Genomic DNA, 57671 nt, shown 5'->3' with positions numbered 1-57671 from the left:
CATTACTGGTGGCGGTGTCAAAGGCCCGATGGCTATGGCAAGTGTTACCGTTTATCAAATAGACCCGCTCGCCAGTGACTTTAAAGGCGCTGTTGCTGGGGAAGGTAATACCAACGCGGCGGCACAAATTGAGAACTTATCCTTAACGTTCCCTTTGACTGCGCCTTATTTGCTTGAAATAAGAGCAGATGAAGATACCTATGACATTACCACCAATCAATACCCAGTTATTGAGGTCATGCGCACCATTTTAACCTCTGAGATGTTAGACAGTGGCGAGCAAATGTTTGCAACCCCGCTGACTGACTTATCTGTTTCTTTGGTTTTTCAAAATGCCGACTCAAACATCGCGCCATTTACCGGTAACAATGATGGCACAGTGACCATGGCCGAAGTTATCGCCGCGATGACCAGTGCGCAAGAGCAGGTTAAGTCGACACTTGGGTTTGGTCTTGAAAGTGATGTGGACTTATTTAATACCCCACCGCTGATCAATGCGTCTACCGAAACAAGTGAACAGCAAAGCTCGACAACGGCGTACCGAAGCGCTGTTGAAGCGATCACTGCTGTGGTATATGAAATTAAGCAATTAAGTGGTGAAACAGAAATCACTACCGACGATATTATTAACGATCTTGCTGGCGATTTATCAGATGGGGTTATTGATGGTTTTATTCATCAGCAAACTGTTGGCAGCTATCCGGTAGCGGCGTTGGATGTACTAGCTCAAGATCCAGCCACCTTGCCTATTCCAAATGATCCAAACGGTCGCACCGTAAGCGATGTTAAACAACTTATCGTAGAAGAAACGGCGACAACAGGTAGCACAACAGATACCAGTGAATTTGTAGCCAGTGAAGAAGTTGTTGAGCTTAAACCCGCTGAAATGTCACCAGACATTGACGGTGACGGCGTTTTAAACTCTCAAGATGCGTTTCCTGAAGATGCCTCTGCCGACAGCGATTTTGATAACGACGGAAAACCCGATGTAGTTTACGTTTTAGAATCTGGTGCGCGTACTGATGTCATCGATGTCGCTCGCTCTGATGACGATGATGATAATGATGGTGTATTTGATGCAGAAGACCGCTTTCCTTTTGATCCAAGTGAAAGCACAGATACCGATTTAGATGGCACGGGTAACAATGCCGATACCGACGATGATAACGACGGTGTGTTAGATAGCGAAGACGATTTTCCACTTGATAACAGTCGTTCAAATGCCGTCGATCAAGATAATGATGGCTGGCCAGAGGGACAAGATACAAATGATAATGATGCCAGTGTCCCAGGTGAAGATTTTATTGATAGCGATGGTGATGGTCAGGCAAACCAAGGTGGCTTAGCACCAGATAATGACGATGACAATGATGGTGTTAAAGATACAGACGATGCCTTCCCATTAAATGCCAGTGAATCACGAGATTTAGATGCTGATGGCATTGGTAATAATTCTGATGGTGATATTGACGGTGATAACATCGCCAATGAAGATGATGTATTCCCGTATGATCCGCTCGCATCACAAGATACCGATAAAGATGGTATTGCCAACGTTTATGATAGAGATGATGATGGCGATGGCATTGAAGATGAATCGGAACTGCTATTAGGTACAGACCCTCTTAAAAGAGATTCAGACGGTGATGGTGTATTTGATCATATAGATGCTTTACCTCTTGATCCAAGTGAGCGCTTTGACTCAGATAAAGATGGTATAGGTAATAACCGTGATAATTGCCCTCTTATTGCGAACACGTTCCAAGTTAATTCAGATGATGATGCCTTTGGTGACGCTTGTGATAAAGATGATGATAATGATGGTGTATTAGATTCTGAAGACGACTTTCCAACGGATGCCAGTAAGTTTGATGCGGTTGACGCGGATAATGATGGTTGGCCAACCGAACAAGACACTGATGATAATGATGCCAGTGTTCCAAGCGAAGATTTTATCGATACCGACGGTGATGGTTTAGCCGATTCCGGTGGTTTAACGCCTGATAGCGATGATGACAATGATGGTGTTGAAGATATTAATGATGCGTTTAGCTTAAATGCCAATGAATGGCTTGATAGTGACGGTGATGGCATTGGTAACAATGCCGATAATGACGATGATAATGACAATTACGTTGATGTCGATGAAATCGCTGTAAACTCAGACCCACTAGATGCCAGCAGTAAACCAAACGACTTTGACGGCGACTTTATTGCTGACTTTAGAGATAACGATATCGATAATGATGGCGTTGTAAACTCAGAAGATGCTTATGATTTTAACCCAGCAGAGTCTGCCGATAGTGACGGCGATGGCGTTGGTAATAACGCCGATGCGTTCCCTAATGATGCGACGGAGTCGGCTGATAGCGACGGCGATGGCGTTGGTAATAACGCCGATGCGTTCCCGAATGATGCCTCAGAAACGCTAGATAGCGACGGCGATGGTGTTGGTAATAACACAGATACGTTCCCAAATGATGCGACGGAGTCGGCTGATAGCGACGGCGATGGCGTTGGTAACAATGCTGATGCATTCCCAAATGACGCCTCAGAAACGCTAGATAGCGATGGCGATGGCGTTGGTAATAACGCGGATGCATTCCCAAATGACGCCTCAGAAACGCTAGATAGCGATGGCGATGGTGTGGGTAATAACGCCGATGCGTTCCCAAATGACTCATCAGAAAGCAATGATACCGATAAAGATGGCGTAGGTAACAACTCTGATGTTTTCCCAAATGATGCGTCTGAAACAAAGGATAGCGATTTAGATGGTATTGGTAACAATGCTGATAACTGTCCTTTAATTGAGAACCCTGATCAGCTAGATAGTGATGGCAATGGTATTGGTGATGTTTGTGATAACCAAACGTTTGATTTAACCGGTCGTTGGTTATTTAAAGACACAATTACGTCTTCAACGTGCGATCCTGAAGGCACATTTGTTGATATCACTGTGATTGAAATGAATGATGATAAGCTGTTCATGGTGCAAGCCGATGAAGCTGGTGAGCAAGGTGCTGGTTGGGTCGGTACAATCAACTCTAATGGTACCTTTACCATTGATGGGCCTGACACGATTTCTACGGATGGTTTTTATAACCAAGCTGATGACTCTATTACTCTGACTTATACAGAAACATTCGAGACAGATGATGGCGCCGAACCTTGCACTAATTATGGTTCTGTCATTGCGACCCGTATTGTCGATGCAAACGAGCAAGAGGCAATGAGCCAAAATGTTGCTCTGTATGAAGGTTATGCGAACGTAAATTCTGAGAAGCTTTATGGGTTGACGCTTTATAAAAACGTCTTGAGTGACCATGCCAAAGAGCAATTTCATCGCTATGATGCTACGACGCAATCTTGGTTACTAAATGAATATTCTGCCACCACACAATACCTAACTGAGAATGGCTTTATTGAAGCAAGCTACGGTTTAACCGGGCAAGGTTATGTCGCTGATGGCGAAACCTTGAAGTTAAGCAATGATGGGATGTCAGTAGAGATTGATTTTGAGCAACTTGAAATCGGCTCATTCCCAATTAACTCAATGCTAGGTGATGATTTTAGTTATGTTATCAATGAGCAAGCCAAGTTCTCTTTAGGGGCGCAGGCGTACTTAGGTAAAGTTGTTCAAACAAATGACTCTTATGGTATTTTCTGTAGTGCCCCATGGTTTCCTATTGAAGAAGAATTAGAGTGTCATAATGGTATTCTTATATGGAACAATGGTGACGTTAATCTAGCCAACACCATGAATGACATTGTCAATATTCATGACACGCCGGTTAACCAATTACTGGGTGGAATCTTTATTGGATACAAAGGTGGAAGTAATTTTATTAACGGCTTCTTAGTATCTGATAATGGCGACATTAACGGCAACAACTTAGAGCTTATTTTAGTCGAATTTAACTGGGGCGTTCATGAGCCAGTTGAGGTTGCTCGCGTAGCCGTTACTAAAACAGTGATTAATGGTATCGATGTGTATCAATACACCGTACCTGAATATTATGTTGATTATCTAAATGTAAATGCCGACGCCATAAACCACATTTTGTTTGTTGAAACAGAGCTAGAATCTGGCATGTCAGTGGTAAGGCACGGTAATTATACGCCGGCGAATACGCAAATTTCAGAAGAGCTATTTTTTGGCGCCTTAGCAAGCTCAGATATTGATAGCGCCATAAACTACTCAGACATTGATGGCGACTATATTCCAGATCAGCATGATGCTGACATTGATGGTGATGGTGTTGCTAACGAAGATGACGATTTACCTTATGATAACAGTGAATGGTCTGATTTAGACGGTGATGGCATTGGCGATAATTCAGATACCGATCGTGATGGTGACGGTGTTGAAAATAATGTTGATGTACTACCAGATAATGCGCAGATCTCTAGCTTTATTGAAATAAGCAGTGACAGTGTTAAATCAAACTACTTTGTTTTTGTTGATGGGCATTTAACAGAGCCGTCATTTAGTCATATCAATAGAAACAATGGTGCGAAATACGCCTTCAATTCAGATGGTAGCGGCAGATATCGAGCGGTATCAGGTACGCAAGAGTATAACTGGTCGATTGTTGATAATAAGGTTGAACTTACCTTTGCTGTTGCTGGTGAAAGTTACCTTACTGTTGGTTTAGACGATTTAGTTGCTTGGGGCTTTATTAGCCAGTTTGATGCTGATATGTATAGCCTAAATAGTAGTGATACCTGGTTTGAGATGACATCATCTAATGAAGGTCGATCATTAGCATTAGTAGAAGTTGAAGGTAAAGAAGAAACGTTTTGGTTAGAAAGCCGCACACGTTATACATTGAGCGAGAATGCTCTTTCAAAACTGAAAACCTACATTCAAAATGTTCAATCTGACGTGCTCATTACTGATGGTAGAATCGTCAAGCTTATCGATTTAGCTCAGGTTGACTCTGTTGCTTACACAGAAAGTGAATTACTAGAGAATACTTGGGCGCTGCCAATCGCCATTCATAGCGAAGAGAGTAATATCTATAAGAAATTTGCCTCAGATATCGTGAGCTTAAATAGCGACCATAGCATTAGCTTCTCGTCTTTAGAAGTAAGCGCTAGCTGGCAGATTGTTAACGGCGCTTTAGAAGTTAGCTATTGGGATGATTTAAAGGTTGTTATCAACCGTGTTAAATCTCTAGAACGTATTGACGAGGTGCTGGTTGAATACACCCAAGGTGGCTTAGCGGTAAGCAAATATGCGATTGCCACTAAAGTCGATCTAAATGTTGATACATCGATAGTAAACAATAACTTTATGATGGGTGGTTATTCATTCACCGATCCAAATGCTTACGATAAAGATGGCAACATTTTAGCTGAATATGGTTTTGGCTACCGTTTCGAGCAACATGGTCGTGCTACCAAGCTTCTAACCACTGAATCGGAAGACTCAGGCTCATGGCAACAATGGAATTGGCAAATTGAAGACAATGGGGTGTTATCTATTACATCAACCATTGACTCTGATTTTAATGCGTACACCCGTTGTCAGGTAGAAGATGTTAATTGTAACCCTTACCTGAAACGTAACTGGAAGCCTCTGCAGCAAGTCGGTAATAGACTTTACGTGCTTGAATGGGAACAGTGGAACACGTCATATCATCTGTTTTCTGAAAGTGAAAGACCAACCTTTAAAAACGTATTTGCGCCACGCATTCAATTTTATGAGGTTTATGAGTTAGATGTAGATACTGACGGTGATGGCGTTATTGATGCCCACGATAGTGACATTGATAACGATGGTGTTGCCAATGAACTTGATGCATTTGAATACGACCCATTTGAGTCATTAGATACCGATGGCGATGGTGTTGGTGATAATGCAGATGCATTTCCAGCAGATGTAACAGAAAGTGTTGATAGTGACGGAGATGGTGTTGGTGATAATGCCGATGCATTTCCAACAGATGCAACAGAAACTGTAGACACTGACGGTGATGGTGTAGGTGATAATGCAGATCCATTTCCAAATGACCCCAATATGCATAACGACTGGCATCTAGTATGGGCAGATGAGTTTGATGGTGATGCTATCGATACACACAAGTGGAACCACGAAATCAATTGTGATGGTGGTGGTAACCAAGAAAAACAATGTTACACAGACAGCGAAGATAACTCTTTCGTTTCAGATGGCACATTAAAAATAGTTGCTAAGCCTTCTCTTGACAAGGAATTACCATACTCGTCTGCCCGTATGACAACTCAATATAAGGGGGACTTTACTTACGGTCGCATTGAGGCTCGTATGAAATTACCTAAAGGACAAGGTGCATGGCCGGCATTTTGGATGATGCCAACAGATGCAGAATATGGTGAGTGGCCAAAATCTGGTGAAATTGACATCGTAGAGGCGGTTAACCTAGGCGAAGAGATGTATCAGGGTACCGGCGAAAATCGCGTATATGGAACGCTACATTACGGCCGCGCTTGGGATGATAAGTCTACTGTAGGTCAAGTTTACACGCCGAAATCAAATCCAGCGGATGACTTCCACACTTATGCCATTGAGTGGGAAGAAGGTGAAATTCGCTGGTATGTTGATGGCTACTTATACTCAACTCAGCGTAAAACAGATGTGGAGTGGGATGACGAAGGATATGCGAAAAGCGTTAATCATAAAGGGTGGTATTCTGAAAACTACGACCCCATTACTGGCGAGTTAACAACGTATTACACTAACGCACCATATGATAAAGACTTCTATTTAATTCTGAATTTCGCCGTAGGTGGTGATTGGGCAGAGAACGTTCACGGTGGCGGCATAGATGCAGCAGCGTTTGAAGGTGGTAACACCATGGAAGTTGATTACGTTCGTGTTTACCAGTGTGCAATTAGCCCTGATACAGGTAAAGGTTGTGCGACGGTTCGTCCAAACTACGATAAAGTAGCGTCTGAAGAAACTCCGGATGGTGCCTTATTAGAAGATCCAAATACGCCCAACCCGCCAAGCAAACCAGTGCCATCTGATTTAGTTGTATATGAAGATTTTGACACTGAATTTATGCCAAATTTTTGGGCTGGTGATAGCGGTACAATCGATATCATTGATGTAGATTTAGGTAATGAGCGTGGTAACGTTAAGCAACTTGAATTCAATACTAATCAGGGAATCGCTTTTTTCCAGTCAGCAGAAGCTGTTGATGTGAGTGATTATGAATATATTGAATTTGACATATTTGTGGTTACAGAAACTACTGCAGAGCAATTTTTCATTAGAATGGATTGTGTTTACCCATGCTCTTCTGGGGATTTCGCAATTGAAAAACCATCTGTAGGAGAATGGACATCTTACAAAATTGCGTTATCTGATTTACTTAACAACGATGGTTCAAATTTAGATTTAAGTGTAGTTAATACTCCTCTAGCATTTTACCCTACTTGGGATCAAATGAATGGCTTTATTGCTCAAATAGACAATATTCGTTTTACATCTCCAGCACCAAGCCTAACTATTTTCGCTGAAGAGCAAAATCCAAGCTGGCCGTTGTGGGATTGTTGTGGTGGTTCAATACCAACATTGGTTTTAGATGATGAAGAGCACGGTAATGTTGCCGAGTTCGAAATTGTCCATGGCGAATGGGGCGGAACTGTAATTGGTTTTATGGGGAGAGAGTCTGGAGGAGCTTATGATGCAAGCTCAATAACTGAAAATGGTGTACTTCAATTTGAAATGAAAGTTGTATCTCAGCCGGATTCAGCCACTGCACCAGGTATCTGGTTAATAAAAATTGAAACAGGAAATGGAGATTCGTTTGTTGAAGTACCGCTAAATAGCAGTATAGAAGGTGTTGACCCTGTCGTTGGTGAATGGAAAACATTTACTTTTAAACTGTCTGATTTAATCGCGACAGGTAATAATGTAGACCCAAGTGTGATTGATATCATTATGGTACACCCAAGTTGGTCTGCTGGAAATGGCGCAGTAATTCGACTTGATAATGTCAAAATTTACGCCCCGACTTTAACGCCAGAAACAGCCTTGTTTTTTGAAGGTCCAGCGCAAGGTTGGCACCTTTTTGACTGCTGTGGTGGTTCAACTCCTGCAGTAGTTACCGATGAAGATAATAGCCATGGTAATGTGGCTGAGTTTTCTATCTCGAGTTCACCAACGGTGACGGGGATCATGGCTGATAGCGCTGATTATGCGATTGATGCGACAGAGTCATTAGAAAATGGTGTGGTGAAATTTGATTTGAAAATTGTTCAGGCACCTTTTGATCCTTCAGCGCCTTGGTTATTTAAAATCGAGTCTTATGGTGCAGCAACATTTGTTGAATTAAACCTGAACCAAAGCCTTGAGGGCATTGATCCTGTTGTTGGACAGTGGCAAACATTCACCTTCCCTTTGCAAACCTTGTTTGATATGGGCTTAGACATTAGTGCGATTGACACTCTTTGGGTATTCCCTTTTTGGGGACAAGGTGAAGGCGCCGTTTATCGCTTAGATAATATTGAAATTAACTAAGGCAAACTAAGCCTAACGTATGTGTGATATACACGGTGTTATTTAAAACCACTTTAAGTTTATACAGCACATAAGTACCCGCATTTATAAGATAAAGGGGTAGAAATACCCCTTTTTACTTGAGGTTTTTATGAAAAAATTAATTATACCTGCAACTATTACTTTATTTTTTGCTATGGCAACGGCTTTATGGTCGAGTAACAATAAAGTAACGCAATTAGAAAAACAACACAGTGAAGCTAACAAAACGGTTGCTACATTAAGTCGTCAGGTTGATACGCTTTCTAACCAACTTGCCGCACAAAAAGCAATTATCGCATCAAGAAATAAGCAACCATCAAGTGGCACATCTAACGTACCATCAAAAAAAACGTCAACTCTTAAGGCAAAGACAAGTCGCTACAATAGCTTTAACAGGCAGGCGTCTATCAAAAGAGCCGAGTTATCAGCAGTTAAAAAACCGGTGAGAACCAGACCGACGACAAAAGATCCCAAACAACCTGAGATGTTAGATAATGGTATCGTGTTATAAACAAAAAATAATGTTGGCGAAAAAAGCGAGTAGGCTAGTTGAATGAGCTATACTCGCTTTTTTCATGTATTGGAAGGTGTTTGTTAATCGCCACTTAGCATAGCTTCAATTTGCTCTTCTAGCTCCATCCACTGCTCTTCCGCTTGCTCAAGCTGAGGTTTTATTTTGCCCTGATCAAGCATTAACTTGGCTAGCAATTCTTTGTTTTTTGCATCATAGGTGCTTGGGTCGGCCAATTGCTCTTCGATTTCGGATAATTGTAATTGCCATTTTTCCACTTGTTGTTCGAGCTTTTGCGCTTGCTTTCTAAGTGGCGCTGCTTGTTTACGTAAGTCGGCTTGTTGACGTCTTAACTCTTTTTTATCGACTTTATCGCTTTTATCCGAGCTTACTTTGTCTTTATTTAAACTGGCTTTTTTATCGTCATCGAGCCATTTTTGATAGTCATCAATATCGCCGGAAAACGGTGTGACATGGCCTTGACCAACAATGTAATATTCATCGACACAAGATTCGAGTAAGTAACGATCGTGAGCAATTAGAATAATCGCGCCTTCAAATTCTTGTAGTGCCATCACTAAAGCTTGGCGCATTTCAAGATCTAAGTGGTTGGTGGGTTCATCCAGTAACAGTAATTGTGGTTGTTCTAACACAATGAGTGCCAACACCAAACGTGCTTTTTCGCCACCCGACATAGTGCTAATAATGTTCAACGCTTGTTCACCACTAAAACCAAAGCGGCCTAAATGATTTCTGGCCTGTAATTCGGTAAACGCAGGCTTGGCTAACAAGATTTGGTTTAGCGCGGTTTCATCGGCTCGCAGTTGTTCGAGTTGGTGCTGAGAAAAATACCCTATCGACAATTCTTGCGCGCAAAATCGAGTACCGCTTAATAAGGCTAATTCACCGGCAAGGCTTTTGATCAGCGTCGATTTACCTGCGCCATTTCGACCTAATAAACCAAGTCGACTGCCAGGAACTAAGTTAAGCTTCACTTCAGATAAAATTTTAATGTCTTGACCGTAACCACAGTCAGCTTGTTCAAGCGACAACAAAGGGTAGGGCATATAGCCTGGGTTTTCAAAGGCGAAACTGAATTGGCTATCGACATGCGCAGGCATTAAATCGGGCATTTTTTCCAATCGCTTTAATCGTGATTGCGCCTGTTTAGCTTTTGACGCTTTGGCTCTAAAGCGATCGACAAATGACGTGAGGTGTTTTATTTCACGTTGCTGTTTGGCAAACATCGCATCTTGCTGGGCTAAATGCTCAGCTCGTTGACGTTCAAAACTGGTGTAGTTACCGCTATATATTTTGGCTTTTTGATGCTCAATATGCAGGATATGATTGATCACATCGTCAAGAAAATCTCGGTCATGCGAAATCAAAATTAAGGTGCCGTCAAATCGTTTAAGCCAGCGCTGTAACCATAATACCGCATCTAAGTCTAAGTGGTTGGTCGGCTCATCGAGTAACATCAAATCAGCTCGACTTATCAAGGCTTGCGCAAGGTTTAGGCGCATTCGCCAACCACCCGAAAAGCTGCTGACACTGTGACATAATTGGTCTTGACTAAATCCTAAACCATGCAGAAGTTCACCAGCACGCGCTGGTAAGCTGTAGCCACCAATCGCATCGATTTGGTTTAACAGCTCTGCCTCAAGATTGCCATTATTCTTGGTTCTAGCTTGTTCAAGCTGAGACTCAAGCTGACGAAACTCAATGTCTCCGTCTATTACGTAATCTAATGCCGACTTAGATAACGCTGGGGTTTCTTGCTTTACAGTGGCAATGGACCAACCCGCAGGGATTTCTAAGCTACCTGACTCAGCTTGTAACTGCCCAAGTAAAGCGGCAAATAACGAAGACTTACCACATCCATTAGCCCCGACTAGGCCAACTTTTTGCCCCGGATGAATGGCAAAAGATGATGATTTAAAGAGTGTTTTTATACCTCGGTCAAGGCTGAGGTCGGTTGCAAGGATCAAGATTAATTCCTAAATAATATTTTCGCTTACCTAAAGGTCATTTTCAGGTAAAATATGTTAATAACTTTTTGTCAAAGCGGTTTGATACCGTTGATTGGTCACTATGAAAAAAAGATTTATCGCTGGTGCGACGTGCCCTAAATGTGGCACACAAGATACTTTAGCATTGTCTAAGGATTTAGGAATAGAAAAAGTCACCTGTGTGCAATGTCATATGGAAATGACCCAACCGGAAGAGCAGGTCGAAACCCAAGTACGCCAGCAAGAACAAGTCATTGGTGTATTTAAACCATAGCGACGTATCTGCGAGGCTATTAATAAGCGTTGCTGCTTAAACACTTAGTAATGAGGAGGTGGCGTCTCTTCTTCTGGCTTTGCCATTTGCGAGGTATTCATTTCTTTTACCCGCTGCACAACTAAGTGCATCTGCTCAGATAATTTACTCAATTGGTCTTGATGAATAGTGATTTCATTATTGAGTTGCTCGATAACATCATCTTGAAAAGCCAACTTGGCTTCTAGGTTGTCTATCCGATTTTGCAATTGTTCGATATATTGATTAGACATTGTTTTGCTCTGTTTTGAACCTGGTCCTATTATCGCTGATTGAATATTGAAGTAAACTCTTTCACCGATTATCTGTAAGTTGTTTTGCTGAAAAACGACTTATTATCTGCCATCTGCGGATTCATAGTATGGCCGTTTAGCTTTTTATTTAAGTTAAATGAGCACTAGCGGTTTAAATTTAGATAAATACTCCCATATCGTTAAAGTATGAATGAACTTTTACCTTTTGAGCGGTGACTTTCACCGACTTATTTAAAGTTTTAGGTTTTTTTTTAATAAATTTATCGCTAGTATGGCTTTTTTAGCGATAAAACTATGTGAAGAATGTGAGGTTTTCTCCGTTTATCTCATTGTTTCTGGAGAATTAAATGAAATTGATTTTAAAACCAACCTTAGCTGCTGTCGCTGTTTTAGCGGTAATGGGTTGTCAACCAAAAGAAGAAAAAGCAGTAGTTCTTGAAACCGAAGCACAAAAACAAGCTTACGGTTTAGGTTCATCTATTGGTTCTTACATGAATACCAACCTTGAACAACAAGAAAAAATGGGTGTCGCTTTAGATAAAGAGCTTTTAATTGCCGGTTTTAAAGAAAGCCTTATGGGCAAAAGCCAGCTAGAAAAAGCTGAAATCGAAGAATTATTAAAAGCACTTGATCAACAAATTCAGCAAAAAAGTGCGGAAGCGCAAAAACTAGAAAGCGAAAAGAATTTGACTGAAGGCCAAACTTACTTAGCCGAGAACGCCAAAGTTGAAGGCGTTGTGACCACTGAGTCAGGCCTACAATACCAAGTGATCACTGCCGCTGAAGGCGACAAGCCAAAAGCAACAGACACCGTTAAAGTTCATTATAAAGGGACTTTAATTGACGGAACCACTTTTGACAGTTCATACGATCGCGGTGAGCCAATTGAGTTTCCTCTTAACCGTGTGATTCCTGGCTGGACTGAAGGTGTACAATTAATGTCGGTAGGTTCTTCTTACAAGTTTGTTATTCCATCAGAGCTAGCATACGGTCCTACGGGTTCTGGCCCTATCCCTGGTAATTCAACTCTAATTTTTGAAGTTGAATTGTTAGACATCGTAACACCAGAAGAAACCAACTAATTGTTGAATTATATCAAGGTTAGCTAACTAAAAAACCAGACTGAAAGTCTGGTTTTTTGTTTTAGGCTTATCCATTTAAAACGTTATGCTTTTTCTGGACTATGGTGAAGATACAGAGTTTCAATTAATTGATCTTCAAGTTCGAAGCGTTCTTCAAGTAATTGGCCTAATGCCGACAGGTTTAAATCAAAGTCATTAAGGTCTGCATCCTCTTTAAGCTCTGCAAAGCGATCATTAAAACTTAACGCAATATCGGTGGTTTTTGCAATTTTAGGGTAGACCTCATTGGCTATCGCCATGCTCTTCGGACCCTTTTCTTCACACTTACTGACAATATGGTCGAACACTTCAAAGTGGCCTGCCGATAAGTAATCCATCAATAATTGGCAAAATGATTGTATTTTGGTGTTATCGGGTAATGCATCAGAGCCATCAAATGGTGGTAAACCCGCTAATTCACAGTACTTCACCAACACATCTTGACGTTCAGCGAGCCAAGCATCGATAGCAGCGTTTGAACCACCCCATAGTTGTTGTGTTTTTTCTAACCTATTTAGCATGGCTTCCCCCCGCTTTATGCTCAGTAACTCTACTGGATTAGAGTTAATATAAGACTTAATTTTAACCGGAAATGCAACATATTTTTAACTTATGTCGCTATTTATTGTGTTTATTTTTTAAACGCCGATTTTAAAATAAAATTAAGTGTATGTTTTTGATTAGATATTTTTTATTTTTCCGGTCTATAAATTTTCTTTTAAGTAGCTATGTAATCGTTTAGCCGCAAGCGCGACTTGCTGAGCAAGAATCTTACGATTGTGCTTTATGTAGGTTGGGCTAATGAGGATCGGAGTTTCAACTTTGCGACAGTATCCTCTAGGACTTAATACACAATATTGTGTTTTGCTATCTCGAGTAATCGCCAGTGTGTCATTGGCCCAAGCAAAAAGATTGGCCTGGTTATATTGATCTGATGGTTGCAGAGCATACTGGTTAAAATAAGTTAAAACCTGCTGCTCAAATTGGCGACGGTTAAACGATGTTAAGCAGTGATCCCACAAAGCGTGCATGTTATGACATTTTAAGGTGTTATTTTCTATCTTTACAGGGAGTCGATTACCGCCTAAATCCGATTTAAAACTAACATGCATCGGCTGATGTAAATCGCCAAACCAATGCGAAATAAAACGAATCGCTTCGCCTGCCTCGTGTGCGAGATTTAATGCCAGAGCTTGCTTAAGTTGTCGATGATGAAAGTCAAAGGCATGTAATATGCAGTTTTGTTGACAGTCTTTTGTGTCTACCTTGATGCTGTTACGTGGCACATTGATAAAATGCCAAGATTTAAAAGGCACATATTGAGGTTTTGATTTTATCAAATCAGGCCATATACACGAGTCGGCAAAACTGACTGGGTGATCTGATGTGCGTCGCAAGCGCTGGTTTATTTGCTTTTTATCAGTCGTGGTTAAAAATTCGGTAAACTCAATAAGGGTTTGTTGTTGCAAGGAGGAGAGTTGCTTAAAGGCCAGTTCACATACCATCTTATGGCCCTGTTGACCAAGGGCATAAGCGCTGGTTGAGAGCAGATTTAACAGCAATATGAGGACCAGATGTTTCATTTGCATTACCTGTTGCTATAACGATAGCGATGAAAGATAAAATTTTGGTCAAAAAACAGGATAAAATAAAAAGGCCTTATCGATGATAAGGCCTGAAATGCTCGCTGTAAGGTCTAGTTATCTAGCTTCTTATTAATTATCTCTTAGTAATTAATAACTTTTATAACAAACAGATCACGCTTTAGCAATATTTTTTTACATTTTTTGTGTTTATTAATGTCATTAACATTGGTTCACAGCTTGCGTGGCATATCGATAAAAGTTTGGTAAACTAGCGCTCATTATTGAATTATCATACTTCGGATATTTATGACCACTCTTAAAAATGATACCTATTTACGTGCGTTGTTACGTCAACCAGTCGATTACACCCCTGTTTGGATGATGCGCCAAGCTGGTCGTTATTTGCCAGAATATAAGGCAACTCGAAAAGATGCCGGCGATTTTATGGCATTATGTCGTAATACCGAATTGGCTACCGAAGTAACCTTACAACCTTTACGCCGTTTTGATTTAGATGCGGCGATTTTATTCAGTGATATTTTAACCATTCCAGATGCGATGGGCTTAGGGTTGTACTTTGAAACAGGTGAAGGTCCTAAATTTGAGCGACCGATCACTTGTGCTGCAGATGTCAAAAAAATTGGCATTCCAGATCCTGAGGGTGAATTACAATATGTTATGAACGCCGTCCGTTCTATTCGTAAAGGCTTAGAAGGCAAGGTACCCTTAATTGGTTTTTCTGGTAGTCCATGGACACTAGCAACCTACATGGTTGAAGGTGGCTCGTCGAAAGCGTTTACTAAAATTAAGAAAATGATGTTCGCTGAACCACAAGTTCTGCACATGCTATTAGACAAACTTGCCGACTCGGTTATTTCTTACTTGAATGCTCAAATTGCAGCTGGCGCCCAATCTGTGATGGTCTTTGATACTTGGGGTGGGGTCTTATCTCCGGCTATGTATCAAGAGTTTTCATTACAATACATGGCCAAAATTGTCGATGGCTTAACCCGCGAGAATGAAGGTCGTAAAGTTCCTGTCACGCTATTTACCAAAAATGGTGGCATGTGGCTAGAGTCTATTGCAGCAACGGGTTGTGATGCCGTTGGCTTGGACTGGACCATTAATATCGAAGACGCAAAAAAACGCGTGGGTGATAAAGTCGCATTGCAAGGCAATATGGACCCTTCTATGCTGTATGCGCCAAAAGAGCGTATTGAGCAAGAAGTACAAACTATTTTGCAAGGATATGGAAACGAGGGAACCGGTCATGTATTTAATCTTGGCCATGGTATTCACCCAGATGTTAATCCAGATCACGCGGGCTACTTTATCGATGCGGTGCATAAGTTTAGCAAGCCATACCATAGCCAAAAATAGTATCGACCCACTTTGGGTGCAAATCCTGTGTTTGCACCCGTTTAAGCCATCCATTTATAGTTAATGCTGGCGTTTTTCGATACAATCACTAAAACTCAAAAACGTTACTTTGCATGTTACATAATCATTTCCCTCTAAAACAGTACAATAGTTTTGCTTTAGAAGCCTATGCCAAACAGGCTTTGATCATTGAAAACCACAAACAATTAACGTCCTTTGCCGAAAATTTGCCTGAGCATTTTTACATCCTTGGTGGTGGTAGCAATAGTTTGTTCACCTGTGACTACGAAGGCATGGTTGTGTGTCCAAGGTTTAAAGGCGTAAACGTAAAGCAGGATGACGACTATTTCTACATTGAAGCGGCAAGCGGTGAGAACTGGCATAATTTAGTCTCCTATTGTGTAGAGCAAGGAATGCCAGGGCTTGAAAACTTAGCTTTGATCCCCGGAAATTGTGGGGCTGCGCCAATTCAAAATATTGGTGCTTACGGTATTGAGTTTGCCACGGTCTGTGATTATGTGAAATGGTTTGATTTTGCTAGTAAACGACAACGAATAATGAGCGCTGAACAATGCCAATTTGGTTATCGCGATAGTGTTTTTAAGCATGCGCTTAAAGGCCAAGGTATCATTACCGCTATCGGCTTAAAGCTGGCAAAAACGTGGCAGCCTTGCTTAAATTATCAGGGCTTGAACGAATTGGCTGAGCACTGTAGCGCGATAGACGTGATGAATAAAGTCATCGCCATTCGTCAAAGTAAATTGCCCGATCCCGCGGTGTTACCTAATGCAGGAAGTTTCTTTAAAAATCCTGTTGTAGATAAACACACTTATCTGACCTTAAAACAAAATCACCCAGAGATGCCAGCTTATCCAAACGGCAACGATAAGTATAAATTGGCTGCCGGTTGGCTAATTGATCAATGCGGTTTAAAAGGCAAACAGATTGGCGGTGCCGCCGTGCATAAAAAACAGGCATTAGTTTTAGTAAATATTGATAACGCTCAAGGAAAAGACGTAACCGATTTGGCAAAATTTGTAAAAAGCTTCGTCCTCAACAAATTTAACATCAATCTTGAACCTGAAGTCAGGATCATCGCAGAATTGGATGAAGTCCTATTATAAAGGAACAAAGTTATGGCAAAGGTGGTTAGAGAATTGCTTATTCGTCGTTTGGCGGAGGGTAAATTCATTTCTGGTCAGGTCTTAGCGCAGGAGCTTGGCGTTAGCAGAACCGCCATTTCAAAGCACATTAAAGTGTTAAACGAGATGGGACTGGATATTTTTAGTGTACAAGGTAAAGGCTATAAGCTTGCTTACCCTATTAAGCTTTTAGACAATACTAAAATCAGTGAATTATTGCTTGCTCGCAATAAGAGTAACTATGTTGAAGTACACAGCATTATCGACTCGACAAATTCGTATTTAATGCGTCGACTGCCCAATAATATTCGTAATGGCCAAGTTTGTATTTCAGAGTATCAGTCGGCTGGGCGTGGTCGTCGAGGCAAACAGTGGGTATCACCATTTGCGTCACACCTTTATTTGTCTATGTACTGGCGCCTCGACCAAGGCATTTCATCGGCAATGGGGATCTCATTAGTTGTTGGTCTCGCGGTTAGCGATGTGCTAAAAAAAGATTATGATTTGGACGTGCAATTAAAATGGCCAAATGATATTTATGTTAATGGTCGTAAACTGGCGGGTATTCTTGTCGAGCTTGAAGGGCAAAGTACTGGGCCGGGTAACTGTATTTTAGGCTTGGGCTTAAATATTAGTATGCCTACCTATAGTGGTTCGAAAATAGATCAGCCTTGGACCGATTTAGAACAAGAGCTTGGTTTTAGAGTTGATCGCAATGAATTGGCTGCCAGTCTGATTGACAAAATAGCGCACAAATTAGAATTACATAATAAATATGGCATGGCACCAATGCTTGATGACTGGCAACGTCATGACCTATATATAAATAAGCCGGTTAAATTGGTCACTGGCGACAAAGAAACTCGTGGTATTAGTCGCGGGATAAATATAAATGGCGCTCTGTTACTTGAAGTTGATGGTAAACGACAACCTTTTTACGGAGGCGAAATCAGTTTAAGAGGAATGTAGTGAACCTTCTTGTCGATATAGGAAATACCAGAGTCAAATATGTGCTGGAAAGTAATGGCAAACTATCCAGCACAAAATATTCTCATACGGACGAGTTTATTACTCGGCTAAGTCAAATGGCCATTCCCCAATCATTGGTGTTGGTCTCTGTCTCTAATCAATCGTTTGCTGACCAATGCCAACAATGGGCTGATGCTAACCAAGTAAGGTTTGTGCAAGTAGAAACACAAGCCAGCGCTTTTGGGGTGACCAACTCCTATACTTACCCAACTCAAATGGGCACAGATAGATGGGTGGCTATTTTGGCTGCTGACTATTTATACCCAAACCAAACCGTACTCATTGTCGATTCAGGCACCGCAACAACCATTGATTTAGTGAGCGCTAACAAACAGCACCTCGGTGGCTGGATTATTCCAGGGGTCGATATGATGATGTCAGCGCTTTATCAAAATACCGCCAAAGTAAAGGGGCGTATTGGCACCGTTACAGAATTAGACTTTGGTCAAAATACCAGCGACAATGTAAATCTTGGTTGTTGGGCAGCGACGATGGGGGCAATAGAGCTTGCCAAAATGCTTATTGCAAAAGCCAATCTTAACCTCGAACAAGTTATTTTTACCGGTGGCAATGGTGCCGAATTGCAAAAGTTGTCAGCGGAGCAAAATATTTTAGAGCCACAATTAATCTTTTATGGTCTTAAAAGATTCTTAATTTGAGCCTAAAAATCAGGTTTTTTAACCGGTTGTTTGTTTTTTGTTTTAGAATTGGTTAAAAATAAAGCGAACAGAAAAAAACTATAATTTTTTTTGAATTAGCTATTGCATGGTGCAAAACATTCATCTAGAATTCGCCTCACTTAATGCAGTGCCGTCTTAGCTCAGTAGGTAGAGCAACTGACTTGTAATCAGTAGGTCGCCAGTTCGATTCCGGCAGACGGCACCATTAATATCAAAAAATATGGAGGGGTTCCCGAGTGGCCAAAGGGATCAGACTGTAAATCTGACGGCTCAGCCTTCGGTGGTTCGAATCCACCTCCCTCCACCATTTTTGTCTATCAAAGATAGTCATAAGATCGCGGACGTCGTATAGTGGTAATACCTTAGCCTTCCAAGCTAAAGCTGCGGGTTCGATTCCCGCCGTCCGCTCCATTATCTTTTAAGGCGCTGATATAGCTCAGTTGGTAGAGCGCACCCTTGGTAAGGGTGAGGTCGGCAGTTCGAATCTGCCTATTAGCACCATCCCCTTTTATTACCTCTTTGAAGTATCTGACTTCACCATCTATGATTATCTTTATCCAAACTTAACTTAATTGGCTTAAGGTAAATTTTAAGATGGCTAAAGAAAAATTTGAACGTTCGAAACCGCACGTTAACGTTGGTACTATCGGTCACGTTGACCACGGTAAAACAACTCTAACAGCTGCTATCTCTGCAGTACTTACTAAAACTCACGGTGGTGAACTGCGCGATTTTGCTCAAATCGATAACGCTCCAGAAGAGCGTGAGCGTGGTATCACAATCAACACGTCTCACATTGAGTACGACACAGCAGACCGTCACTACGCGCACGTAGACTGTCCAGGTCACGCCGATTACGTTAAAAACATGATCACAGGTGCAGCTCAAATGGACGGCGCTATCTTAGTAGTAGCGGCAACAGACGGTCCAATGCCACAAACACGTGAGCACATCCTTCTTTCTCGTCAGGTTGGTGTACCTTACATCATCGTATTCCTAAACAAATGTGACATGGTAGACGACGAAGAGTTACTAGAGCTAGTAGAGATGGAAGTACGTGAACTTCTTTCAGAATACGACTTCCCAGGTGATGACTTACCAATCATTCAAGGTTCAGCACTAGGTGCATTGAACGGTGAAGCGAAGTGGGAAGAGAAGATTCTTGAGCTAGCAAACGAGCTAGACACATACATCCCAGAGCCAGAGCGTGCAATCGATGGTGATTTCATTCTTCCAATCGAAGACGTATTCTCAATCCAAGGTCGTGGTACAGTAGTAACAGGTCGTGTTGAGCGTGGTATCGTACGTGTAGGTGATGACGTAGAAATCGTTGGTATTAAAGATACAACAACGACAACATGTACTGGTGTAGAGATGTTCCGTAAGCTTCTAGACGAAGGTCGTGCGGGTGAGAACTGTGGTGTTCTTCTTCGTGGTACTAAGCGTGATGAAGTACAACGTGGTCAAGTATTGTGTAAGCCTGGTTCAATCAAGCCACACACTAAGTTTGAGTCAGAAGTATACGTACTAACGAAAGATGAAGGTGGTCGTCACACGCCATTCTTCAAAGGTTACCGTCCACAATTCTACTTCCGTACAACGGACATCACTGGTGCAGTTGAGTTACCAGAAGGCGTAGAAATGGTAATGCCAGGCGACAACTTAAAGTTTGTTGTAGAGCTAATCAACCCAATTGCGATGGACGAAGGTTTACGTTTCGCTATCCGTGAAGGTGGCCGTACTGTAGGTGCTGGTGTTGTTTCAAAAATTATTGAATAATAATTTTTAAACACCAAACCTGAAAAGAGCAGCCATTGGCTGCTCTTTTTGTTTGTAACGAGTCGACAAAGTGAAAATGCTTTAAACAATGACATGTCAGCTTCTATCTACACAAAGAAGAATTGTTGCAGCAACCGACACACCCCTAAATGTGTGATGTATTAATTGAAAAGTACATTAAAGAATATATCAATAGTCAATATGGTGATCAGATGGCGTTTTCAATAAGGCAAGAAGCCTTTGGCATGTCAAAAAGAGATAGCCTGCCAGATTATTGCCTCCAATGTCCGCACTTAAAGTTATGTTGGGGGGAATGCCCTAAAAATCGAATTATTAAAACACCTGACGAAGAACTAGGGTTAAATTACTTGTGCAGCGGGTTAAAACATTTTTATGGCTATGCTTCGCCAATTTTAGTTGCTTTAGCTAAAGTGCTAGACCAAAGGTATAACAATAACCCCCTCTAAATTTCAGTTGATACCTTTTGCATTTAAAAGAAGTTCAGGGCAAAGATCTTGCACTGTACTTTAGCAAAATCCAGGCGAAAAATTAGTCAGGACGTTATGCCTTGTTACCAGTACCTGAGTGCGCTGAAGAAAATTTATCCAATAGATGAATTGAACAACAATTAGATCTTGAGTAATTACAGAAGCTAAGTATAATACCCATTCACTTCTCATGTAATTCTCTATTTTCCCTTTGAAACAGCAGAACCCACATGGCAAGTATATCGGTACTGTGATGGTCCGATAAAATATTAGGGGTGTAGTTCCAATTGGTAGAACGGCGGTCTCCAAAACCGACGGTTGGGAGTTCGAGTCTCTCCACCCCTGCCAAATTTCTAATTCTCGCAGTACGCGAGAAAGTTTGTCTAGATGACGGGAACAGGTCAGTAGTTATGAATGCAAGTACAGAAAACCAAGAAACTGGTTCTCTAGATACACCAAAATGGATGCTAGTAATTCTAATTCTTGGTGGTATCGTTTTTGGTAATTATTATTTCGGTGAAGCATCAGTATTGATCCGCGCCGTTGCTGCAGTTGCAGGTGTTGTGATTGCTGGTTTAGTTGCAATGCAGACTGAAAAAGGTCGCAATGCAATGGCATTTGCCAAAGAAGCTCGTACAGAAGTACGTAAAGTAGTATGGCCAACTCGTCAAGAAGCGGTACAAACTACCGGTATTGTTTTAGTAGCAACATTAATTATGTCGTTGTTATTATGGCTTATCGATACTTTATTATATAAAGCTGTTAATTTCATTACTTCTATTCAGGTTTAATTATGTCCGAAGAAAGAAAATTAAGATGGTATGTTGTACAAGCCTTTTCTGGTTATGAAGCGCGTGTACAAAAAACCTTGTTGGAACATATCGAAATTAATGGCCTGCAAGATAAATTTGGTCAGATATTAGTACCGACCGAAGAAGTTGTTGAAATGCGTGCAGGCCAAAAGCGCAAAAGTGCACGTAAATTCTTCCCAGGCTATGTTCTTGTCGAAATGGTGCCTGAAGATTTAGAAGCATGGCACTTAGTGAAAAGTGTGCCTCGCGTACTTGGTTTCATTGGTGGTACGAGTGATCGTCCAGCACCCATTACTCAGCGTGAAGCAGACAGAATTCTTCAACGTCTTGAAGATTCAACTGACAAGCCAAGACCTAAAACATTATTCGAACCAGGCGAAGTGGTACGCGTTATTGACGGTCCATTTGCTGACTTTAACGGTGTTGTTGAAGAATTGGATTACGAGAAAAGCCGAATTAAAGTTTCTGTTTCAATTTTTGGTCGTGCTACACCTGTTGAGCTTGAGTTCTCTCAAGTTGAAAAAGTATAAGCATAAACGTATCAAAGCATTTAAAAAAACCAGGCGATTGCCTGGTTTTTTGTTTTAAACGGGGGATAGGTCCATATCCATGGCAACCGTTCTATCATTAACCCATTAACCCATTAACCCATTAACCATTAGTTATCTCGACGCTGTTGTAACCCTTTCATAAAATCAGAATCACCTTGTTCAACGCCATACGTTATTAACTTATAACCATTGTTTCGCTATTTAGGGCACACCGAGTACGGGTTTTATCACGTTTGATCCAGTATATGGGCTAGGCTAGTTAAAAAATAACCACTTTTTTACTTAAATAGGCAATTCCCGCTTGCCTTAGCGTTACTGGTTATAATATAATCCACCGCCGATTTTATTTGAACACCTGAAAGTTGTTAGACAATTTTTAGGGGGTGTAATTGCTATAAACTAGTGAACTGTGCCTTGTTTCATTAAAATCGTTTTTTGTTAACGGGGAGCGGTGTATAGCGCTGCGTTTGTACCCATACTGAAAGGTATTATCATGGCTAAGAAAGTCCAAGCTTTAATCAAGCTACAGGTTGCTGCTGGTGCAGCTAACCCGTCACCACCAGTTGGTCCTGCACTAGGTCAACACGGTGTAAACATCATGGAATTCTGTAAAGCGTTCAACGCAAAAACAGATTCATTAGACAAAGGCGCTCCAGTACCAGTAGTTATTACTGTGTACAACGATCGTTCTTTCACTTTTGAAACTAAGACTCCACCTGCTTCTTACTTACTTAAGAAAGCTGCTGGTATCAAGAGCGGTTCAGGTCGTCCTAACACTGAGAAAGTTGGTACTGTTACTACAGCTCAACTTGAAGAAATCGTTAAGATGAAAGAACCTGATCTAACTGCTGGCTCAATGGAAGCTGCAGTGCGTACAATTGCCGGCTCTGCTCGTGCAATGGGTTTAGTGGTAGAGGACTAATCAATGGCTAAATTATCAAAACGCGCTCGTCTTATCCGTGAAAAAGTAGACGTTTTAAAAGAATATGAAATCAATGAAGCATTAGCTTTGTTGAAAGAACTAGCAACAGCTAACTTCAAAGAAAGTGTAGATGTTTCTGTAAACCTTGGCATTGATGCTCGTAAATCAGACCAAAACGTACGTGGTGCAGCTGTACTACCAAACGGTACTGGTCGTGACGTTCGCGTTGCAGTATTTACTCAAGGTGCTAACGTTGAGAAAGCTAAAGAAGCTGGTGCAGATATCGTTGGTATGGAAGACTTAGCTGAGCAAGTTAAGAAAGGCGAAATGAACTTTGACGTTGTTATCGCTACTCCAGACGCAATGCGTGTTGTTGGCCAACTAGGTCAGGTTCTAGGTCCACGTGGTCTTATGCCTAACCCTAAAGTTGGTACTGTAACTCCAGACGTAGCTACTGCGGTACAAAACGCAAAAGCTGGTCAGGTTCGTTACCGTAACGACAAGAACGGTATCATCCATACCACTATCGGTAAGGTAGATTTCGAAAACGCACAATTAGAAGAAAACCTTGTTGCTTTATTGGCTGCTCTTAAGAAAGCTAAGCCAGCTCAAGCTAAAGGTGCTTACTTCAAGAAGATCAGTCTTTCAACAACTATGGGTGCTGGTGTAGCTATCGCTCAAAGTTCGTTATCTGACATCTAATTGTCGTTTACAAGGGGGAGAAATTAGACTATAATTTCGCCCCTAAAATTTGGTAGGTGCAGAGGGTATGTTTAGCATACTACAAGGAGATAGATTTCTTTGTTTACTCTGCTCCCGTCCAAGACCGTAGGTGTGATTAAAGCCTTAAGCACTTTATGAGTGTGGTAATAATGACTTAATTTCCTACGTAGATGGTGTTACCCAAGTATTAAGAATTTCCTTAAATACCTGGCTCTCGCCGTAATGGCCTAGACAAATGAGATTGTTTGTTTAGGAGTTTTAATTACCGGTTTATCCGGTTGAACCAGGAGTTAAAGCCAATGGCTATCAATCTTGATGATAAAAAAGCAATTGTTGCTGAAGTTCAAGAAGCGGCTGCTGGCGCTCAATCAGTTGTAATCGCAGACTCTCGCGGTGTTACAGTTGATGCAATTACTGTTTTACGTAAAGAAGCACGTGAAAACGGTGTATGGATGAAAGTTGTTCGTAACACCTTAGCACGTCGCGCTTTAGAAGGTACTCAGTTTGAATCTATCAAAGATTCTTTAGTTGGTCCTTCACTAATTGCATTCTCTAACGAACACCCAGGTGCCGCAGCTCGTTTGTTCTCAGATTTCGCTAAAACTAACGAAAACTTAGAACTTAAAGCAGCAGCATTCGAAGGTAACGCAGTTGACGTTTCAGTACTAGCGAAACTTCCAACTTACGACGAAGCAATTGCACGTTTAATGAGCGCTATGAAAGAAGCATCTGCAGGCAAACTTGCCCGTACTATTGCTGCAATTCGCGATCAGAAAGAGCAAGAAGCAGCTTAATTGCGCTGTTAGCTTGTATTTATATAGTTATACATAACAGCGTGTTGGCTGTTTTTTTAAATAGGAAAGATGAATATGTCTATCTCTAAAGATGATATCTTAAATGCTATTGCAGAAATGTCTGTAATGGATGTTGTTGAACTAGTAGAAGCAATGGAAGAAAAATTCGGCGTTTCTGCTGCTGCAGCTGTTGCTGTTGTTGGTGGCGATGCTGGTGCAGCTGCTGCTGAGCAAACTGAATTCGACGTAGTTCTTGCTTCATTCGGCGAGAAGAAAGTTGCTGTAATCAAAGCAGTACGTGGTGCTACTGGCCTAGGTCTTAAAGAAGCTAAAGAGTTAGTTGAAGCTGCTCCTAAAGCTATCAAAGAAGGCGTATCTAAAGAAGAAGCTGAAGCTCTTAAAGAAGAACTTGAAGCTGCCGGTGCTACGGTTGAAATCAAATAATCTGTCTTTTGACAGATTATCTGCCTAATATTTGGGCAATGGCTGGTGATTTTTTGTCACCGGCCTTTTTGCGCTAAAGATAACGATTTTTTTTAAAACTAAAAATATTTGGTTTTTTTTTAAATCAAAACAGTGCATTATTAAACATTACTTAAATTTAACAATTAAGATTTGCGTTCAAATTAGGTAATTGTTTAGATTTATTCCTGTCTTTACAGACAGATCCGGCCATAACCAGCAAGATGAGGAACCCATGGTTTACTCTTATTCTGAGAAGAAACGAATTAGAAAGGACTTTGGTAAAAGCGAAAAAGTTATGGATTATCCATTTCTTTTATCGATCCAACTTGAATCCTTCCGTAAGTTTATTGATATCGACACTACTGGTGAAGTAGGCTTAGAAGCCGCATTTCGCAGTGTTTTCCCAATTAAAAGTTATTCTGGTAGTTCAGAATTACAGTACGTAAGCTACCGTTTAGGTGAGCCATTATTTGACGTTAAAGAATGTCAAATCCGTGGCGTAACTTATTCTGCGGCATTGCGTGTAAAACTGCGCTTAGTTATTTATGATAAAGAAGCCGCTGCTGGTACAGTTAAAGATATTAAAGAACAAGAAGTCTACATGGGTGAAATCCCATTAATGACTGAAAATGGTACTTTTGTTATCAACGGTACAGAGCGTGTTATTGTTTCTCAATTACACCGTTCACCTGGTGTTTTCTTCGATCATGATAAAGGTAAAACCCACTCTTCAGGTAAAGTTTTATACAATGCCCGAGTGATCCCATACCGTGGTTCATGGTTAGACTTTGAATTTGATCCAAAAGACAACCTGTTCGTACGTATCGACCGTCGTCGTAAATTGCCTGCATCTATTATTTTGCGTGCACTTGAGTACTCAACAGAAGAAATCCTAGAGACCTTCTTTGATACTACCCGTTTTGAAATTAAGAAAAACAAGCTAGTTATGGAGCTTGTGCCTGATCGTTTACGTGGTGAAACTGCAACGTTCGACATTAAATTACCAAACGGCGACGTATTAGTAGAACAGGGCCGTCGTATCACGGCTCGTCACATTAAAACTCTAGACAAAGAAAACGTATCTACATTAGAAGTACCTGCAGACTATATTGTAGGTCGTTCATTAGCTAAAGATTACGTTAACAAAAGCACTGGTGAAGTGATTGCTGAAGCAAACACTGAGTTAACATTAGAATTGTTAGCTGAATTATCAGAAGCGGGTTACAAAGAGTTTGACACTTTATACATGAATGAATTCGATTGTGGTTCATACATGTCTGACACCTTACGTATCGACAGCTCAACTAACCGTTTAGAAGCCTTAGTTGAAATCTACCGTATGATGCGCCCAGGTGAGCCACCGACAAAAGATGCGGCTGAAGCATTATTTGACAACCTTTTCTTCTCTGACGAGCGTTACGACCTTTCAACTGTTGGTCGTATGAAGTTCAACCGTCGTGTTGGTCGTGATGAGAGCACAGGTGAAGGCGTACTATCAAAAGACGATATTATCGATGTTATGAAAACATTGATCTCAATTCGTGATGGTAAAGGCGAAGTGGACGATATCGATCACTTAGGTAACCGTCGTATTCGTTCTGTTGGTGAAATGGCTGAAAACCAATTCCGAGTTGGTTTAGTTCGTGTTGAACGTGCCGTTCGTGAGCGTTTATCACTAGGTGACCTTGATGCCATCATGCCTCAAGACTTGATCAATGCAAAACCTATTTCTGCAGCGGTTAAAGAATTCTTTGGTTCTTCACAATTGTCACAATTTATGGACCAAAACAACCCGTTATCAGAAGTAACGCACAAACGTCGTATCTCTGCCTTAGGCCCAGGTGGTCTAACGCGTGAACGTGCTGGTTTCGAGGTTCGAGATGTTCACCCAACCCATTACGGTCGTGTATGTCCAATCGAAACGCCTGAAGGTCCAAACATCGGTTTGATCAACTCGTTATCTTGTTATGCGCGTACCAACGATTACGGTTTCCTTGAAACCCCTTATCGTAAGGTAGTCGATGGCGTAGTAACCGATGAAATCGATTACTTATCTGCTATCGAAGAAGGTAACTTTGTTATCGCTCAGGCAAACGCTGAAGTTGATACCAACAACAAACTTGTTGAAGGTCTAGTAAACTGTCGTCATAAGAACGAATTTACTCTTATGTCTTCAGAGCAAGTTCAGTATATGGATGTATCTCCACAGCAGATCATCTCTGTGGCGGCATCACTTATTCCATTCCTAGAGCACGATGATGCTAACCGTGCCTTGATGGGTGCGAACATGCAACGTCAAGCGGTACCAACATTAAAAGCTGATAAGCCTTTAGTGGGTACAGGTATGGAAAAAACCATCGCTGTTGACTCAGGTGTAACCGCCGTAGCCAAACGTGGTGGTGTGGTAGATTATGTCGATGCGTCTCGTATTGTTGTTCGTGTTAACGAAAATGAAATGGTACCTGGTGAAGCCGGTATCGATATCTACAACTTAACAAAATACACTCGTTCTAACCAAAACACATGTATCAACCAACGTCCTACGTGTAATGTTGGTGAGCCGGTACAACGTGGTGATGTTTTAGCTGATGGCCCTTCTACCGATTTAGGTGAGTTGGCTCTAGGTCAAAACATGCGTATCGCGTTCATGCCGTGGAATGGTTATAACTTCGAGGATTCAATGTTGATTTCTGAGCGTGTAACGAAAGAAGATCGTTTCACCACTATTCATATTCAGGAATTATCTTGTATCGCTCGTGACACCAAGTTAGGTGCTGAAGAAATTACTTCAGATATCCCTAACGTAGGTGAATCTGCGCTTAGCAAACTTGATGAGTCAGGTGTTGTTTACATTGGTGCAGAAGTTAACGGTGGTGACATCCTTGTAGGTAAAGTTACACCTAAAGGTGAAACCCAGTTAACCCCAGAAGAAAAACTATTACGTGCTATCTTCGGTGAGAAAGCCGCTGACGTTAAAGACAGCTCTTTACGTGTACCAAACTCAGTATCAGGTACCATCATCGATGTACAAATCTTTACCCGAGATGGTGTAGAGAAAGATGCTCGTGCACTTGAAATTGAAGAAATGCAACTGAAACAAGTTAAGAAAGACTTGGGTGATGAGTTTAGCATTCTTGAAGATGGCATTTATGCACGTGCGAAGAAATTGCTTCTAAGCGCTGGTTTCAACGAATCAGACCTTAACGGTATGTCTCGTGACAAATGGTTAAACCAAAGCTTAAGCGATGAAGCACAACAAACTGAACTTGAGCAAATCGCAGAGCAGTATGACGCGATTAAACAAGACTTTGATAAGAAGTTTGAAGTGAAACGTCGTAAGATCACTCAAGGTGACGATTTAGCACCAGGCGTTCTTAAGATTGTTAAAGTTTACCTTGCGGTAAAACGTCGCCTACAACCAGGTGATAAGATGGCGGGTCGTCACGGTAACAAGGGTGTTATTTCTAACGTTGTTCCTGTGGAAGATATGCCATACGACAAGAATGGTGAGCCAGTAGACATCGTTCTTAACCCGCTAGGTGTACCTTCACGTATGAACATCGGTCAGATCCTTGAAACTCACTTAGGTATGGCTGCACGCGGTATCGGTGAAAAGATTGACCGTATGTTGAAAGAACAACAAGAGCTGATCAAGCTTCGTGGGTTCTTAAAAGAAGTTTACAACGTAGGTAACTCGCATCAGGAAGTTGACATTGACAGTTTCTCTGACGACGAAGTATTGCGTTTAGCAGACAACTTGCGCGCAGGTCTTCCAATTGCAACACCAGCATTCGATGGTGCAGCAGAGAAAGAGATCAAAGAGCTATTCCGTTTAGCGGACATGCCAGAAAGTGGCCAGTTCACCTTATATGATGGCCGTACTGGTCGTGCGTTTGAGCGTCCAGTAACCGTTGGTTACATGTACATGCTGAAACTGAACCACTTAGTAGACGACAAAATGCATGCGCGTTCTACAGGTTCTTACTCACTTGTTACTCAGCAACCATTGGGTGGTAAAGCTCAATTTGGTGGTCAGCGTTTCGGTGAGATGGAAGTATGGGCATTAGAAGCATACGGTGCTGCTTATACCCTGCAAGAGATGCTAACGGTGAAATCAGATGACGTTAACGGTCGTACTAAAATGTACAAAAACCTTGTTGATGGTGATCACCGTATGGAACCAGGTATGCCTGAATCGTTCAACGTATTGTTGAAAGAAATCCGTTCGTTAGGTATCAATATCGAATTGGATCAGGAATAACCGATTAGCCTAGCTAAAGGTTCCCGACAGAATACAGGGAGGGCGTAGCCCTCCTTTGATGTTAACTCCGACAGGAGACAGAGTGTGAAAGATTTACTTAAGTTTCTTAAGCAACAAAATCAAACTGAAGAATTCGATGGTATTCGAATTGGCCTAGCGTCACCAGACATGATCCGTTCATGGTCTTACGGTGAAGTTAAAAAGCCAGAAACCATCAACTACCGTACGTTCAAACCAGAGCGTGACGGTCTTTTCTGTGCCCGTATTTTCGGCCCAGTAAAAGATTACGAATGTTTATGTGGTAAGTACAAACGCCTTAAACATCGTGGTGTTATTTGTGAAAAATGTGGTGTTGAAGTTACCCTAACTAAAGTTCGTCGTGACCGTATGGGCCACATTGAACTAGCTAGCCCTGTAGCACACATTTGGTTCTTAAAATCATTGCCATCTCGTATCGGTTTATTACTTGATATGACATTGCGTGATATTGAACGCGTTCTTTATTTCGAATCTTATGTTGTAACCGAATCAGGTATGACAACATTAGAGCGTGGCCAAATCCTTACCGAAGAAGAGTACCTAGATGCTCTTGAAGAACACGGTGATGAATTTGACGCTAAAATGGGTGCAGAAGCTGTTCTAGCCCTATTAAGAGAAATTGATCTTGAAGGTGAAATTGAACAAATGCGCGAAGAATTACCAGAAATTGGTAGTGAAACTAAGCGTAAGAAAATCACCAAGCGTTTAAAATTAATGGAAGCATTCGCTCAATCAGGCAACAAGCCAGAGTGGATGATCATGTCGGTATTACCAATCCTTCCACCAGACTTACGTCCTCTAGTTCCACTAGATGGTGGTCGTTTTGCGACATCTGATCTAAACGATTTATACCGTCGTGTGATCAACCGTAACAACCGTTTGAAGCGCCTTCTAGACCTAGTAGCACCAGACATTATCGTACGTAACGAAAAACGTATGTTACAAGAGTCTGTTGATGCTCTATTAGATAACGGTCGTCGTGGTCGTGCAATTACGGGTTCTAACAAGCGTCCTCTGAAATCTCTTGCTGATATGATCAAGGGTAAACAAGGTCGTTTCCGTCAGAACCTTCTAGGTAAGCGTGTTGATTACTCAGGTCGTTCTGTAATCACTGTAGGCCCAACTTTACGTCTACATCAATGTGGTCTTCCTAAGAAGATGGCATTAGAGCTATTTAAACCTTTTATCTACGGTAAATTAGAAGCACGTGGTTTAGCGACTACGATTAAAGCGGCTAAAAAATTAGTAGAACGTGAAGGTGGCGAAGTTTGGGACGTACTTGATGAAGTAATCCGTGAACACCCGGTTATGCTTAACCGTGCACCAACACTTCACAGACTTGGTATCCAAGCATTTGAGCCGGTACTAATTGAAGGTAAAGCGATTCACCTACACCCACTCGTGTGTGCGGCGTACAACGCTGACTTCGATGGTGACCAAATGGCTGTACACGTACCTCTAACGCTGGAAGCGCAGTTAGAAGCACGTGCCCTAATGATGTCTACCAACAACGTATTATCACCTGCTAACGGTGACCCTATCATCGTTCCTTCTCAGGACGTTGTATTAGGTCTTTACTACCTAACGCGTGATCGTGTTAATGGTAAAGGTGAAGGTATGGTATTTGGCTCTGTTAAAGAAGCTGAAAAAGCCTACCGTACTGACGTTGCAGAATTGCATGCACGTGTAAAAATTCGTGTAACTCAATTAGTGAAAGGCGAAGAAGTAACGTCATTGATTGATACGACAGTTGGTCGTGCGATTTTATGGATGGTTTGTCCTAAAGGTCTACCATTTGAGTTGGTTAACAAGACCTTAGGTAAGAAACAAATTTCAACCCTAATTAACCACGCGTATCGTAACCTAGGTCTGAAAGACACGGTTATGTTTGCTGACCACATTATGTACACAGGCTTCCATTACGCAATGATCGCCGGTGCATCGGTTGGTATCGATGACATGGTTATTCCTGATGCTAAGTACACAATCATTGAAGCCGCTGAAGAAGAAGTTCTTGAAATTCAGGAACAATTCGAATCAGGTCTTGTAACGGCTGGTGAGAAGTACAACAAAGTTATCGATATTTGGTCATCTGCTAACGAAAAAGTTTCAAAAGCAATGATGGACAACTTGTCAAAAGAGCAAGTGCTTAACCGTGACGGTGAGATGGAAGAGCAAGACTCATTCAACTCTATCTACATGATGGCTGACTCTGGTGCTCGTGGTAGTGCCGCTCAGATCCGTCAGTTAGCCGGTATGCGTGGTCTAATGGCAAAACCAGATGGTTCAATCATCGAAACCCCAATCACTGCGAACTTCCGTGAAGGTCTGAACGTACTACAGTACTTCATCTCAACTCACGGTGCGCGTAAAGGTTTGGCCGATACCGCATTGAAAACAGCGAACTCGGGTTACCTAACTCGTCGTCTAGTTGACGTTGCACAAGATTTGGTTGTTACCGAAGTAGATTGTGGTACGGAAGAAGGTCTATTAATGACGCCACTAATTGAAGGTGGTGACGTTGTAGAACCATTACGCGAACGCGTTCTAGGTCGTGTGGTAGCACAAGATGTTATGTACCCGGGTACAGAAGACGTTCTGTTTGCTCGTAATACCTTATTAGATGAAGCTAAGTGTGACATTTTAGAAGAACACTCAGTGGATCAAGTTTGGGTTCGTTCAATCATCACATGTAATACTGACTTTGGTATCTGTGCACACTGTTACGGCCGTGACTTGGCACGTGGTCATATGATCAACCAAGGTGAAGCCATCGGTGTTGTTGCTGCTCAATCAATCGGTGAGCCAGGTACACAGTTAACGATGCGTACGTTCCACATTGGTGGTGCGGCATCTCGTGCGTCAGCAGAGAACTCGGTACAGGTGAAAAACACCGGTACATTGAAGCTGCAAAACGCTAAGTTCGTTACCAATTCTGACAACAAGCTGGTTATTACTTCACGTTCATCAGAACTTACCGTAATTGATGAGTTGGGTCGTGAGAAAGAGCGTTATAAAGTTCCTTACGGTGCGGTATTAGCGAAAGCGGACGGCGAAGCAATCAACGCTGGTGAGACCATTGCAAACTGGGATCCACATACGCACCCAATCATTACTGAGGTAGCTGGTAAGATCAAATTTGTTGACCTTATCGAATCAGTTACTATGACGCGTCAAACGGATGAACTTACAGGTTTATCAAGTATCGTTATCACTGATGCTGCACAGCGTAGCTCAGCGGGTAAAGAAATGCGTCCAATGGTTAAGCTAGTTGATGCCAAAGGTAAAGACGTGATGATTGCAGGTACTGATATTCCTGCACAATACTTCTTGCCAGGTAATGCGATTGTTAACCTAGAAGATGGCGCTGAAGTAAACATCGGTGACGCGTTAGCGCGTATTCCACAAGAGTCTTCTAAGACACGTGATATTACTGGTGGTCTACCTCGAGTAGCTGACTTATTTGAAGCACGTAAACCAAAAGAGCCAGCCATTCTTGCTGAGAAATCAGGTATCATTGGTTTTGGTAAAGAAACCAAAGGTAAGCGTCGTCTACTGATCACCCAACAAAGTGGTGAAGTTTACGAAGAGATGATTCCAAAATGGCGTCAACTTAACGTGTTCGAAGGTGAAGCTGTACAAAAAGGTGAAGTTATCGCCGATGGTCCTGAGTCACCACATGACATCTTACGTTTACGTGGTATCGATCATGTTGCGAACTACATTGTTAACGAAGTACAAGATGTATATCGCTTACAAGGTGTTAAGATTAACGATAAACACATTGAGGTTATCGTTCGTCAAATGCTACGTAAGTGTGAAATCCTTGAAGCAGGTGACAGTGAGTTCTTACCAGGTGAGCAAGTTGAAGTTGCACGCGTGAAGATCGCAAACCGCGAACTTATCGCTCAAGGCAAGCAACCTGCAGAGTACCAAGTACTAATGCTAGGTATTACTAAAGCATCACTTGCAACGGAATCGTTCATTTCAGCAGCGTCGTTCCAAGAAACGACTCGCGTTCTTACGGAAGCGGCCGTTGCTGGTAAGAAGGATGACTTACGTGGCTTGAAAGAAAACGTTATTGTTGGTCGTCTGATCCCAGCAGGTACAGGTTACTCTTATCATCAACAACGTGCTAAAAAGCGCGAAGTGGTTGTAGAAGAAGACTTAACCGTAACCGCTGAAGATGCAGAACAAGCATTAACAGATGCATTAAATGCTGATTTACTGGGTGGTCTAAGCTCAGGTGCTGACGAATAGTCAACGCGTTTAGAACACTGAAAAGATCATAGCGCAACAAAAAAGATCAAGGATCTTTTGCGCTAGAACTTGACAGTAAGGTGCATCACCTATAAAATTCCGCGACCCTCAACGTAGGGTCGCGGTTTTTCACGTTTATGAGCGTGTGAAAGTTACAGAAAAAAACTGTGATATAAGCACAAATTTAACTAACCAGGAGCCCATTAATGGCAACTATTAACCAACTAGTACGTAAACCACGTGTTAGACAAGTAACAAAAAGTAACGTACCTGCGTTACAAGCTTGTCCACAACGTCGTGGCGTATGTACTCGTGTGTATACAACTACACCAAAGAAACCAAACTCAGCACTACGTAAAGTAGCTCGTGTACGTTTAACTAACGGCTACGAAGTAACTTCTTACATTGGTGGTGAAGGTCACAACTTACAAGAGCACAGCGTTATCTTAATCCGCGGTGGTCGTGTTAAAGATTTACCAGGTGTGCGTTACCACACCGTTCGTGGTGCACTAGACTGTTCTGGTGTTAACGACAGAAGACAAGGCCGTTCTAAGTACGGTGCTAAGCGCCCTAAATCTTAACGGAACTCCGTCAAGTAAGGCCAAACAACTTTAAATTAACTATTGTTTTGGGAAATTCCTGAAATACTATCGGAGTATTGAAAAATGCCAAGAAGACGTGTCGTAGGACAGCGTAAAATTTTACCTGATCCGAAGTTCCATAGTGAACTTTTAGCGAAATTCATCAACATCCTTATGGTTGATGGTAAAAAATCTACAGCAGAAAAAATTGTTTACGGTGCATTAGACATTTTAGCTGACAAGCAAAAAGATAAAGAACATTTAGAGCTTTTCGAAGTTGCTCTAGATAACATCCGTCCACAGGTTGAGGTTAAATCTCGCCGTGTAGGTGGTTCTACTTATCAAGTGCCAGTTGAAGTTCGTCCAGTTCGTCGTAATGCTCTAGCCATGCGTTGGTTAGTTGAAGCTGCTCGTAAACGTGGTGAAAAATCAATGGCTCAGCGCCTAGCAAACGAAATGCTAGATGCGTCTGACAACAAAGGTTCAGCTGTTAAGAAACGTGAAGACGTTCACCGTATGGCTGAAGCGAACAAAGCGTTCGCACATTACCGCTGGTAATAACATCTGGATAGCTACATTAGTAGCTATCCTTTTCTGCAATCTAAGGCAACTAAAAGCACTAACAACCTTAGAAAGAGGACATTATTTTGGCTCGAACAACCCCAATAGAGCGTTATCGTAATATCGGTATTTGCGCCCACGTAGATGCTGGTAAAACCACGACTACGGAAAGGGTACTTTTCTACACCGGCTTATCTCACAAAATTGGTGAGGTCCACGATGGCGCTGCAACCATGGACTGGATGGAGCAGGAGCAAGAACGTGGCATCACGATCACATCTGCTGCGACAACCTGTTTTTGGCGAGGTATGCAAGGTCAGTTTGATGAGCACCGTATCAATATTATTGACACCCCAGGACACGTTGATTTTACCATTGAGGTAGAGCGTTCATTGCGTGTACTTGATGGTGCTGTTCTTGTTCTTTGTGCTTCTTCAGGTGTACAACCTCAAACCGAAACCGTTTGGCGACAAATGGAAAAGTATGCTGTCCCACGTATGGTTTTCGTCAATAAGATGGACCGTGCTGGTGCCAACTTCTTAAACGTTGTTGAGCAAATGAAAGACAGACTTGGGGCCAATCCAGTTCCAATCCAAATTGCAATTGGTGCCGAAGAAGAATTTAAAGGTGTTGTCGATCTTCTAAAAATGAAAGCAATCAACTGGAATGAAGAAGACCAGGGGATGACTTTCTCTTACGAAGAAATCCCAGCCGATATGCAAGATCTTGCCCACGAATGGCGTGAGCATATGGTTGAAGCTGCGGCTGAAGCAAGTGATGAGTTAATGGATAAGTACCTTAACGAAGGCGACTTATCAGAAGACGAAATCAAAACGGGATTAAGACAGCGCACCTTAAACAATGAAATCATTCTTTGTACTTGTGGCTCTGCGTTTAAAAACAAAGGGGTACAAGCGGTTCTTGATGGCGTTATTGAATACATGCCTTCGCCAACAGAAGTTGAAGCGATTCGCGGTATTAATGATGACAAAGATGAATCCGAAGGTGTTCGTGAAGCCGATGATAAAGCGCCTTTCGCATCATTAGCATTTAAGATTGCAACCGACCCATTTGTTGGCACGTTAACGTTTGTTCGTGTTTATTCAGGTGTGGTTAATTCAGGTGATTCCGTATACAACCCGGTTAAGTCGAAAAAAGAACGCATTGGCCGTATTGTACAAATGCACGCTAATGACCGTCAGGAAATCAAAGAAGTTCGCGCTGGTGACATCGCAGCATTCATTGGTTTAAAAGACGTAACCACTGGTGATACATTATGTGATCCAAACAAGGTTATAACCCTTGAGCGTATGGAATTCCCAGAACCTGTAATCTCTGTTGCCGTAGAGCCAAAAACCAAAGCAGACCAAGAAAAAATGGGTATTGCTTTAGGTAAATTGGCGGCAGAAGATCCATCTTTCCGCGTTGAAACCGATGACGAAACAGGCCAGACAATCATTTCTGGTATGGGTGAGCTTCACCTAGACATTATCGTTGATCGAATGAAACGCGAATTTAAAGTTGACTGTAACGTTGGTAAGCCACAAGTATCTTATCGCGAAACTATCCGCAAAGCGGTAGAAGTAGAAGGCAAGTTTGTGCGTCAGTCTGGCGGTCGCGGTCAATTTGGTCACGTTTGGTTAAAAATGGAACCTCTTGCCGAAGGCGAAGGTTTTCAATTTGAAAGCGAAATCGTTGGCGGTGCCGTTCCTCGTGAATATTGGGGCGCCGTTGAAAAAGGTTGTGCTGAGCAAATGGATAACGGCGTGTTAGCCGGCTTCCCTATGCTTGATATCAAAGTGACGTTATTTGATGGTTCATTCCATGATGTTGATTCCAATGAAATGGCATTTAAAGTCGCTGCTTCATTGGGCTTTAAAGAGGGGGCTTTAAAAGCTAACCCTGTTTTATTAGAGCCGATGATGAAGGTCGAAGTAACAACTCCTGAAGAAAACATGGGAGATGTTGTGGGTGATTTAAATCGTCGTCGTGGAATGATTGAAGGAATGGATGAAGGACCGGCGGGAATGAAGTTAGTGAATGCCATTGTGCCACTGGCTGAAATGTTTGGTTACGCTACCGATTTACGTAGTGCTACCCAAGGTCGTGCCTCCTATTCGATGGAGTTTCAACAATACAGTGAAGCTCCAAAAAATGTTGCAGAAGCAATTACTCAATCTCGATTGGGTTACTAATATTTTTGTTTGCACAGTGAAGTGCTGTGCAATTTTACACTTTAAGGTATTTTTAAAATGGCTAAAGAAAAATTTGAACGTTCGAAACCGCACGTTAACGTTGGTACTATCGGTCACGTTGACCACGGTAAAACAACTCTAACAGCTGCTATCTCTGCAGTACTTACAAAAACTCACGGTGGTGAATTACGTGACTTCGCTCAAATCGATAACGCTCCAGAAGAGCGTGAGCGTGGTATCACAATCAACACGTCTCACATTGAGTACGATACAGCAGACCGTCACTACGCGCACGTAGACTGTCCAGGTCACGCCGATTACGTTAAAAACATGATCACAGGTGCAGCTCAAATGGACGGCGCTATCTTAGTAGTAGCGGCAACAGACGGCCCAATGCCACAAACACGTGAGCACATCCTTCTTTCTCGTCAGGTTGGTGTACCTTACATCATCGTATTCCTAAACAAATGTGACATGGTAGACGACGAAGAGTTACTAGAGCTAGTAGAGATGGAAGTACGTGAACTTCTTTCAGAATACGACTTCCCAGGTGATGACTTACCAATCATTCAAGGTTCAGCACTAGGTGCATTGAACGGTGAAGCGAAGTGGGAAGAGAAGATTCTTGAGCTAGCAAACGAGCTAGACACATACATCCCAGAGCCAGAGCGTGCAATCGATGGTGATTTCATTCTTCCAATCGAAGACGTATTCTCAATCCAAGGTCGTGGTACAGTAGTAACAGGTCGTGTTGAGCGTGGTATCGTACGTGTAGGTGATGACGTAGAAATCGTTGGTATCAAAGATACAACAACGACAACATGTACTGGTGTAGAGATGTTCCGTAAGCTTCTAGACGAAGGTCGTGCGGGTGAGAACTGTGGTGTTCTTCTTCGTGGTACTAAGCGTGATGAAGTACAACGTGGTCAAGTATTGTGTAAGCCTGGTTCAATCAAGCCACACACTAAGTTTGAGTCAGAAGTATACGTACTGACTAAAGATGAAGGTGGTCGTCACACGCCATTCTTCAAAGGTTACCGTCCACAATTCTACTTCCGTACAACGGACATCACTGGTGCAGTTGAGTTACCAGAAGGCGTAGAAATGGTAATGCCAGGCGACAACTTAAAGTTTGTTGTAGAGCTAATCAACCCAATCGCGATGGACGAAGGTTTACGTTTCGCTATCCGTGAAGGTGGCCGTACTGTAGGTGCTGGTGTTGTATCTAAAATCATCGAATAATTTCGACTGATTTAGTTTTACACTAAACCTAAAAAAAGAGCGCTTCGGCGCTCTTTTTTGTTTTTAAGGCAAGGGTACAGGCTGATAACCGTGTGTGTTAATACCAATCGCACTACGTTTTTGCTCAGTCAGCCAGAATATGCAAATAAGAGGTGCTGTTGTTCGTTCTAACGGGCTAAACGCAATTGTTAGTATCCTTTGTGGGTTATTTCTATAAGTAGCCCTAAAAGTGTTTTGGACACCTAATTTGATACATTTATAAATGCACTGTTACCCTATTTATAATAGACTGCTGTTATAGCAAGATATTTAACAGTGACTTTAACGGATATCAATCTATATAAATAAGAGCGCTTGGGCGCTCTTATTTATTAAATGAGTTTACAAACCGAGTAGATTGTTTTTTAAACTGTCTTGAGCCGGATCTTTACCAAGCCAAATGGCATATAGGGCTTGCTTAAAGTCTAAACCTTCAATCGTGCTTACCAATTTTCCATTAATGTTAATTTGTGTACCAATCTCTGGACTGTAGGCCAAGGTATAGACATTGCCTTTAACAGCTTCATTACCAAATACTTGCAAGAATGTGTTTATCTTGTTTTCTAGGGACGTTAAATCGTTATTCAAAGCTGATGTAAAGCCTTGATGTATCGCTTCTGCCATCGACTTACCATCTACATCACGAAGCATTTTAAGTTCTATCACCATTGTCTCATTGGCGTCGATAATATAGTTTGCTTGATGATTGACCTTTGTTAAATACAAAGCTGCACTGTAGACATCAAATACCCATTTTTCACGGATCCCAACACCATTTAAAATCAGAGTTTGCTCGGCAACGGTAATCGAGTCATTTACTTCACTACCTGCTACGTCTTTGGCAGATACATTAAGAGAGATAAGGGTAAAAAGAGCGATTAAAAAATATTTCATAAGGGGTCGTTTTAATTAAATTTGCCATATTATATCAACGCCGTGCTACAGAGGGCAGAAAAAACATTGTTTTGATGGTAGTACCAGTTTGCTGTCTTTAAATAAGTGACTATATTTAAAGGAAAAACCAAGGAATGTTATATGTACTTAGCTCAATTTAATGTCGCACATGCTATCGATGATTTAGATTCAGAGACCTTAAAAGAGTTTGTTGACAGCCTCGACTATGTCAATGGAATCGCGGAAACGAGTCCAGGTTTTATTGCCCGTAATCTTGAGCCGGTGACAGACATCACAGGTTTTGATTTATTAGACGATAAACGCACCATCTATACTTTGACTTTGTGGCAAGATATCGCGAGTCTAAAAAACTTTCTCTTTAATAGCCCACATCTATCTTTTTACAAGCAAAAAAAGCGTTGGTTTATGCCCACAAATGAAGCTAATTATGTATTGTGGTGGCGTCAGGATAAGAACTTACCGACCTTAGAAGAAGCGGTGGTTAAGTTGATGGAGCTGCGAGAGCAAGGCTCAAATGATGATGTATTTACCTTAAGGTAAGATATAAAAAAAGGTCGCAGATGCGACCTTTTTAAACTGTTCAGAAGTTTAATTACTTCTTAGCGTTACGCTCTTTAACTTCAGCTACAACTTGCTCTGCAATGTTTTGTGGAGCTGCTGAGTAGTGGCTGAATTCCATTGAGAATTGACCACGACCTGAAGTGATTGTACGTAAGTGACCGATGTAACCAAACATTTCAGAAAGAGGTACGTCAGCCTTGATGCGAACACCTGTAGTGCCAGCTTCTTGGTCTTTGATCATACCACGACGACGGTTTAAGTCACCGATAACATCACCAACGTTGTCTTCTGGAGTGAACACGTCAACCTTCATCACTGGCTCTAGTAATTGAGCACCAGCTTTAGGCATTGATTGACGGAATGCACCGCGAGCTGCGATTTCGAATGCAACTGCTGATGAGTCAACTGCGTGGTAACCACCGTCAAATAGTTCAACTTCAACGTCTAGTACAGGGAAACCTGCAACTGGACCTTCTTCCATCATTGATGCGAAACCTTTTTCGATCGCTGGGAAGAATTCTTTAGGTACGTTACCACCAACAACGGTAGAAGTGAATTTGAAACCAGTGTTTGGCTCACCTGGCTTGATGCGGTAATCGATTTTACCGAACTGACCAGAACCACCTGATTGCTTCTTATGGGTGTAAGAATCTTCAATTGGCATTGTGATTGTTTCACGGTAAGCAACTTGTGGTTTACCAACTTCTAGTTCAACACCGTAAGTACGCTTAAGGATGTCTACTTTGATGTCTAAGTGAAGCTCACCCATACCTTTAAGGATGGTTTCACCTGAATCTTCGTCAGTTTCAACTTGGAAAGTTGGATCTTCTGCAACCATTTTACCGATAGCAATACCCATTTTCTCTGCACCACCTTTTTCTTTTGGAGATACAGCGATAGAGATTACCGGCTCTGGGAATACCATTGCTTCAAGAGTACAAGGGTTCTTAACTTCACATAAAGTGTGACCAGTTTGAACGTTTTTCATACCAACGATAGCAAGAATGTCACCTGCCTGTGCTTCGGTAAGTTCAGTACGGTCATCTGCTTGCATCTCAACCATACGGCCAACACGCTCAGTTTTTCCGGTGAATGAGTTAAGAATGGTATCACCTTTCTTAAGACGACCAGAGTATACACGTACGAAAGTTAGGGCACCGAAACGGTCATCCATAATTTTGAATGCAAGCGCACGGAACGGCTCTTCTGCGTCAACGATAGCGAATTCACCCGTTGGGTTACCTTCTTCGTCAGTTAACGGCTGAGGTGGAACTTCTGTTGGTGAAGGTAGGTAATCAACAACAGCATCAAGAAGAAGCTGCATACCTTTGTTTTTGAACGCAGAACCACAGTATGTTGGGAAGAACAACAATTCGTTAGTACCTTTACGGATACACGCTTTGATTTGCTCGTCAGTTGGGTCTAGTTCACCTTCTAGGTAATCCATTAGCATGTCTTCGTCTGCTTCTAGAGCAGTTTCGATTAACATTTCACGGTATTCTGCTGCTTGCTCTACCATGTCTGCTGGAATGTCAGTGATTTCGTAGTTTTCTGGTTGACCTGAGTCATCCCATACGTAGGCTTTTTGAGATAATACGTCTACTACACCTACGAAGTTATCTTCTTCACCGATTGGTAAAGTCATAACAAGAGGGTTAGCACCTAGTACTTTCTTAACTTGATCTTTAACGCGGAAGAAGTTAGCACCTAAACGGTCTAGCTTGTTAACGAAGATCAAACGAGCAACTTTTGACTCGTTCGCGTAACGCCAGTTGGTTTCTGATTGTGGTTCAACACCACCAGAACCACAGAATACACCGATACCACCGTCTAGAACTTTTAATGAACGGTAAACTTCAACAGTGAAGTCAACGTGGCCCGGGGTGTCGATAACGTTAAAACGGTGTTTTTTCCATTCACAAGTTACAGCAGCAGACTGGATAGTAATACCACGTTCTGCTTCTTGTTCCATGAAGTCAGTTGTTGACTCACCATCATGAACCTCACCAAGCTTGTGGATCTTACCTGTAAGTTTAAGGATACGTTCAGTTGTTGTGGTTTTACCCGCATCAACGTGAGCGAAAATACCAATGTTTCTGTATTTTGATAAATCTGCCATTGCAATACTCTACTTAATAATAATAAAAAGTTACGTTAAAAAAATTTTTCGCGGATTATACATCAGATAAAGAATACAAACACCATAATTCGTTAAAAAATAACCAATCAGTAAAAAAAATCGATAAATAGAGTCGTATTTTTATCTTTAAATATGTCTTTTTTAATTTTTTTATGAAAATTACTCGAAGAAAAGCATAAAGTTTAGACAATATCTATAGAGTTTGCTAAATTGTGCCCCGTAAATTTGACTCGTTGTCACATCCGGTTGTTTTTAGATAAAAACATAACCATTTTGGGGTAACGATTCGCGCAAATACAAAATACATATATGTAAGCAAATGTCGGGCACCACCCGTCGAAATAACACTTTTAATAGGTATTTAAAAATGGCTAAAGAAAAATTTGAACGTTCGAAACCGCACGTTAACGTTGGTACTATCGGTCACGTTGACCACGGTAAAACAACTCTAACAGCTGCTATCTCTGCAGTACTTACTAAAACTCACGGTGGTGAACTGCGCGATTTTGCTCAAATCGATAACGCTCCAGAAGAGCGTGAGCGTGGTATCACAATCAACACGTCTCACATTGAGTACGACACAGCAGACCGTCACTACGCGCACGTAGACTGTCCAGGTCACGCCGATTACGTTAAAAACATGATCACAGGTGCAGCTCAAATGGACGGCGCTATCTTAGTAGTAGCGGCAACAGACGGCCCAATGCCACAAACACGTGAGCACATCCTTCTTTCTCGTCAGGTTGGTGTACCTTACATCATCGTATTCCTAAACAAATGTGACATGGTAGACGACGAAGAGTTACTAGAGCTAGTAGAGATGGAAGTACGTGAACTTCTTTCAGAATACGACTTCCCAGGTGATGACTTACCAATCATTCAAGGTTCAGCACTAGGTGCATTGAACGGTGAAGCGAAGTGGGAAGAGAAGATTCTTGAGCTAGCAAACGAGCTAGACACATACATCCCAGAGCCAGAGCGTGCAATCGATGGTGATTTCATTCTTCCAATCGAAGACGTATTCTCAATCCAAGGTCGTGGTACAGTAGTAACAGGTCGTGTTGAGCGTGGTATCGTACGTGTAGGTGATGACGTAGAAATCGTTGGTATCAAAGATACAACAACGACAACATGTACTGGTGTAGAGATGTTCCGTAAGCTTCTAGACGAAGGTCGTGCGGGTGAGAACTGTGGTGTTCTTCTTCGTGGTACTAAGCGTGATGAAGTACAACGTGGTCAAGTATTGTGTAAGCCTGGTTCAATCAAGCCACACACTAAGTTTGAGTCAGAAGTATACGTACTAACGAAAGATGAAGGTGGTCGTCACACGCCATTCTTCAAAGGTTACCGTCCACAATTCTACTTCCGTACAACGGACATCACTGGTGCAGTTGAGTTACCAGAAGGCGTAGAAATGGTAATGCCAGGCGACAACTTAAAGTTTGTTGTAGAGCTAATCAACCCAATTGCGATGGACGAAGGTTTACGTTTCGCTATCCGTGAAGGTGGCCGTACCGTAGGTGCTGGTGTTGTTTCAAAAATTATTGAATAATAATTTTTAAACACCGAACCTGAAAAGAGCAGCCATTGGCTGCTCTTTTTGTATGTACGGCCAGCTTCAGGGTCAGATATGTATTAGGGTGATGACAAATTCTTTTTAAAAGTGTCCGAATGGACAGTTTTTAGAATTTGCCCAATGCCTCTGGTATTGGGATGAACCATTCGTGGTTTACTTGAGCCGTACCGTAGGTGCTGGTGTTGTATCTAAAATCATCGAATAACAATTAATTGCTCCTCGACAATTGCTCCTGCATTGTTCTACCTACGCTCATCCCTGAGCTAGTGCATTAATTGCATTTCCACCATCCATGGTGGTCATCGATAGATTTGGTATAAACCAAACCTAAATAAAAGAGCGCTTCGGCGCTCTTTCTTGCTTTCTGAGATAAAAAAATGTAGTGCTAAAAATTACAGATTTAAGCTGAAAAACTCATTCGGTTAGAACTCTATACTTGCTTTAAATGTTTGATTTATAGTCTATGCTTATCAGATTGTTAATAATATCAACGATGGGAAAAAGCTATGGACTATGAAAAAATTAGTGCAGATTTAATCGATATGGCGGTCTTATACGGACCTAAGCTAATTGGCGCCATTTTGGTGTGGATTATCGGTTCTTGGATTATTAAAGGCTTACAGATGGCTTTTACCAAAATGCTGGAAAAGGCTGGGGTTGATAATTCACTTCGCCCATTCATTCAAGGCATTATTGGCGCGTTATTAAAAATCTTACTGATTATCACCGTATTGAGCATGATTGGTATTGAGATGACATCGTTTATCGCAATATTGGGTGCTGCCGGCTTAGCCGTTGGTATGGCGTTATCTGGCACGCTGCAAAACTTTGCGGGTGGGGTTATGATCTTGCTGTTTAAACCATTTAAAGTTGGAGACGTGATTGATGCTCAAGGTTATACCGGTAAGGTCAGTGAAATCCAAATTTTTAATACCATTTTAAAAACACCCGATAATAAAACCATTATTATTCCCAATGGCGGTTTAGCCACAAGTTCTATGACTAACTTTTCAACAGAACCTAAAAGACGAGTCGATTGGACTTTTGGTATCGCTTATGGTGATGATACCGAAAAAGCTAAGCAGGTTATGAAAGCTTTATGTGATGCCGATGATCGAATTTTAAAAGATCCAGAGGTTTTTATTGCAGTATCTGCCTTGGCTGACAGTTCTGTAAACTTTGTCGTTCGCGCCTGGGTCAATGCCGAAAATTATTGGGGGGTATATTTCGATATGAATGAAAATATTTACAATACCTTCAATAAAGAAGGTCTTAATATCCCATTCCCGCAAATGGATGTTCATATGCACAAAAGCGATTAGGTTATCACGAAACTAATCAAATAATTAATTGGAACCTTTGCTTTGTCGCAGGTTCCAATTAATCACTACTACTAACCTTTATTAAAATCTTTTCATGCTAAGAATTTTTTCTATTATCACCCTGATGCTCTTAACGGGTTGTGCCAGTCACGATAAGCTAGCGCTTTTGGACAAGAGCAAGTCTGGTCAAATAAACTCACAGTTACCGTTAGCTGACAATAGGGCAAGTCCTGACTCTAAAGGCCTCATTTCAGGTAATAACGATAGTGCTAAGCCCAAGTCTAAGCATCATCAACAAAACCTTAAATACAACGAATTACTGAGCAAAGTAAAGGTGTTACCCACCTTAGAAGACATTGTTAAGCTTAAAAATTTGTATATTCAAACAGATTATTATCAACCCTTTCTAGGTGATGAGCATGATTTAAGCGTAAACCTATTTCAACAAATCAATAATAAACAATGGCGTAAGTGTTTGGTCAGTGCCAAGCAAATTTTAGCTGAAAACTTTATTAGTATTAATGGTCATTATGGCGCTATGGCGTGTTATTTTGAAACAGAACAACATCACCATAGTAAACAACATCGCACGATTTTAAGCATGTTATTAGAAGCTATGTGGTCATCGGGGAATGGGCGTTCACCAGAACAAGCGATTTATAGCACCAGCAATGTAGAGCTTTATTCATTCTTATCTTTAACGGGGTTAGAAGTGGTAAAGCAAAGCTTAATTGAAATCGGAGAGAAATCTTACGATAAAATTGGGGTGAAAGACCCTGATACCGACGAAGAATTTGATTTATACTTTGATGTTACCACCCAATGGCAATTGGGTTTGAAAGATATACAGTAGAAAAATGGCTATATCACGTTGAACGGGAAGTACAATGATAGTAAGTTTAAACATCCGAGCATTGCTTACCATGCTCTTTTTATTCATTTTCTTAGCCCCCCTAATGGGTTGTGCTAAATCAGCTAACACTATGGATACCAGCGCTGGAAAAACCATGGCCACGAAGCATGAATCATTGCCAATGAAACACCCTACAGAAGTCCCCGAGTCTTTAAGCCGTAAACCAAAAGAGCAATTTCAATGGTATACAGGGACGATAAAATTCATCAATTTAGAGGGTGGTTTTTACGGTCTTATGAGTAACACTGGCGAGAAGTTTTTATTGTTAAATTTAGCCAAAGAGTTTCAACAAGATGGCGCCAAAGTAAAAATACTAGGCAGGGTGGATAATTCGATAATGACCATTTATCAGTGGGGGGTGCCATTTAGGGTTAAACACGTTGAAGTGCTGGTGCCGGGAGTGAAGGTAACACCAAGTGAGATTTGATGATCTTATGAGTTAGTATTTAAAATAGTCATGATTTAATAAATATACAAAAAGCAGACATAGTCTGCTTTTTGTATGCTTGCGAGTAACGCTTAGGCGAATTGAGCTCTAAAGTTATTCCATTGCTCGATGTGCATATTGAGCTCTTGTTTTAACTGTTTATATTGCTTAGCTAAAGCGGTTTTTTCAACATCTTCACTTAATTGGTTGCCTTTCTTAGCTAATAGTTTTTTCTTAGTTTCATAATACACCGTCATTTTATCAATTAGCGCATCATATTCTTGTTGCAGAGTCACTAATAGTTCTTGTGAATTGTGTTTATTCTCAAGCTGTTTAGATGCATTTAGCCACTGCATTCGCGCTTTTGACTTGGCGATTTTGTCTTCAGGGGTTTTACGAAGCTTGGTTGTCCAGTTAAAGTAACTGCAAAACTTAATCAGCCATTTGGTTGGGTCAAAATGCCACCAACGAATGCCATTGCGGTAATCGTTTTCAAATATATGATGAAAGTTGTGGTAGCCTTCGCCAAAGGTGAATAAAGCTAAAAAGCCATTATCTCGTGCCGAGTTTTTGTCCGTATAAGTTTGCTTACCCCAGATATGAGCCAAAGAGTTGATAAAAAATGTGGTGTGATGACTTAACACTAAACGCAATACACCAGCAAGTAAGATGGCAGAGATAACATCACCATGGAGCAAACCTAAGGCAATAGGAATACCAAAGTTGGTTGCTAAACTTAGGGCAATGTAATGCTTGTGTTGCCACATCACAATTTTATCTTTTTGTAAGTCTCGCACATTGTCATAATTGTCGTAGGTGTGTGGTTGATAGTCTCTTAGCATCCAGCCAATGTGACTGTACCAAAAACCTCGCTTAGCAGAGTATGGGTCAATATCGTTTTTATCGACGTGTTTGTGATGCACGCGATGATCTGAGCACCAATGCAATATACTATTTTGTAAGGCAAAGGCACCACCAATGGCGCAAATAAAACGAAATACGGCATTCGCCTGAAATGCTTTGTGTGACCATAAGCGGTGATACCCAGCTGTTATTGACATTCCACAATAACAAAAACAAATAATTGCGGTGATGATTTCAAAGGCATCAAAACCATGGGTAATTGCTCGATAAGGGACAGCGATGATGGCGAATAAAAACGTAATCGAAAATATCAACACGTTTAACCAAATGATGGGAGCTTTTTTCATTTATTTCTCATTATAATAATTAGAACTAAACTTGAGTGAACAAGTGTACGCTATTTTAACTTGAGTTTACTCTGGGTCAATGAAAAAGTTATACTATTTTGGATTACAGACATTTATGTAGGGTCTTATGACAGGTATCCGAGCAAAACAAAAAGAGCGCACCAGACGGCAAATAATCGATGCCGCCTTAAATCAACTGAGTGCTGAACAGAGTTTTTCAAATTTAAGTTTACGCGAAGTTGCCAAAGAAGCCGGTTTGGCCGCGACATCGTTTTATCGACACTTTAATGACATGAATGAGCTTGGCCTAACCTTGGTTGATGAAGCAGGCCTAACGTTACGTCAATTGATGCGCCAAGCCAGACAAAGAATTGAAAAAGGTGGTTCTGTGATCAAAATTTCTGTGATCACCTTTATGGAATTTATTGAAGCTAACGGTAATGTATTTCGGTTGTTGTTACGAGAGCGTTCTGGTACGTCAGCAGAGTTTCGGGCCGCGGTAAATCGTGAAATTCGTTATTTTACTATGGAGCTTTGTGATTACTTACAAAAGGCAACCAAATTAGATCCAGAGACCTGTTATTTACAAGCCAATGCGCTAGTGATTCTTGTGTTTAGTGCGGGGGCTGAAGCACTTGATGCCAATAAACAAGAGCGAGAAGAAATTACCGAACGGACAATAAAACAACTTCGTTATGTTGTCCGTGGTACGTATGCGGTGGCAGAAATCGACGCTAAACGCAAAGAATAAATGCCCAAACGTTATTGCCGTTTGGGCATTGTCCCGTAAATATTGGTTATTTTCGGGTTAGCACCATGCCACATTCGATGTGGTCGGTGTAAGGGAATTGGTCGAACAAAGCAAACTGATCAATTTTATGGGTTTTGGTTAACGTTTCTAAGTTATGCGCTAGGGTGTGTGGATTACACGATATATATAGGATCTTGTTAAAACGAGAGACCAACTCTTCAGATGCCGGATCTAGCCCTGAACGAGGAGGATCGACCAATACGGTGTCATAACTGTATTGGCTTAAGTCAAAGCCCTCTAAGCGTCGAAATTGGCGTTCACCATTCATTGCTTGGCTAAACTCTTCACTGGACATACGGATAATATCTAAATTGTTAACAGCGTTTGCCGCAATGTTAAACTGCGCCGAGTTAACCGAGCTTTTAGAAATTTCGGTTGCCAGTACTTTGTTAAAGTTTGGCGCTAAAGCTATCGAGAAATTACCATTACCACAATATAGTTCGACTAAGTCGGTGTTAGCATTGGCTGTTGCATCAACGGCCCAAGTGAGCATCTTTTCATTAACGCCACCGTTTGGTTGAGTAAAGCTGTTTTCTACTTGCTGATAAGTAAGCTGCTTGCCTTTAACGTGTAATACTTCGGTGACGTAATCTTGGCCTAGTACCACTTTCTGTTTGCGAGCGCGACCGATAAGGCTCGTATTGGCAAGCTCATTGAGCTTAGCTTTTAATTGTTCTGCTTGTTGTTGCCATTCATCGTCTAATTGCTTGTGGTACAACAAACTAACCAATAACTCACCTGACAAGGTTGATAAAAAATCTACTTGGAAAAGCTTACGACGTAGAACTTCTTTGTCTTTGATGTACGTAATTAAAGATTGCATTGCCTCATTAATCAGTTTGCTCGCAACGGGAAATTGATCAACGCGGTATTTTTCGCGAGTCTCTTGGTTAAACATGATGTAATACACATCGTCACCGTCGTGCCAAACTCTAAACTCTGCTCGTAATCTATAATGCAAAGGTTCAGACGTAAATACTTCAACCTCTGGCGGTGAAAACGGCGCAAATAATTCGGTCATTGCTAGCGTTTTGGTTTCAAGTTGGGAAGCGTAATTGTCAGGGTGGATGTGACTTAACATGTAAATTTCTCTTAATTAATGAGGTGGCGAATTCTAGCCTGTGAAACCGTAATCCTCAAGTCATAGCGTATATTTTAACGTAAGCTGCAGATATTGCCGACACCAACTGGGCTTTTTCATACAAGTGTTTAAATAGTGCTTGTATTTTACGGTTATAGCACGTAAGTTTTTTGTTACAGATAAGACTTTAAATATTTAGGCCTAAAAGGTGTATCATGACAACAACAAATCCTTACCCTAATTTATTATCCGAACTTGACTTAGGCTTTACCAAACTCCGAAACCGCGTATTAATGGGGTCAATGCATACCGGCCTTGAAGAAGAGCGTAATGGTTTTGACAAGCTCGCCGCATTCTACCAAGAGAGGGCAAAAGGGGGCGTTGGGCTAATTGTTACTGGTGGTATCAGTCCAAATTTTCGCGGTCGCGTTGCGCCTTTTGGTGGAGAGCTGAGTAAATGTTGGCATGTTAGAAAGCATCGCAAAGTCACCGAAGCAGTACATCAATATCCCACTAAAATATGCCTGCAGCTATTGCACACTGGTCGCTATGCCTATCATCCTTTTTCAGTATCAGCAAGCCCAATCAAAGCTCCTATCAACCCATTTAAACCAAAAGCGTTATCAGAAAAACAAATATGGGGCACCATCAAAGATTTTGCTAAATCGTCAAAACTCGCCCAAAAAGCAGGTTATGACGGTGTTGAAGTGATGGGCTCAGAAGGTTATTTAATCAACCAATTTAGTTGTAAACGCACCAATAAAAGAACCGATGATTGGGGCGGGTCTATCGAAAATCGAATGCGCCTTGGGGTTGAAGTCGTCAAAGCGATTCGCAAGAAAGTGGGGGAGAAATTTATTATTATCTTTCGTTTATCCCTGCTTGATTTAGTCGAAGGTGGTAACACTTGGGAAGAAGTCGTTACCATGGCCAAAGCCATTGAAAAAGCAGGCGCGAGTATTATTAATAGTGGTATCGGGTGGCATGAAGCCCGTGTCCCCACCATCGCCACCAGTGTGCCAAGAGCCGCCTTTACCTGGGCAACTGAGCGGTTAATGGGCGAGGTGAGTATTCCGCTTGTCTCGACTAATCGGATCAATACCCCAGAGGTGGCAGAACAGATAATTGCATCTGGCCAATCGGATATGATTTCCATGGCCAGACCATTTCTAGCCGATGCTGATTTTGTCAATAAAGCGGCTCAAGATAAAGCCGAAACCATTAACACTTGCATAGGTTGCAACCAAGCGTGTTTAGATCATGTCTTTAAACAACAGCGAGCCAGTTGTTTGGTTAACCCAAGAGCGTGTTATGAAACCGAGCTAACTTTTGCCAAAACAGCCAAAGAAAAAAACATTGCGGTGGTTGGCGCCGGGCCTGCAGGTTTAGCTTTTAGCTGTTACGCGGCTGAGCGAGGTCATAAAGTAACGTTATTTGACGGCGCCAGTGAAATTGGTGGTCAGTTTAACTATGCTAAGCAAATTCCTGGTAAAGAAGAGTTTTACGAAACTTTACGCTACTTTCAAAATCGTTTGCAGGCGCTTGGCGTTGAGGTAAAGCTTAACAGTCAGCAAAGTGTTGAATCGCTTAATGTCGCAGCGTTTGACGAGATAGTGGTGGCAACTGGGATCACCCCAAGAACGCCAAGCATCGAAGGCATTGAACACTCGAAAGTGTTAAGTTATTTGCAAGTGCTCAAAGATCATGTCCCGGTAGGGCAAAAGGTGGCGATTATTGGCGCTGGCGGTATTGGCTTTGATGTCGCGGAATATCTGGCTGAAGAAGAGTCGTTGACCACGATACCCGAAAAATGGTTAAAAGAGTGGGGTATTGATAAAGAATATCAACATCCGGGCGCCTTAACGAAATCCGCGCATGGCAGAGCCAATCGCACCATTTACTTATTGCAGCGTAAAGAAAGTAAAGTGGGGAAAGGTTTGGGTAAAACCACTGGTTGGATCCACCGGAGCACGTTAAAACACAAAGGCGTTAAAATGTACCCTGGGGTTGAGTATCAGAAAATTGATGATGCGGGTCTTCATTGTGTGATCAACGGCGAAAACCAAGTGCTTGATGTCGACCATGTCATCATTTGTGCAGGTCAAACACCTAATCGCAGTTTGTATGATCAACTTAAAGAGGCGAACGCGAACACTCATTTAATTGGTGGTGCCGATGTTGCCGCCGAACTGGATGCCAAACGTGCGATCAGACAAGGTGCCGAGCTTGCGGCAAGGATATAACCGTTAACGGCTGTTCTGAGCAGTTGCCGCAACCTCCTTTAGTAAAAGTGTGCTCTAAAACAAGGGTTCTTGTTTACTTTGAATCTTAAGGAGATCCCGTTCTTCAACGGGATGACGATGCTTTTTTCTAACTTTTGTTCTTGGCACAAAAGCGACATTAGGGCCACCTCGAACCGAAGTAGATCCCGTTCTTCAACGGGATGACGTTTCTCTTTCTATGGAGGTGTAACGGCACTCTTTGTCTGATATTTTGGCTTTACTAATAATTTGGTTTGAGCACACTTTGCCTTACAGCCTTACAGCCTTACAGCCTTACAGCCTTACAGCCTTACAGCCTTACAGCCTTACAGCCTTACAGCCTTACAGCCTTACAGCCTTACAGCCTTACAGTATTAGCGATAGCTTAAAGTAGCGGCTTTAAAAACCTCGCGGTATGAGACGCTTTATGCTCAGCAACCTCTTCTGGTGTACCAGCCACTAAAATTTCACCGCCACCAGAGCCGCCTTCAGGGCCAAGGTCTACAATCCAATCGGCGGTTTTTATCACATCTAAATTATGTTCAATGATAACAATGGTATTACCATGATCGCGCAGGCGATGAAGTACCGTCATTAATTGGCGTATATCGTGAAAGTGTAATCCCGTGGTGGGCTCATCTAAAATATACAAGGTTTGGCCGGTATCACGCTTAGATAACTCTTTTGACAGTTTCACCCTCTGCGCTTCACCACCAGATAGGGTGGTAGCAGACTGGCCTAGCTTAATATAAGACAAGCCCACATCCATTAAAGTTTGTAATTTACGCTTAACCGCTGGAATGGCATGAAAAAAGTCAAAGGCGTTTTCGATGGTCATATCCAACACTTCGTGAATGTTTTTTCCCTTGTAGCGAATTTCTAGGGTTTCACGGTTATAGCGTTGGCCTTTACAAACATCACATGGTACATACACATCGGGTAAGAAGTGCATTTCAACTTTGATAACGCCATCACCCTGACAGGCTTCACAACGCCCACCTTTTACGTTAAAACTAAAGCGACCTGGTTTATAACCACGTGAGCGAGATTCTTGAGTAGCGGCAAAAATATCACGAATCGAGGTAAATATACCGGTATAGGTGGCCGGGTTTGAACGTGGGGTTCGCCCAATAGGACTTTGGTCTATGTCGATAACTTTATCTAAATGTTCAAGCCCACTAATACTCTTATACGGCGCAGGTTCATCTAAGGTGGCGCGGTTTAATTCAATATGCGCCAACTTATATAAAGTATCATTAATTAGGGTCGATTTACCCGAGCCTGAAACACCGGTAACACAGGTCATTAAACCAACTGGAATGGTTAAATCGACATTCTTCAGGTTATTACCTGTAGCGCCGGTTAAGTTTACCACTTTGTCTAATGTTATCGGTGTACGTTTTTTAGGAACCGCAATGAACTCTTCGCCAGATAAATACTTACCAGTGATTGAATGAGGATTGGCTAGAATATCTGGTAAGCTCCCTTGGGCAATAACTTGACCGCCATGTACACCCGCCCCTGGGCCAATATCGATAATGTGGTCGGCTTCTTTAATCGCGTCTTCATCGTGTTCTACCACAATGACCGTATTACCCAAATCACGAAGATGAATAAGGGTTTTTAATAAGCGTTCGTTATCGCGTTGATGCAAACCAATGGACGGTTCATCTAATACGTACATGACCCCCACTAAGCCGGCACCAATTTGAGAAGCAAGTCGAATACGCTGCGCTTCGCCACCTGATAAGGTATCGGCGCTTCGAGACAGGCTCAGGTAATTGAGACCAACATTAACTAAGAAGCCTAAACGGTCATTAATTTCTTTTAATATTTTCTCGGCAATTTGCTGGCGTTGACCTACAAGCGCTAATTGACTAAAAAACTGAGCAGAGTCGGCAATAGAGTATTCAGTAATATGATGCAAAGGCTTATCATCAATAAAGACATTGCGCGCTTCTTGGCGCAAACGACTGCCCTCACAGCTTGGACACGCTTGTGAGTTTAAGTATTTAGACAGCTCTTCACGCACCGCATTCGATTCGGTTTCGCGATAGCGCCTGTCCATATTCACCAAAATCCCTTCAAACGGGTGCTTGCGAACAACGATGTCACCTCTATCGTTCATATATTTGAACTGAATGTCTTCATCACCGCTACCATTTAAGATCAGCTGTTGCTGTTCATCGGTAAGTTGTTGAAACGGTTTATTTAAGTCAAAACCGTAGTGATCTGCCAATGACGTTAACATTTGAAAGTAATAAAAATTGCGTTTATCCCAGCCTCTAATCGCACCACCTGCCAGGCTTAGTTCTGGGTTACTGATCACCCGATGTGGGTCAAAGAACTGTTTAATACCTAAGCCATCACAACTTTGACAAGCCCCTGCAGGGTTATTAAAAGAGAATAATCGAGGCTCTGGCTTTTGCATACTGTAGCCACATTGCGGACAGGCAAAGTTTGCGGAAAAAAGAAGTTCAGGCTTATCAGGCGCATCCATAAAGGCAATGGCGGCGATACCATCGGTAAGAGATAGTGCCGTTTCAAATGATTCGGCTAAACGAGTTTGAATATCATCACGTACTTTGAGTCTGTCAACTACCACTTCAATGGTATGCTTTTTATGTAAGTCCAAGGTCGGTGGATCGGACAAGTCACATACTTCACCATCTATTCGGGCACGAATGTAACCTTGCGCGGCAAGGTTATCTAATAACTTAATGTGCTCGCCCTTCCGATTTTGCACCACAGGGGCCAATAACATCACTTTAGTGCCTTCGTCGAGCTCTAAAACTTTATCAACCATCTGACTTATGGTTTGCGCGGCCAAAGGTTGTTTATGGGTAGGGCAGCGAGGCTCACCAACACGGGCGTATAGTAAACGCAGGTAATCGTAGATTTCGGTAATGGTACCGACGGTTGAGCGCGGATTGTGCGAAGTTGATTTTTGCTCTATTGAAATAGCCGGTGAGAGACCCTCTATGTGATCTACATCGGGCTTTTCCATTAAGGATAAAAATTGACGAGCGTAAGAAGATAAAGACTCAACATATCGACGCTGGCCTTCGGCATATAGGGTATCAAAGGCTAAGGATGATTTGCCCGACCCCGATAACCCAGTAATGACAATCAACTTGTCTCTAGGGATATCTAAGTCAATGTTTTTTAGATTATGGGTACGAGCACCGCGAACTTCGATTGTTTTCATCTTACTTCCTTCCGCTTGAGCTGAAACTCTGCATTAATAAGACTAGAGCAGAGAAAATCGAGAATCGTTTATTATGACATAATTTTTACCCAATAGATAAGTAGCATAAACACCAGGAACTTAGGTTAAATGGTGCAGACTAAAATCGGATTGGCTTTAATCGAGTCTAAGAGCTGCAAATAACGCGAGTTTAAAAGTCATTGCAGGTTAAGGCAAAACCAGTGCAAAGCAGCGTTTTAACCTTGACTTAACAAATAATAACAAAACACTGTTAGAACCCACATCCTATTGTCGTTTATACTTAGGTCTGGTCTTTACACTAACCAAGAGCAGCAGAGCGAATATTTATTGGCTTTGTTTAAAAAATAAACTTGAGTTGTATTTTCATTTGTGTATAATACGCCAGCCTTAGCCGAGATGGTTAAGGCAATATATTAGGTTTTCACCTTGGTTTTTATTATTTAATAAATGCCAAATAACAAGAAAACACTAATCAACAGCAACTCCGATTGGGAGTTGAATGTATATAAGCGGTATGCTCCCCTACATCAAGAAGGTAGGTGATGAGTCATACTTTGTTCGTTCTTTTTTTATTGGGGATTTGATTCCATGTCAAATCAAAGAATTCGCATTCGTTTGAAAGCGTTCGATCATCGTCTGATTGATCAATCAACAGCTGAAATCGTAGATACTGCAAAGCGCACTGGTGCTCAGGTTCGTGGTCCTATTCCACTTCCGACTCGTAAAGAGCGTTTTACTGTATTGATTTCTCCACACGTAAACAAAGACGCACGTGATCAGTACGAAATTCGTACTCACAAGCGTTTGATTGATATTGTTGAACCAACTGAGAAAACTGTAGACGCACTAATGCGTTTAGATTTAGCAGCTGGTGTAGACGTTCAAATCAGCTTGGGTTAATAAGGGGATTTAACTATGACTATTGGTTTAGTCGGACGTAAAGTTGGTATGACTCGTATCTTCACTGAAGATGGCGTATCAATTCCAGTTACAGTCTTAGAAGTTGAAGCTAACCGCGTTACTCAAGTTAAAACTCTTGAAAACGATGGTTATCGCGGTTTACAAGTAACAACTGGCACTCGTAAAGCTAGTCGTGTTACTAAGCCTTTAGCTGGTCACTATGCTAAAGCGGGCGTTGAAGCAGGTCGTGGTCTGTGGGAATTCCGTTTAAAAGATGGTGAAGGTGAAGGTATTGAAGCTGGCAGTGAAATCACTGTTGAGTTATTCAATGAAACCAAATTAGTAGACGTTACCGGTACTTCTAAAGGTAAAGGTTTCCAAGGTGGTATCAAGCGCTGGAACTTCAGCATGCAAGACGCTACTCACGGTAACTCTATCTCACACCGTTCAAACGGTTCAATCGGCCAGTGTCAAACACCAGGTCGTGTATTTAAAGGCAAAAAAATGTCTGGTCACATGGGTGCTGAGAAAGTTACTACTCAAAACCTTGAAATCGTTCGCGTTGATGCGGACCGTAACTTGCTTCTTATCAAAGGTGCAGTTCCGGGCGCAGTTAACGGCAACGTTATCGTTAAACCAGCTGTTAAAGCCTAACGTCCAGGAGATTAGTGATGGAATTAGCATTAAAAGACGCATCTGGTGCTCTTGAAGTGTCTGAAGCTACCTTCGGACGTGAGTTTAACGAAGCTCTAGTACACCAAGTAGTTGTTGCTTACGCAGCAGGTGCTCGTCAAGGTACTGTAAAGCAAAAAACTCGTTCAGAAGTTAGCGGCGGTGGCAAAAAGCCATGGCGTCAAAAAGGTACTGGCCGTGCACGTGCTGGTACAACTCGTGGTCCAATCTGGCGTTCAGGTGGCGTAACATTCGCTGCTCGTCCACAAGATCACAGCCAAAAAGTTAACCGTAAAATGTATCGTGGTGCGATCCAAAGCATCCTTTCAGAATTAGTACGTCAAGATCGTCTAATCGTGGTTGAAAACTTTGCGGTAGAAACACCAAAAACTAAAGAATTGGTATCTAAGCTAAAAGAATTAGAACTTAAAGACGTTCTAATCGTAACGAAAGAAGTTGATGAGAACTTATTCTTATCTGCTCGCAACTTATACAAAGTTGACGTTCGTGACGTAGCTGGTATCGATCCTGTTAGCCTAGTTGGTTTCGAGAAAGTATTGGTAACTGCTGATGCAGTTAAGCAAATTGAGGAGATGTTAGCATGATCAACGAAGAACGTTTGTTGAAGGTGATTTTAGCACCTAACATTTCTGAAAAAGCAACTATGTCTGCTGAGTTAAACAACACTGTTGTTTTCAAAGTAGCTAAAGATGCTAGCAAGCTTGAAATCAAAGCAGCTGTTGAAAAACTTTTCGAAGTTGAAGTGACAGGTGTTCGTACTCTAAATGTTAAGGGTAAAACAAAGCGTACTGGTGCTCGTTTCGGTCGTCGTAGCGATTGGAAAAAGGCCTACGTTACTCTTAAAGAAGGTAGCGACATCGACTTCGTCGGCGGCGCAGAGTAATAGGAGAGGTTACAAAAATGGCTATTGTTAAATGTAAGCCTACTTCTCCGGGTCGTCGCCACGTTGTTAAAGTGGTTAACCCGGATCTGTACAAAGGCAAGCCTTACGCTCCACTTTTAGAGAAAAACTCTAAGTCTGGTGGTCGTAACAATACTGGTCGTATTACAGTTCGTCACGTTGGTGGTGGTCACAAGCATCACTACCGTCTGATTGACTTTAAACGCAACAAAGACGGCATCCCTGCGAAAGTAGAGCGTTTGGAATATGATCCAAACCGTAGTGCAAACATTGCACTAGTTTTATACGCAGACGGTGAGCGCAAATACATCCTAGCACCAAAAGGTGTTTCAGCTGGTGATACTATCCAGTCTGGTGTAGATGCACCTATCAAAGCAGGTAACACATTACCACTACGTAATGTTCCTCTAGGTAGCGTTATCCATGCAATCGAACTTAAGCCTGGTAAAGGTGCTCAGCT

Annotated in this window: 43 protein-coding genes and 5 tRNA genes (2 of these 48 running past the window's edge); 39 read left to right on the top strand and 9 right to left on the bottom strand. The window is 41.8% G+C overall.

Annotated elements, in window-relative coordinates; translation table 11 throughout:
• Together ACAY00_RS13185 and ACAY00_RS13180 are read left to right on the top strand one after the other, a co-directional pair.
• Positions 1-8512: the 3' portion of a family 16 glycosylhydrolase gene (locus tag ACAY00_RS13185; protein ID WP_371374584.1), read on the top strand. 158 nt of this gene lie to the left of the window's left edge; the window shows 8512 of its 8670 coding nt (coding positions 159-8670); its start codon lies off the left edge, out of view; its stop codon occupies positions 8510-8512.
• Positions 8513-8642: 130 nt separating this feature from the next.
• Positions 8643-9044, top strand: a complete 402-nt coding sequence (locus tag ACAY00_RS13180) for a hypothetical protein (RefSeq protein WP_371374581.1) — start codon at positions 8643-8645, stop codon at positions 9042-9044.
• A gap of 83 nt (positions 9045-9127) precedes the next feature.
• Here ACAY00_RS13180 and ACAY00_RS13175 read toward each other — a convergent pair whose 3' ends face one another.
• On the bottom strand, positions 9128-11032 hold the full coding sequence (locus tag ACAY00_RS13175) for an ATP-binding cassette domain-containing protein (RefSeq protein ID WP_371374578.1): 1905 nt from the start codon (positions 11030-11032) through the stop codon (positions 9128-9130).
• 103 nt (positions 11033-11135) lie between these two features.
• On the opposite strand from ACAY00_RS13175, the gene ACAY00_RS13170 reads away from it, so the two are divergent.
• Complete coding sequence (locus ACAY00_RS13170; RefSeq protein WP_371374576.1) at positions 11136-11327, top strand: YheV family putative zinc ribbon protein; 192 nt, start codon at positions 11136-11138, stop codon at positions 11325-11327.
• Between the two features lie 44 nt (positions 11328-11371).
• On the opposite strand, the gene ACAY00_RS13165 is transcribed toward ACAY00_RS13170, so the two are convergent.
• Positions 11372-11599, bottom strand: a complete 228-nt coding sequence (locus tag ACAY00_RS13165) for a SlyX family protein (RefSeq protein ID WP_371374574.1) — start codon at positions 11597-11599, stop codon at positions 11372-11374.
• A 368-nt stretch (positions 11600-11967) separates the two neighbouring features.
• Between ACAY00_RS13165 and fkpA the strand changes: the two genes are divergently transcribed.
• A complete protein-coding gene (gene fkpA / locus ACAY00_RS13160) occupies positions 11968-12702 on the top strand; it encodes an FKBP-type peptidyl-prolyl cis-trans isomerase (RefSeq protein ID WP_371374572.1) in 735 nt (244 codons plus the stop codon).
• An 83-nt stretch (positions 12703-12785) separates the two neighbouring features.
• Here the strand turns inward: fkpA and rsd are convergent, their stop codons facing one another.
• Positions 12786-13262: a sigma D regulator gene (gene rsd, locus ACAY00_RS13155; RefSeq protein WP_371374569.1), complete on the bottom strand. Its 477-nt coding sequence runs from the start codon at positions 13260-13262 to the stop codon at positions 12786-12788.
• A 183-nt stretch (positions 13263-13445) separates the two neighbouring features.
• Positions 13446-14324, bottom strand: a complete 879-nt coding sequence (locus ACAY00_RS13150) for a S1/P1 nuclease (protein WP_371374566.1) — start codon at positions 14322-14324, stop codon at positions 13446-13448.
• Positions 14325-14633: 309 nt separating this feature from the next.
• Between ACAY00_RS13150 and hemE the strand changes: the two genes are divergently transcribed.
• The 23 genes from hemE to tuf (ACAY00_RS13035) all read left to right on the top strand — a co-directional run bounded on the left by hemE (position 14634) and on the right by tuf (ACAY00_RS13035) (position 38231).
• Positions 14634-15707 (top strand): uroporphyrinogen decarboxylase, encoded by a 1074-nt coding sequence (gene hemE, locus ACAY00_RS13145; RefSeq protein ID WP_371374564.1) that lies wholly within the window; start codon positions 14634-14636, stop codon positions 15705-15707.
• A 113-nt stretch (positions 15708-15820) separates the two neighbouring features.
• The gene (gene murB / locus ACAY00_RS13140) at positions 15821-16831 is read left to right on the top strand and encodes a UDP-N-acetylmuramate dehydrogenase (RefSeq protein ID WP_371374562.1); all 1011 of its coding nucleotides are present in this window, start codon (positions 15821-15823) and stop codon (positions 16829-16831) included.
• Positions 16832-16843: 12 nt separating this feature from the next.
• Positions 16844-17818 carry a bifunctional biotin--[acetyl-CoA-carboxylase] ligase/biotin operon repressor BirA gene (gene birA, locus ACAY00_RS13135; RefSeq protein WP_371374560.1) on the top strand — a complete coding sequence of 325 codons (975 nt, stop codon included), beginning with the start codon at positions 16844-16846 and terminating at the stop codon, positions 17816-17818.
• The gene (locus ACAY00_RS13130; protein ID WP_371374558.1) at positions 17818-18537 is read left to right on the top strand and encodes a type III pantothenate kinase; all 720 of its coding nucleotides are present in this window, start codon (positions 17818-17820) and stop codon (positions 18535-18537) included. The genes birA and ACAY00_RS13130 overlap by 1 nt, the downstream gene beginning before the upstream one ends.
• Before the next feature lie 150 nt (positions 18538-18687).
• Positions 18688-18763 (top strand) — tRNA-Thr (locus ACAY00_RS13125).
• A gap of 17 nt (positions 18764-18780) precedes the next feature.
• Positions 18781-18865: transfer RNA gene (locus ACAY00_RS13120), tRNA-Tyr, on the top strand.
• 30 nt (positions 18866-18895) lie between these two features.
• Positions 18896-18969 (top strand) — tRNA-Gly (locus ACAY00_RS13115).
• Positions 18970-18983: 14 nt separating this feature from the next.
• A tRNA-Thr gene (locus tag ACAY00_RS13110) sits at positions 18984-19059 on the top strand.
• 93 nt (positions 19060-19152) lie between these two features.
• Positions 19153-20337 carry an elongation factor Tu gene (gene tuf, locus ACAY00_RS13105; RefSeq protein WP_371374513.1) on the top strand — a complete coding sequence of 395 codons (1185 nt, stop codon included), beginning with the start codon at positions 19153-19155 and terminating at the stop codon, positions 20335-20337.
• 149 nt (positions 20338-20486) lie between these two features.
• A complete protein-coding gene (locus ACAY00_RS13100) occupies positions 20487-20804 on the top strand; it encodes an SPASM domain-containing protein (protein WP_371374555.1) in 318 nt (105 codons plus the stop codon).
• A gap of 292 nt (positions 20805-21096) precedes the next feature.
• Positions 21097-21173 (top strand) — tRNA-Trp (locus ACAY00_RS13095).
• 62 nt (positions 21174-21235) lie between these two features.
• Positions 21236-21616, top strand: coding sequence for a preprotein translocase subunit SecE (gene secE / locus ACAY00_RS13090; protein WP_371374552.1), 381 nt, complete (start codon positions 21236-21238; stop codon positions 21614-21616).
• Between the two features lie 2 nt (positions 21617-21618).
• Positions 21619-22167, top strand: coding sequence for a transcription termination/antitermination protein NusG (gene nusG / locus ACAY00_RS13085; RefSeq protein WP_371374549.1), 549 nt, complete (start codon positions 21619-21621; stop codon positions 22165-22167).
• A gap of 514 nt (positions 22168-22681) precedes the next feature.
• A complete protein-coding gene (rplK, locus tag ACAY00_RS13080; RefSeq protein ID WP_371374547.1) occupies positions 22682-23110 on the top strand; it encodes a 50S ribosomal protein L11 in 429 nt (142 codons plus the stop codon).
• A gap of 3 nt (positions 23111-23113) precedes the next feature.
• The gene (gene rplA, locus ACAY00_RS13075; RefSeq protein WP_371374544.1) at positions 23114-23812 is read left to right on the top strand and encodes a 50S ribosomal protein L1; all 699 of its coding nucleotides are present in this window, start codon (positions 23114-23116) and stop codon (positions 23810-23812) included.
• A gap of 320 nt (positions 23813-24132) precedes the next feature.
• Positions 24133-24627, top strand: a complete 495-nt coding sequence (gene rplJ / locus ACAY00_RS13070) for a 50S ribosomal protein L10 (protein ID WP_371374542.1) — start codon at positions 24133-24135, stop codon at positions 24625-24627.
• A gap of 75 nt (positions 24628-24702) precedes the next feature.
• Complete coding sequence (gene rplL, locus ACAY00_RS13065) at positions 24703-25071, top strand: 50S ribosomal protein L7/L12 (protein WP_371374540.1); 369 nt, start codon at positions 24703-24705, stop codon at positions 25069-25071.
• A 253-nt stretch (positions 25072-25324) separates the two neighbouring features.
• A complete protein-coding gene (gene rpoB, locus ACAY00_RS13060; RefSeq protein ID WP_371374537.1) occupies positions 25325-29353 on the top strand; it encodes a DNA-directed RNA polymerase subunit beta in 4029 nt (1342 codons plus the stop codon).
• An 84-nt stretch (positions 29354-29437) separates the two neighbouring features.
• Complete coding sequence (rpoC, locus tag ACAY00_RS13055; RefSeq protein WP_371374534.1) at positions 29438-33652, top strand: DNA-directed RNA polymerase subunit beta'; 4215 nt, start codon at positions 29438-29440, stop codon at positions 33650-33652.
• A gap of 206 nt (positions 33653-33858) precedes the next feature.
• Complete coding sequence (rpsL, locus tag ACAY00_RS13050) at positions 33859-34233, top strand: 30S ribosomal protein S12 (protein WP_371374531.1); 375 nt, start codon at positions 33859-33861, stop codon at positions 34231-34233.
• 84 nt (positions 34234-34317) lie between these two features.
• The gene (gene rpsG, locus ACAY00_RS13045) at positions 34318-34791 is read left to right on the top strand and encodes a 30S ribosomal protein S7 (protein ID WP_371374528.1); all 474 of its coding nucleotides are present in this window, start codon (positions 34318-34320) and stop codon (positions 34789-34791) included.
• An 89-nt stretch (positions 34792-34880) separates the two neighbouring features.
• A complete protein-coding gene (fusA, locus tag ACAY00_RS13040) occupies positions 34881-36989 on the top strand; it encodes an elongation factor G (RefSeq protein WP_371374525.1) in 2109 nt (702 codons plus the stop codon).
• 57 nt (positions 36990-37046) lie between these two features.
• Complete coding sequence (gene tuf / locus ACAY00_RS13035) at positions 37047-38231, top strand: elongation factor Tu (RefSeq protein WP_371374513.1); 1185 nt, start codon at positions 37047-37049, stop codon at positions 38229-38231.
• A 381-nt stretch (positions 38232-38612) separates the two neighbouring features.
• Here the strand turns inward: tuf (ACAY00_RS13035) and ACAY00_RS13030 are convergent, their stop codons facing one another.
• The gene (locus ACAY00_RS13030) at positions 38613-39164 is read right to left on the bottom strand and encodes a chalcone isomerase family protein (RefSeq protein ID WP_371374522.1); all 552 of its coding nucleotides are present in this window, start codon (positions 39162-39164) and stop codon (positions 38613-38615) included.
• A 141-nt stretch (positions 39165-39305) separates the two neighbouring features.
• Between ACAY00_RS13030 and ACAY00_RS13025 the strand changes: the two genes are divergently transcribed.
• Positions 39306-39725 carry a DUF3291 domain-containing protein gene (locus tag ACAY00_RS13025; RefSeq protein WP_371374519.1) on the top strand — a complete coding sequence of 140 codons (420 nt, stop codon included), beginning with the start codon at positions 39306-39308 and terminating at the stop codon, positions 39723-39725.
• A gap of 52 nt (positions 39726-39777) precedes the next feature.
• On the opposite strand, the gene fusA (ACAY00_RS13020) is transcribed toward ACAY00_RS13025, so the two are convergent.
• Positions 39778-41865, bottom strand: a complete 2088-nt coding sequence (gene fusA, locus ACAY00_RS13020) for an elongation factor G (RefSeq protein WP_371374516.1) — start codon at positions 41863-41865, stop codon at positions 39778-39780.
• 388 nt (positions 41866-42253) lie between these two features.
• Here fusA (ACAY00_RS13020) and tuf (ACAY00_RS13015) point away from each other — a divergent pair, with 388 nt between their 5' ends.
• The 4 genes from tuf (ACAY00_RS13015) to ACAY00_RS13000 all read left to right on the top strand — a co-directional run bounded on the left by tuf (ACAY00_RS13015) (position 42254) and on the right by ACAY00_RS13000 (position 46124).
• Positions 42254-43438 carry an elongation factor Tu gene (gene tuf / locus ACAY00_RS13015; RefSeq protein WP_371374513.1) on the top strand — a complete coding sequence of 395 codons (1185 nt, stop codon included), beginning with the start codon at positions 42254-42256 and terminating at the stop codon, positions 43436-43438.
• Positions 43439-43968: 530 nt separating this feature from the next.
• A complete protein-coding gene (locus tag ACAY00_RS13010; protein WP_371374510.1) occupies positions 43969-44784 on the top strand; it encodes a mechanosensitive ion channel family protein in 816 nt (271 codons plus the stop codon).
• A gap of 94 nt (positions 44785-44878) precedes the next feature.
• Entirely contained in the window at positions 44879-45637 is a 759-nt protein-coding gene (locus tag ACAY00_RS13005) for a DUF4919 domain-containing protein (protein ID WP_371374507.1), read from the top strand.
• Between the two features lie 34 nt (positions 45638-45671).
• Positions 45672-46124: a hypothetical protein gene (locus ACAY00_RS13000; protein WP_371374504.1), complete on the top strand. Its 453-nt coding sequence runs from the start codon at positions 45672-45674 to the stop codon at positions 46122-46124.
• Positions 46125-46216: 92 nt separating this feature from the next.
• On the opposite strand, the gene ACAY00_RS12995 is transcribed toward ACAY00_RS13000, so the two are convergent.
• Positions 46217-47335 (bottom strand): acyl-CoA desaturase, encoded by a 1119-nt coding sequence (locus ACAY00_RS12995; RefSeq protein WP_371374501.1) that lies wholly within the window; start codon positions 47333-47335, stop codon positions 46217-46219.
• 127 nt (positions 47336-47462) lie between these two features.
• On the opposite strand from ACAY00_RS12995, the gene fabR reads away from it, so the two are divergent.
• Positions 47463-48086, top strand: coding sequence for an HTH-type transcriptional repressor FabR (fabR, locus tag ACAY00_RS12990; protein ID WP_371374498.1), 624 nt, complete (start codon positions 47463-47465; stop codon positions 48084-48086).
• A 46-nt stretch (positions 48087-48132) separates the two neighbouring features.
• On the opposite strand, the gene trmA is transcribed toward fabR, so the two are convergent.
• Complete coding sequence (trmA, locus tag ACAY00_RS12985; RefSeq protein ID WP_371374495.1) at positions 48133-49227, bottom strand: tRNA (uridine(54)-C5)-methyltransferase TrmA; 1095 nt, start codon at positions 49225-49227, stop codon at positions 48133-48135.
• Between the two features lie 215 nt (positions 49228-49442).
• Between trmA and ACAY00_RS12980 the strand changes: the two genes are divergently transcribed.
• On the top strand, positions 49443-51470 hold the full coding sequence (locus ACAY00_RS12980; RefSeq protein WP_371374492.1) for an FAD-dependent oxidoreductase: 2028 nt from the start codon (positions 49443-49445) through the stop codon (positions 51468-51470).
• 403 nt (positions 51471-51873) lie between these two features.
• Here the strand turns inward: ACAY00_RS12980 and uvrA are convergent, their stop codons facing one another.
• Positions 51874-54696, bottom strand: coding sequence for an excinuclease ABC subunit UvrA (gene uvrA / locus ACAY00_RS12975; protein WP_371374489.1), 2823 nt, complete (start codon positions 54694-54696; stop codon positions 51874-51876).
• A 609-nt stretch (positions 54697-55305) separates the two neighbouring features.
• On the opposite strand from uvrA, the gene rpsJ reads away from it, so the two are divergent.
• The 5 genes in view from rpsJ to rplB are tightly spaced (at most 17 nt apart) and all read left to right on the top strand, a layout consistent with a single transcriptional unit that may run on beyond the window.
• Entirely contained in the window at positions 55306-55617 is a 312-nt protein-coding gene (rpsJ, locus tag ACAY00_RS12970; RefSeq protein WP_115998799.1) for a 30S ribosomal protein S10, read from the top strand.
• A 15-nt stretch (positions 55618-55632) separates the two neighbouring features.
• The gene (gene rplC, locus ACAY00_RS12965; RefSeq protein ID WP_371374485.1) at positions 55633-56271 is read left to right on the top strand and encodes a 50S ribosomal protein L3; all 639 of its coding nucleotides are present in this window, start codon (positions 55633-55635) and stop codon (positions 56269-56271) included.
• 17 nt (positions 56272-56288) lie between these two features.
• Positions 56289-56894, top strand: a complete 606-nt coding sequence (gene rplD, locus ACAY00_RS12960; protein ID WP_371374482.1) for a 50S ribosomal protein L4 — start codon at positions 56289-56291, stop codon at positions 56892-56894.
• Positions 56891-57193, top strand: coding sequence for a 50S ribosomal protein L23 (gene rplW, locus ACAY00_RS12955; protein WP_371374479.1), 303 nt, complete (start codon positions 56891-56893; stop codon positions 57191-57193). Before rplD ends, rplW begins: the two co-directional genes overlap by 4 nt.
• Positions 57194-57210: 17 nt before the next feature.
• A protein-coding gene (gene rplB, locus ACAY00_RS12950) for a 50S ribosomal protein L2 (RefSeq protein ID WP_371374476.1) crosses the window boundary here: on the top strand, positions 57211-57671 show its 5' portion. Its footprint extends 364 nt past the window's final position; the window shows 461 of its 825 coding nt (coding positions 1-461); it begins with the start codon at positions 57211-57213; its stop codon lies off the right edge, out of view.

This window comes from Thalassotalea sp. 273M-4 (assembly GCF_041410465.1).
Taxonomy (GTDB): Bacteria; Pseudomonadota; Gammaproteobacteria; order Enterobacterales; family Alteromonadaceae; genus Thalassotalea_A; species Thalassotalea_A aquiviva.
Note: the sequence above shows the minus strand (reverse complement) of the source record. Positions and strands in the feature narration are given on the sequence as shown.

Coding starts and splice junctions, on each gene's coding strand:
- ACAY00_RS13180 (WP_371374581.1), top strand. CDS start 8,643: ATGAAAAAATTAATTATACCTGCAACTATTACTTTATTTTTTGCTATG.
- ACAY00_RS13170 (WP_371374576.1), top strand. CDS start 11,136: ATGAAAAAAAGATTTATCGCTGGTGCGACGTGCCCTAAATGTGGCACA.
- ACAY00_RS13165 (WP_371374574.1), bottom strand. CDS start 11,599: ATGTCTAATCAATATATCGAACAATTGCAAAATCGGATAGACAACCTA.
- fkpA (WP_371374572.1), top strand. CDS start 11,968: ATGAAATTGATTTTAAAACCAACCTTAGCTGCTGTCGCTGTTTTAGCG.
- rsd (WP_371374569.1), bottom strand. CDS start 13,262: ATGCTAAATAGGTTAGAAAAAACACAACAACTATGGGGTGGTTCAAAC.
- ACAY00_RS13150 (WP_371374566.1), bottom strand. CDS start 14,324: ATGAAACATCTGGTCCTCATATTGCTGTTAAATCTGCTCTCAACCAGC.
- hemE (WP_371374564.1), top strand. CDS start 14,634: ATGACCACTCTTAAAAATGATACCTATTTACGTGCGTTGTTACGTCAA.
- murB (WP_371374562.1), top strand. CDS start 15,821: ATGTTACATAATCATTTCCCTCTAAAACAGTACAATAGTTTTGCTTTA.
- birA (WP_371374560.1), top strand. CDS start 16,844: ATGGCAAAGGTGGTTAGAGAATTGCTTATTCGTCGTTTGGCGGAGGGT.
- tuf (WP_371374513.1), top strand. CDS start 19,153: ATGGCTAAAGAAAAATTTGAACGTTCGAAACCGCACGTTAACGTTGGT.
- ACAY00_RS13100 (WP_371374555.1), top strand. CDS start 20,487: ATGTGTGATGTATTAATTGAAAAGTACATTAAAGAATATATCAATAGT.
- secE (WP_371374552.1), top strand. CDS start 21,236: ATGAATGCAAGTACAGAAAACCAAGAAACTGGTTCTCTAGATACACCA.
- nusG (WP_371374549.1), top strand. CDS start 21,619: ATGTCCGAAGAAAGAAAATTAAGATGGTATGTTGTACAAGCCTTTTCT.
- rplK (WP_371374547.1), top strand. CDS start 22,682: ATGGCTAAGAAAGTCCAAGCTTTAATCAAGCTACAGGTTGCTGCTGGT.
- rplA (WP_371374544.1), top strand. CDS start 23,114: ATGGCTAAATTATCAAAACGCGCTCGTCTTATCCGTGAAAAAGTAGAC.
- rplJ (WP_371374542.1), top strand. CDS start 24,133: ATGGCTATCAATCTTGATGATAAAAAAGCAATTGTTGCTGAAGTTCAA.
- rplL (WP_371374540.1), top strand. CDS start 24,703: ATGTCTATCTCTAAAGATGATATCTTAAATGCTATTGCAGAAATGTCT.
- rpoB (WP_371374537.1), top strand. CDS start 25,325: ATGGTTTACTCTTATTCTGAGAAGAAACGAATTAGAAAGGACTTTGGT.
- rpsL (WP_371374531.1), top strand. CDS start 33,859: ATGGCAACTATTAACCAACTAGTACGTAAACCACGTGTTAGACAAGTA.
- rpsG (WP_371374528.1), top strand. CDS start 34,318: ATGCCAAGAAGACGTGTCGTAGGACAGCGTAAAATTTTACCTGATCCG.
- tuf (WP_371374513.1), top strand. CDS start 37,047: ATGGCTAAAGAAAAATTTGAACGTTCGAAACCGCACGTTAACGTTGGT.
- ACAY00_RS13030 (WP_371374522.1), bottom strand. CDS start 39,164: ATGAAATATTTTTTAATCGCTCTTTTTACCCTTATCTCTCTTAATGTA.
- ACAY00_RS13025 (WP_371374519.1), top strand. CDS start 39,306: ATGTACTTAGCTCAATTTAATGTCGCACATGCTATCGATGATTTAGAT.
- fusA (WP_371374516.1), bottom strand. CDS start 41,865: ATGGCAGATTTATCAAAATACAGAAACATTGGTATTTTCGCTCACGTT.
- tuf (WP_371374513.1), top strand. CDS start 42,254: ATGGCTAAAGAAAAATTTGAACGTTCGAAACCGCACGTTAACGTTGGT.
- ACAY00_RS13010 (WP_371374510.1), top strand. CDS start 43,969: ATGGACTATGAAAAAATTAGTGCAGATTTAATCGATATGGCGGTCTTA.
- ACAY00_RS13005 (WP_371374507.1), top strand. CDS start 44,879: ATGCTAAGAATTTTTTCTATTATCACCCTGATGCTCTTAACGGGTTGT.
- ACAY00_RS13000 (WP_371374504.1), top strand. CDS start 45,672: ATGATAGTAAGTTTAAACATCCGAGCATTGCTTACCATGCTCTTTTTA.
- ACAY00_RS12995 (WP_371374501.1), bottom strand. CDS start 47,335: ATGAAAAAAGCTCCCATCATTTGGTTAAACGTGTTGATATTTTCGATT.
- fabR (WP_371374498.1), top strand. CDS start 47,463: ATGACAGGTATCCGAGCAAAACAAAAAGAGCGCACCAGACGGCAAATA.
- trmA (WP_371374495.1), bottom strand. CDS start 49,227: ATGTTAAGTCACATCCACCCTGACAATTACGCTTCCCAACTTGAAACC.
- ACAY00_RS12980 (WP_371374492.1), top strand. CDS start 49,443: ATGACAACAACAAATCCTTACCCTAATTTATTATCCGAACTTGACTTA.
- uvrA (WP_371374489.1), bottom strand. CDS start 54,696: ATGAAAACAATCGAAGTTCGCGGTGCTCGTACCCATAATCTAAAAAAC.
- rpsJ (WP_115998799.1), top strand. CDS start 55,306: ATGTCAAATCAAAGAATTCGCATTCGTTTGAAAGCGTTCGATCATCGT.
- rplC (WP_371374485.1), top strand. CDS start 55,633: ATGACTATTGGTTTAGTCGGACGTAAAGTTGGTATGACTCGTATCTTC.
- rplD (WP_371374482.1), top strand. CDS start 56,289: ATGGAATTAGCATTAAAAGACGCATCTGGTGCTCTTGAAGTGTCTGAA.
- rplW (WP_371374479.1), top strand. CDS start 56,891: ATGATCAACGAAGAACGTTTGTTGAAGGTGATTTTAGCACCTAACATT.